Raw genomic sequence first — 56335 nt, 5'->3', positions numbered from 1 at the left:
GTGGCGTGCGCGCGCTCGTAGTAGATACGGGCGGACGAGCCTGCCGTACCGGTCAGCCAATAGAGCATCACGTTGGTGAGCAGCAGGTCCCGGTCGACCGCCTCCTCCGGCAGATCCTTGGAATCGGTCCATTCCCGGAACTTCTCCACGATCCAGGCGAGCTGACCGACCGGGGAGTCCGTCAGCCCGTAGGCGAGGGTGTGCGGGCGCGTCGACTGGAGCACGGCGTATCCCGTGCCCTCCCGCGACCACTCCTCCCACCGGCTCCACGACCTGAGCGTGTTCTCCCGTTCCCGCGGCCCGAGCGCGCCGAGCTCCCCCTCGGTGGGCCGGGTGGCCGCCTGGGCGCCGGGCAGCAGATTGAGGTGGACGCCGGTCACCCGGTCCGGGTGGGCGCGGCCCAGCTCGCGGGAGACGGCCGCGCCCCAGTCGCCGCCCTGCGCGCCGAACCGCTCGTATCCGAGCCGCCGCATCAGCTCCGCCCAGGCGTCCGCCACCCGCCCGGCCTCCCAGCCCGGTTCCGTGGTGGGCCCGGACAGCCCGAAGCCGGGCAGGCTGGGCACGACGACGTGGAAGGCGTCGGCCGCGTCGCCGCCGTGGGCCACCGGGTCGGCGAGCGGCCCGGCCACGTCCAGGAACTCCACGACCGAACCCGGCCAGCCGTGGGTGAGGATCAGCGGGGTGGCGTCCGGCTCCGGGGAGCGCAGATGCGCGAAGTGGATGCGGGCGCCGTCGATGGTGGTGGTGAACTGAGGCCACTGGTTCAGCCGCTCCTCGGCGGCACGCCAGTCGTACTTGTGCCGCCAGTACCGGGCCAGCTCCCGCAGATAACCGACCGGGACTCCGTACTCCCAGCCCGCGTCCGGCAGTTCCGCGGGCCACCGGGTGCGGTCGAGGCGGTCGTGCAGGTCGTCGAGGTCGCTCTGCGGGACCGACAGGCGAAAGGGCCGGATGCTCTCGGCGGGCGAGGAGGTCATGGTCGTGATGCTATGCGCCGTTCCGTTCACCCCCGCGCATTGTGTCCGGCGGCCCCACCGATGAGTTCCGGGCGGACCATCGGTCGGTACAGGTGACCGCGTTCCACGCCCCCGGGAGGTACTCATGAACACCGACGGATTCACCACGTGTCTCTGGTTCGACGGCCAGGCCGAGGAGGCGGCGGAGTTCTACGTCTCCGTCTTCAAGAACTCCAGCGTCGGCCGGATCAGCCGCTACCCCGAGGGCAGCCCCGGACAGGCCGGATCGGTGATGAGCGTGGAGTTCACGGCCAACGGGCAGCAGTTCGTCGCCCTGAACGGCGGTCCCCAGTTCAGGTTCAACGAGGCGATCTCGTTCCAGCTCCACTGCTCCGACCAGCGGGAGATCGACCACTACTGGAGCCGTCTCACCGAGAACGGCGGCGAGGGTGGCCCCTGCGGCTGGCTCAAGGACCGCTACGGCGTCTCGTGGCAGGTGGTCTACGACCGGCTGATCGACATGGTGTGCGACCCGGACACGGAGAAGGCGGAGCGAGCCACCCGCGCCATGATGAGCATGGGCAAACTGGACGTCGCCGCGCTGGACAAGGCGTACGCGGGGGAGTAGCGCCGCCGGTGTCCCGCGCCCGGCGCGCGCGCCGGGCGCGGCATGACTAGCGTTCTGTACAGGGGCGGACCGATGCGGATCAGCCGAGCGGAGAGGGCCGCGACCATGGCCGTGCAACCTGAGGGAACGCCCTGCTGGGCCGATGCGATGTTCGGCGACCTCGAGAGCGCCAAGAACTTCTACGGCGAGGTCCTGGGCTGGACCTTCGGCGAGTCGTCGTCCGAGTACGGCAACTACACCCAGGCCTACGCCGACGACCAGGCGGTGGCCGCCGTGGTGCCGCCCATGCCCGGTCAGGAGGGCCAGTCGCAATGGTGCCTGTACTTCGCCTCGCCGGACGCCGCCGCCACCGCGGAGCGGATCCGGGACAACGGAGGAGAGGTGCTGATGGAGCCGATGCAGGTCGGCGAGTTCGGCACCATGTGCCTGGCCCGCGAGCCCAGCGGCGCCGTGTTCGGCGTATGGCAGGCGGGCAGCCACGAGGGCTTCGACGCCACGGCGGTGCCCGGCGCCTACTGCTGGGCGGAGGCCTTCACCCGCGACCCCGACCGCACGGACGCCTTCCTGACCGCCGTCTTCCCGTACCGGGCGAAGCGGATCGCGGACGACGCGATCGACTTCCGCATGTTCGACATCGGTGAGGAGACCGTCCTCGGCCGGATGCGGATGACCGACGACTTCCCGCCCGAGGTGCCGTCGTACATCAACGTGTACTGGACCGTCGACGACTGCGACGCGGCCGTGGCCCGGGCGACCAAGCTCGGTGCCGTCCTGCACTTCGGACCCATGACCAGCCCCTTCGGCCGGTTCGCGGCGCTCAGCGATCCGCAGGGCGCCAACTTCTCGGTGATCGATGTCAAGACCACCGAGGGCGAGATGCCGCAGATCGCGGACGGCTGACCGCCGGCCGGGGAGACGCCCGGTCCGGCGACCGCCGAGGCCGTGGCATGATCGGCCGTATGCGTGAACGTGTGGTGGCCGCGTGCGACGGGGCTTCGAAGGGAAACCCGGGACCGGCCGGATGGGCGTGGGTGGTCTCCGACGACGAGCGGACCGCGGCCCGCTGGGAGTCCGGCCCGCTCGGCCGGGCCACCAACAACGTCGCCGAGCTGACCGCTCTGGAGCGGCTGCTCACCTCCGTCGAGCCGGACGTGCCGCTGGAGGTCCGGATGGACTCCCAGTACGCGATGAAGGCCGTCACCACCTGGCTGCCCGGCTGGAAGCGCAACGGCTGGAAGACCGCGGCCGGCAAGCCGGTCGCCAACCAGGACCTCGTGGTGCGCATCGACGCGCTGCTCGACGGCCGGTCGGTCGAGTTCCGCTACGTCCCCGCCCACCAAGTGGACGGCGACCCGCTGAACGACTTCGCCGACCGCGCCGCCAGTCAGGCCGCGACCGTCCAGGAGGCGGCCGGCAGCGCGCTCGGCTCGCCGGAGCCCCCGCCCTCGCCCGACACGCCGGCGGCCGGGGCGGCGCGGAAGAAGGCACCCCGCCGCGCCGGCGGCGGGGCGACGGCCGGCTCCTCCCGCACCATCAAGGCGAAGTTCCCCGGCCGCTGCCTGTGCGGCCGCTCCTACGCGGCCGGCGAGTCCATCGCCAAGAACACGCAGGGCTGGGGCCACCCGGAGTGCCGCACCGCGGACGCCTGACCGGCGGGCCCGCGTGGGCCGCGCCGGGCGTCAGCGGTCGAACGTGTAGAACCGCGTGTGGTCCAGCAGGTCCGACGGACGCACGTCGTTCCAGGGCTTCATCGTCTCGTTCAGATCGACGACGTCCGGCGTCCCGTCCGCCGGCACGTATCCCGAGTCCGGGTGCCGGCGCTGCCACTGGGCCCACAGCTTGTCGATGTAGGCGTGGTGCAGCCAGAACACCGGGTCGTTCGGGGAGACGCCGGTGGCCATCTGGCCGCCGACCCACACATGCACCCGGTTGTGCAGGTTCACCCCGCGCCAGCCCTCCAGGTGGTTGCGGAAGCCGTCCGAGGCGCTGTTGTACGGCGCCATGTCGTACACCGGCATCGCCAGCACCGACTCCACCTCCGCGGGCGTCGGCAGCTCGCGCACGCCGGAGCCGAGCGAGCGGCGCAGGAACGAACGGCCGTCCACCCGGACGCCGATCGTCCAGTCGCCGGTGGCGGCGGCGAACGGGCCGTCCATCACCCGGCCGTCCGAGCCGCGCCCGGTACCGCCCAGGAAGTCCGGCGCCCACAGCGAGGCGCGCACCGTGCGGTCGGTGCTCCAGTCCCAGTAGGGCAGCGCCACCGAGGCGTCGACCGACTGCAGCGCCCGTTCGAAGTCCAGCAGGAATCTGCGGTGCCAGGGCAGGAATGACGGGGAGCGGTGGCCGGTCCGCTCACCGGTGTCGGTGTCGGACATGATGAAGCCGTTGTGCGTGCGGACGAACTCGTCGTAGCGTCCGCTGCGCTTGAGTTCGAGGACGGCGCCGGTGAACCGGCGCTTCTCGTCGGCGGTCAGATCGGCCTGGTTCTTGCGTACGGTCATGTGCGTGACGCTCCGGAAAGTCCTTGCGGGGGCGGTCAGTTGGCGGGGAAGGGCAGCAGCCGGGCGCCCTGCAGCTCGTCCACCGCGGCGCGGGCGGCGGCGCGCGGGGTGGGCACCGGGTCGTAGTGGCTGACCACGCTGATCCAGGTCCCGTCGGCGTTGCGCATCATGTGCAGCTCCACGCCGTCGACGAACACGGCGTAGCCGCCGCCGTGTTCGTGGTGATGGCCGCCGCCGTCCGACGGACGGCCCTGTATCCGGCGGCCCTTGTAGACCTCGTCGAAGGAGTCCGGCGCGCCGTGGTGGTGTTCGGTGGCCGGTGCGGCGGGGGCGACGAGTGTGACGACCGAGGCCGTGGCGGCGAGAGCGGCCGCCGTGGTGAGCGCGCGACGCCGGGTGAGTTCGGGCATGCGGGTCCTCCTGCGGGGGAGCGAGTGGTGACTCCTCATGCCTATCGGGCCCTCGGGGAGAGGGAGAAATCATTCGGAACCGGTTGGCTGTGATCCGGACAATTGGCCACATGTCGTGCAAGGTTGAACCAAGATGATCTTGCTGTGGCGGCGACCCGTGTCGTCGCGGAACAGGGAATTCCTTGCCGGCGTGGACGGGAACGCGGTGATCCTTCCCGTCGGCGGCCCTCCCGAGTGGCGCCGGTCACCGCGCCAGACTGGCGCGATCCGCAAACCCGCATCCGCGCCCGACTCCCTGCTACCCTGCGATCTCGTTCGAGCACGTTGAGTAATCGTCAGGGGTGTGCGCGTGAAGGTCGTCTGTGTCGGAGGCGGGCCCGCGGGCCTGTACCTCGCCATCCTGCTGAAGCGGCAGCACCCGTCCCACGACGTCACCGTCCATGAACGCGACCCGGAGGGCTCGACCTACGGCTGGGGCGTCACCTACTGGCGCGGACTGCTCGACCGGCTGCACGCCCACGACCCCGAGTCCGCGCGGGCGGTCGAGGAGAGCTCGGTGCGCTGGAACCAGGGTGTGGCGCACATCCGCGGCCGGGTGGCCCGGCAGCCCGGCGACGAGGGGCACGGCATCGGGCGCCACCGCCTGCTCGAGATCCTCGCCGGGCGCGCCCGCTCCCTCGGCGTACGGCTGGAGTTCGCCAGTGAGGTCCCGGCCGCCGCCCTGCCGGAGGCCGACCTGGTCGTGGCGGCCGACGGCGTCCACAGCGCGCTGCGCGCCCGGCACGCCGGCCACTTCGGCACCCGGCTGGAAGAGGGCCGCAACCGCTATGCCTGGCTCGGCACCACCAAGGTCTTCGACGCCTTCACGTTCGCCTTCGTGGAGACCGGGCACGGCTGGATCTGGGCCTACGGCTACAAGTACGGCGACGACCACAGCACCTGCGTCGTGGAGTGCGCCCCGGACACCCTCGCCGGTCTCGGCCTGGACCGGGCGGACCGGGGCGAGGGGCTCGCGCTGCTGGAGAAGCTCTTCGCCGGCGTGCTCGACGGTCACCCCCTCATCGACCGCTCACCGGCGGGCGGCGGCGCGCCGTGGCCGGCCTTCCGCACCCTGACCAACCGCACCTGGCACCACGGCAACCTCGTCCTGCTCGGCGACGCCGCCCACACCACCCACTACTCCATCGGCGCGGGCACCACCCTCGCCCTGGAGGACGCCATGTGCCTCGCCGCCTCCCTGCGCCGGCACGCCTCCCTGCCCGAGGCCCTGACCGCCTACGAACGGCAGCGCAGGTCCGAACTGCTCTCGGCGCAGAGCGCGGCCCGCTACAGCGCCCAGTGGTACGAGAACCTGCCGCGCTACGTCGAACTGCCCCCGCACCGGATGTTCGCCCTGCTCGGCCAGCGCCACTCCCCGCTGCTGCCCCACGTCCCGCCGCAGCTCTACTACGGCATCGACAAGGCGGCCGGCCAACTGGAGGTGCTGCGCAGGCTCAAGCGCTGGCTGGGTCCCCGGGCGGCCCGCGCCCTGCACGCCCGGTCGGCGGCCGACCGGCGCTGAGCCGGGGGCGTTGGTGAATGGCCATTCACTCGATAGGGTGAATTGTTATTCACCAACGCTTTCACGCTGCCCACAGGAGCGCCGATGGACCAGCCGGCACCGACGTCCCAGCCCGGCACCGACGCCGCGCCGCCCCGCCTGCGGGACCGGCTCACCATCCCCGTGCTGGCCTCGGGCGGCATCCTCATGGCCGTCATGCAGACGGTCGTCGTCCCCCTGCTGCCGGACCTGCCGCGGCTCACCGGGGCATCGGCGGCCACCGTCTCCTGGATGGTCACCGCGACCCTGCTCTCCGGAGCGGTGCTCACCCCCGTGCTCGGCCGGGCCGGCGACATGTACGGCAAGCGGCGGGTGCTCATCACCGCGCTCGCCCTGATGACCGCCGGCTCCGTGATGTGCGCCCTGTCCTCCGACATCCGCGTGCTCATCGCGGCCCGCGCGCTCCAGGGCGCCGCCGCCTCCGTCGTCCCGCTGTCCATCAGCATCCTGCGCGACGAACTGCCGCCGGAGCGCCGCGGCTCGGCGGTGGCGCTGATGAGCTCCACCGTCGGCATCGGCGCCGCGCTCGGCCTGCCGCTGGCCGCGCTGGTGGTGCAGTACGCCGACTGGCACACCATGTTCTGGCTGACCAGCGCCCTCGGCGCGCTCGGCGTGACGGCGACCTGGTGGGCGGTCAGGGAGTCCCCGGTGCGCGAGCCGGGCCGCTTCGACGTGCTCGGCGCGCTGGGCCTGGCCGCCGGCCTGGTGAGCCTGCTGCTGGCGGTGTCGCAGGGCGGCCAGTGGGGCTGGGGCAGCCCCCGGGTCCTCGGACTGTTCCTCGCCGCCGCCGCGGTCCTCGTCCTGTGGTGGTGGCAGCAACTGCGCACCGAGCGGCCCCTGGTGGACCTGCGCCTGGTCACCCGGCCCCGGGTGGGCCTGTCCCATGTGGCGGCCATGCTGACCGGATTCGCCTTCTACGCCAACTCGCTGGTGACCGCCCAGCTGGTGCAGGCGCCGAAGGCCTCCGGCTACGGCCTCGGCCTGTCGATCGTCGCCACCGGCCTGTGCCTGCTGCCCGGCGGCGTCACCATGCTGCTCTTCTCGCCGCTGTCCGCCCGTATCTCGGCCTCCCGCGGCCCGCGCATCACCCTCGCCCTCGGCGCCGCCGTCATCGCCTGCGGCTACGCGCTGCGCATCGCCGACAGCCGAGACCTGTGGATGATCATCCTCGGCGCCACGGTGGTGGCGACCGGCACCACCCTCGCCTACTCCGCGCTGCCGACCCTCATCCTGCGCGCCGTCCCGGCCGCCCAGACGGCCTCCGCCAACGGTGTCAACGTCCTGATGCGCACCATCGGCCAGGCCACCTCCAGCGCCGCCGTCGCCGGCGTCCTCGTCCACCACACCATCCTCGTCGGCGGTCTCCCGGTGCCCACCCTGCACGGCTACCTGCTGGCGTTCACGATGGCCGGCGCCATCGCCCTGGTCGCCTGCGCCGCGGCCCTGTCCATACCCGGCGACGGGCCCTCCGGCGGCACCCGGCGCGCTCGCGGTGCCACCCGGGGCGCCCGTGACGAGGCGATGGAGGGAGCATGAGTGCCGTGAGCACCCCATCCGGCCCCCGGTCAGCCGCACCGGCGCCCCACGAGACCGCCCCCGCGCGCCGCGACGCCGAGGCCACCAGGACGGCCATCCTCAAGGCCGCCCGGTATCTCCTGGCCCGGCACGCCCACGCCGACATCACCCTCAGGGCGGTCGCCGAACGGGCCGGGGTCAGCCCGCCGCTGATCCTGAAGTACTTCGGCAACAAGGACGCCCTCTTCGCCCGCGTGATGTCCTTCGACGCCGACGCCGACGACCTGCTCGACGCGCCCCTGGAGGAGCTGGGCCGGCACATGGTCCGGCATGTCCTGGCCAGCCAGCGCGACCGCGGCGCCGACCCGCTGGTGCGGATCGCCTTCGCCCCCCTGCACGGCGACCACGGCGAGGTCCTGCGCGCCAACTTCCGCGCCCAGGTGACCGAACGCCTCGCCGCCCGGCTCACCGGCCCCGACCGGGGACTGCGCGCCGAACTGGCCGTCGCGGGCCTGCTCGGTCTGGGCGTGATGTACGGCGTCGCCCGCGGCCCGCACCTGCGCGGGACCGACCTCGACGCCATCGCCGACCGTTACGGCCCCCTCGTCCAGGCACAGTTGACCCCCCGGGCCTGACGCCCCAGGCGGCCACCAGGCGTCCGGCGCCGTCCGCGACCGGAAGCACCCGGTCCGGCGGGCCGGGAGGCCGGATGACAGACTGGACGGTATGGACGAACGCGTGATGGACAGGTCGGGACAGTGGGCGTCGGTCGTCGGACTCGGCACCTGGCAGCTCGGCGCGGACTGGGGCGAGGTCGACGACAAGGAGGCCCTGTCCGTCCTGGAGGCGGCGGCCGAGTCCGGCGTCACCTTCTTCGACACGGCCGACGTGTACGGCGACGGGCGCAGCGAGGAGACCGTCGCCACCTTCCTGCGCAGCCGGCCGGACCTGCATGTGCTCGTGGCCACCAAGATGGGCCGCCGGGTCGAGCAGACTCCCGAGAACTACGTCCTGGACAACTTCCGCGCCTGGAACGACCGGTCCCGCCGCAACCTCGGCGTCGACCGCATCGACCTGGTGCAGCTGCACTGCCCGCCGACCCCCGTGTACTCCTCCGACGAGGTGTTCGACGCCCTCGACGCCCTGGTGGCCGAAGAGCGCGTCGCGGCGTACGGCGTGAGCGTGGAGACCTGCGCCGAGGCGCTGACCGCGATCGCCCGGCCCAACGTGGCGAGCGTGCAGATCATCCTCAACCCGTTCCGCATGAAGCCCCTCCTCGAGGTGCTCCCGGCGGCCCGGGAGGCGGGCGTCGGCATCATCGCGCGCGTGCCGCTCGCCTCCGGCCTGCTGTCCGGCAAGTACACGAAGGACACGGTCTTCGCCGCCGACGACCACCGCACCTACAACCGGCACGGCGAGGCGTTCGACCAGGGCGAGACCTTCTCCGGCGTCGACTACGCGTCCGGTGTCGAGGCGGCCGCCGAGTTCGCGGCCCTCGCCCCCGAGGGCTTCACCCCGGCCCAGCTGGCCCTGCGCTGGATCATCGAGCAGCCCGGTGTGACCACGGTCATCCCCGGCGCCCGCAACCCGGAGCAGGCCCGCGCCAACGCGGCCGCGGCCAAGCTGCCGGCCCTGTCCGCCGAGACGCACGCCGCGATCCGCGAACTGTACGACCGCCGTGTCAAGGAGCAGGTCGAACACCGCTGGTAGCCATGGTGAAACCGTCCGTTTGAACGAACGTTCACCCGGTTAAACGGATCGCATGACACAGGAGGGGCGGCGGAAGGGCCGCGACGAGACGGAGGAGGAGCGGGCCGACCGGATGTGGGGTGAACTCATCCAGGAGGTCCGCGTCGCGCAGACGGGCGTGCAGATCCTGTTCGGCTTTCTGCTGACAGTCGTCTTCCAGCCGAAGTACGCGACGCTGACCCCGACCGATCAGATCATCTACATCGTGACGGTCGTTCTGGGCGCCTGCGCGACCGGCGCCCTCATCGGCCCGGTGTCCCTGCACCGCCTGGTCTCCGGGCGGCGGGTCAAGCCGCAGGCGGTGCGCATCGCCTCCCGGCTGACCTTCGTCGGCCTCGTCCTGCTGCTCGCCACGATGACCTCATCGCTGCTGCTGATCCTGCGCGTCGCCACGCACGACGGCTACGTCCCCTACCTGGTAGCCGCCGTCGTCGCCTGGTACCTGGTGTGCTGGTACGGGCTGCCGCTGTGGGCGCGCCGCCGGCACACCGGCCGCGGCGACTGACTGACCGGTCAGCCGGCGGTCCGTGCCGCCAGGGCCGCCAGCTGACGGTCGTGCGCCCTGCTGAGCAGCAGCAGCGACAGCACCGCCCCGATCAGCGCGCAGAACATGTCCCACTGGGTGTCCCAGACATCGCCCTGGGTGGCGAGGAACGCGTCCGCACTGTGGCCGCCGATCTCGGCGGCCGCCCACTCCAGCAGCTCGAAGCAGGCGCTGAAGGCGAGACAGGCGCAGACGGTGAGCGGGGCCAGCCAGCGGCTGCCGCGCAGCGGCGAGGTACGGACGAGCAGTTCGCGCACCAGGACGGCCGGGACGAAGCCCTGCATCAGGTGGCCGAAACGGTCGTACGGGTTGCGGGAGAGGCCGAAGCCGTCCCGCACCCAGTCGCCCAGCGGCACCCGCGCGTACGTGTAGTGGCCGCCGGCGGCGAGCACCAGCGCGTGCGCGGCGAGCAGCCCGCACAACAGCCCGGTCAGCGGGAAGCGCCGCCAGACCAGCACCACCAGGGGCAGCCCGGCCAGCGCCCAGAACGTCTCCAGGAACCAGGTGGTGCGGTCGCGCACGTCCCACGCCGACACGGCGAGGCCCACGGCCACCACGCCCGCGAACAGGGCGGGCGGCACACGGCGTGGAGCGGGAAGCGGGGCGGGGCGCACTGCGGGCATGGCGGGGCTCCTTGCCGGAGGAGTCGTGGAGGTCGAAGGAGCCCCATCCTGCGGCCGGCGGATCGGCGCGGACATGAGTACGGCTACTCAGGGCGCCCCGGCCCATGACTCAGCCGGCGCCGAGGCCCGCCCACTCAGCCGACGGCCCACCCCGGCCCGCCGCTCAGCCCGTGGAGAGGATCTCCGCCAGCAGATCGTCTACCTGGACCTCCTCCTGCCCGAGCGGGACCACCTCACGGGTCTCGTGCAGGAACGCGGCGACCGCGGGCGCCCAGGCGTACACCACCGCGTGGTGGCGGCCGCCGTCGGCCCGGTAGTCGCCGAGGAACTCCATGCGCAGCTCCCGCCACCGTCCGGCGGAGACCGGACGCAGCCGGACGTCGCCGACGCCGACCGGACCGGTCAGCCCGTCGGAGAGCATCTCCCGGTCGAGCCGCCACCGGGCCAGCACCCGGCCGTCGTGGCCGAAGGCGGCGGTGACGGCGAACGGGTCCTCGGCGTCATAGCTCAGATGGGCGAGCACCGGACACCGGGCGGTGCCCGCCGCCTGGAGCTGCACCACCAGGGTCTTGTGCACGAAGCGGTTCACCAAGGTCCTCCGGAAGCAATCGGCGTAGGGACCTCTAGTACCCCGTACAGGCCCGAAATGCTCATCCGTCCGGCTCAATCCGTGCCGTCTCCTTCCGGCGCCCTCCTCCGTCAGCCGAACTCCTCGCGCAGGGCGGGCAGCAGGGTCTTCGCCGACCAGTCCAGGAACTCCGGCTGCGAGTCGCCGCCGATCTGCACCAGGGCGACCTCCCCGAACCCGGCCTCGGCGTACGGCCTCACGGCCTCCACGAAGGCGTCCGGGTCGTCGCCGCAGGGGATGGCGGAGGCGACGTCATCGGTGGTCACGAACTGGGTCGCGGCCTCGAAGGAGTCCGGGTGCGGCAGCTCGGCGTTCACCTTCCAGCCCAGGCCGAACCAGCGGAACTGGGCGTGCGCCCGCTTGACCGCGGTGTCCCGGTCGGGGTCGTAGCACACCGGCAACTGGCCCACCCGGGGCTTGCCGGTGCCGCCGTGCCGGTCGAAGGCCTCCAGCAGTCCCTTCTTCGGCTCGGTGGCGATGACCAGGTCGGCGAGGTGCCCGGCGAGCTTGCAGGACTGTTCGCCGGAGACCGCGAGGCCGATCGGCGGTGCCTGGTCCGGCAGGTCCCACAGCCGGGCCGAGTCCACGTCGTAGTGCGTGCCGTGATGGGTGACATGGCCGCCCTCCAGCAGCGCGCGGATGATCTCCATCGCTTCTTCCAGCATCTCGTGGCGCACGTCCACCGGGGGCCAGCCGCCGCCCACCACGTGCTCGTTGAGGTTCTCGCCCGCGCCCAGCCCGAGCCGGAACCTGCCCTCGGACAGCAACTGCATCGTCGCCGCCTTCTGCGCCACCACGGCGGGGTGATAGCGGATCAGCGGGCAGGTCACATAGGTCATCAGCGGGATGCGCGTAGTGGCCTGCGCCGCGGCGCCGAGCACGCTCCACGCGTACGGGGCGTGACCCTGGGAACGCAGCCACGGGAAGTAGTGGTCCGAGGTCACCGAGAAGTCGAAGCCCGCCTCCTCGGCCCGCACCAGGTGGTCCACCAGGTCCCGGGGGCCGGCCTGCTCGGTCATCATCGTGTATCCGATTTGCACCATACGACGCGAGTCCCCGGGCTGCCGGAGGGAAAACGGCCGGGGGCGCCGGTCAGTCCTTCGGCTCACGGAAGGTCCCCAGGAAGGTCTTCAGCGCGATCGTGCCGGCGGAGTCGCCCCAGTCCGCGGCCGGTGTGGTGTACCGCAGCGAGAAGCCGCGCCCGCCGCCCAGGAGGAAGCCCCGCCCGAGGGTGTGCGTCCGGGCGGCGCCTGAGCCGGCCACCCATTCCAGATCGGCGGCCCGGTGCGTCCGGTAGGTGAGGGCCCGCACGGTGCCGATCCGGTGGTAGCCGGGAAGCCGCGCCAGCGCCGGTTCGACCTCGTCGCGCCAGACGGCGACCGGGTCCGGGCCGACGCGCTCGCTGTAGGTGACGGCGAGCGTGGGGGAGGCGTCGCCGGTGCCGAAGGTGACGCGGTAGGCGTGCTCGGGCGCGCGCGAGGTGGCCAGCCGCTTCCAGCCTTCCGGCAGAGCCACGGAGAAGCCCTCCGGAGCGGTGTAGAGCCGGTAGCCGGCCGGCAGGGCGGGGGAGCGGGTCGGGCCGGGGCTCGCACCGGGGCCGGGACGGCCGTCGCCGGTGCGGCCGGGCGGCGGGGTGGCCGTGGCGGTGGTCCGGGACGGTGCGGCCGCGGTGGAGGTGCCGGGCAGCCGGTGGGTCACGGCCAGCACGGCGGCCGCGACCGTGACCACGGCCAGGGCGGTCCCGGCCACCAGCAGCCGTCTGCCCGGAGCCCGGGCGGCGTGCCGCACGGCCGCGTACGCGTCGCGCAGCCGGGGCGCGGGCGCGAGGCACCGGTCCGCGTCGGAGTCCTCGTCGAGGGCCCGGATCAGGGCGTCGCGGACGACGCCCCGGTTCAGCCGCTCGCGGGAGTCCTTGCGCAGCAGCCCCTGGACGGCCTGGGTGAGCGGGCCGGTGCGCAGCGGGGTGCGCAGGGGCAGCCGGTCAACTGCCCGCAGGGTGGCGTCGGGCCGGCCGCGGTCGCGGAAGGGCGGACGCCCCTCGACCATCGTGTAGAGGATCGCGCCCAGCGCCCACAGGTCGGCGGCCGGTCCGACGCGCTCGTCGCGGGCCTGTTCCGGCGAGGCGTACGAGGGCGCCGTCAGCCGCGGGGCCAGCGTCGTGCCCGCCAGCCCGAACCCGGCCACCAGGACCGGCCCGCCGTCCCGGACGAAGACCTGGCCGGGGCTCAGCTCGCCGTGGGTGATGCCCTCGTCGTGCGCCGCCTGCAGCACGTCGAGGATCTCCAGGCCCAGCCGTGCCGCCCGGACCGGGTGGAACGGGCCCTCCCGGTCCAGGAGTTCGCCGAGCGGTGTGCCCTCGATCCGGTCCGTGACCGTCCACAGGGTGCCCGCCTCCACGACGGCGTCGACGACCGTGGCGACCCGCCCGGGGCACAGCAGCCGCATGATCTCGGAGGTCCGCATCACCCGGGCCGTGGCGCGCCGTACGGTGTCCGCGTCGGCGGCCTCCGGCAGCTCGGTCCGCGCCATCAGCCGGGGCTGCCCGGACGCCACGTCCTCGGCGTACCACCACAGCCGGTTCGTCTCGCGGGCGAGGACCTCGAGCAGCCGGTACCGGCCGGCGACCGGCTCGTGTGCGACGTGCGCCTTGACCATGGTCATCCCTCGCTGAGACCCCAGACTCGACTTGCCCAGAGGTACGCGGGGTGCGCCGGGGTGCGTTCAAAGGATCCGCGACTCCGGCCCCGTTCCTGCCTTTTATTCAACGCGTCGACAGGGCCGGTGGGTTTACGAAGACCGCACACGGCCGGGCATCCACCTGCGGGTTACCGACGGTAGATGCCCGGCCGTACAGCGCGTTCCCCGGCTGTGGCGGCGTGTTTCAGAGCAGCCCGAAGCGGTCCGCCCAGCCGAAGAGCTCCCCGGGTGCCGCGTTGCCCCCGCACACCACGAGCCCGAGCCGGGCTCCGTCGCCGACGCGGGCCAGCACCCGCCGGGCGGCCGGCAGCAGACAGCCGGCGGCCGGTTCGGTCCACAGCTTGGCCCGCTCGGCGAGGTCCAGGCAGCCCTGCACCGCCTCCCGGTCCGGGACCACCAGGACCTCCTCGACCAGCGCCGACACATGGTCGTACGTCAGCCGCGACACGGAGGGCGCGCTCAGCGTGGTGACGAGCGAGGACACCGGCACCTGCCGGGGACCGCCCGCCCTGAGCGCGCCGGACATGGCCTCGGCGCCCTCAGTCTCCACGCCCCACACCCGCACCTCCGGGCAGCGGGCGCGCAGTGCGGCCGCCACACCGGCGATCAGACCGCCGCCGCCCACGCTGACCAGGACGTCCGTCGGCCCGCCGGCGCCGGCGGCGTCCTCGGCCAGCTCCAGTCCCACGGTGCCCTGCCCGGCGATCACGACCGGATCGTCGAACGGGTGGACCAGGGTCAGCCCCTCGTCCCGCAGGTCCATCACCAGCTCGAAGGCGCTGTCCATGCCGTCGGTCAGCCGCACCGACGCCCCGGCCGCCTCGGCCAGCCCGATGGACCGCGCGGGCGCGGTGCGCGGCATGACCACGGTCGCCTTCACGTCCAGGGCCGCCGCCATCTCCGCGACCGCGATCCCGTGGTTGCCGCCGCTGACCGCCACCACGCCGGCCGCGCGCTCGGCCCCGCTCAGCGACAGCAGCTTGGCCGTCGCGCCGCGCGCCTTGAACGATCCGGTGCGCTGCAGCAGTTCGAGCTTCGCGGTGACCGGGACGCCGAGCAGGTCCGTGAGTCCGGGGCTCGGCACGGTCGGCGTCCGTACGACGTGGCCGGCGATCCGCCGTGCGGCGGCTTCGATGTCCGGGAGGCCGATCAGGCTGGTCAAGGTCGTTCACCTTCCCGGCGCGGGACTGGGAACCGCGCCGTCGGCACCCTGGCCCGCGGACACGCGCGAGTCAACTCTCAGAGGTCGCGGTCCTCCAGGTGGTCCAGCAGGCCGAGCAGCTCTCCGGCGGCGCCCGCGGCCGGCGGCAGTCCGGAGATCAGCTCCCGCGCGACGGCCGTGTGCGCGCGGGCCTCCGCCAGCGCCGCCGCCCGGCCGCCCGCCTCCTCGATCAGCGCGGCCGCCTCCTCGGCCCGTCCCGCCGGACCCAGCAGCGCGGGCAGGTGACGGGCGGCGGGGGAGCCGAGGGCGAACAGCACCGGGAAGGTCTTCTTGCCCTCCCGCAGATCGCCGCCCACCGGCTTGCCGGTGACCTCCGGGTCGCCCCAGATGCCCAGCACGTCGTCCACGAGCTGGAAGGCGACGCCCAGATGCCGTCCGGCCCGGTCCAGCGCGGTGACGGCCGGCTCCCCGGCCCCGCCGAGCGCCGCGCCCAGCGCGGCGGCGCAGCCGAGCAGCGCGCCCGTCTTGTGCTCCGCCATCGCCCGGTACTCCCCAGGTGTCACCCGCTCCGGGCCGGCGCAGGGCCGCGCGGCGAACAGCAGGTCGTCGGCCTGCCCGCGGACCAGGTCGGCCAGGGCGGCGGAGAGCAGCCGTACGCCGCCGGGACCGCCGGGCGCGGCGGCCAGCGTCTCCACGGCCAGCGCGAACAGGGCGTCCCCGGCGAGCACCGCCGGACCCGTGCCGTACGCCTTCCACACCGAGGGGCGGCGTCGCCGGGTCGCGTCGCCGTCCATGATGTCGTCGTGCAGCAGCGAGAAGGCGTGCACCAGCTCCACCGCGACCGCCGCCGGGATCCCGGCCCGCCCGTCGGCGCCCGCCGCCTCCGCGCCGAGCACCGCGAGCGCCTGGCGCACCCCCTTGCCGCCCGGCGCGGCGGCGGGCGCGCCGCCCACCTCGCACCAGCCGAAGGAGTACGCGGCCATCTCGGCCACCCAGGGATGCAGCCGCCCCACCGCCTCCGCCAGGGCCGGACGCACCAGCGCCCGGCAGCGGTCGAGGGTGCCCAGGGCCGAGGGCGGTGCCTGCACCGCCGGGGGGAGCGCGCTCACCGTACGGCCTCCGCGTCCAGGCCGAACTCCCGCTGCGCCCGGGCGACCATCTCCCGCGCGTGCCGCAGCCCGGCGCGCTCCAGCACCCGGGCCAGGTCGGCGAGTTCGGCCGCCGTCTCGGCGCGGTCGCGGCCCAGGTGGGCCAGCGACTTGGCGAGGCCGAGCCGGGACAGCGCCTCGCCGCGCGGCTCGCTCATCGCCCGGAACTCCTCCAGGGCCAGCTCGTACAGCTCCCGGGCCTCGGGGTAACGGCCGGCGCGGTAGAAGACGTTGCCGCGCATCTTGTGGTTGTAGGCGAGCGCGCTGGAGAGGTTCATCGCCCGGCAGGTGGTCTCAGCCCGCGACAGCAGCTCCAGCGCCCGCTCGGTGTCGCCGTCGCGGACCGAGACGATGTCGGCCAGGCCGCGCAGCGCCCAGGCGTGGCCGCGCCGGTCCTCGGCCCGCTCGGCTATCTCCGCCGCCTCCTCGAACAGCGCGTACGCCCGGTCGTGGTCGCCGGTGTTGCGGTGCATCTGCGCGATGCCCTCGAGCGCCCACACGGTGTGCCGGGCCTCCCCGCGCCTGCGGGCCTCGGCGAGCAGCTGCTCGTGCAGCCGGCCGACCGCCTCGTAGTCGCCCTGGATGCGCCCGGTCTCCGCGAGGCCTGCCAGCGAGTAGCCGCGGACCACGATGTCGCCGCCCCGCTCGCCGAGTTCGGCCGCGAGCCCCAGCAGCCGCCACGCCAGCGGGAACGCCCCACGCTGCCGGGCCAGGGTGCCGCCGCTCCACAGTGCCCACGCCATCGCGGCCGTGTCACCAGCCTCCCGGGCGGCGCGGTAGCTCGCCTTCCAGGCCCGGTCGGCGTCCCGCACCCGGCCGAGCCGCCGGTGTGCCTCGGCGACGGCGAGCCCGCAGCGGGCCGCCTCGCCCGCCAGGCCGGACCGCTCGGCCTGGCGCAGCCGCTCGGTGCCCTCGGCCAGTACGTCGACCAGCGAGGAGTTCACGGACAGGGTGGTCAGGGCGCCCTGGTACTCCGGGGCGAAAGCCTTGCCGTACATGCATGCCCTTCTATACACGACGTGTATACGCAGTGTGTATAGCACGCCGGAAAAGTGCCCCGGCCCGCAGGCCGGGGCACGGTCTGTCGTGGGTCAAGACGCCGGTACGCGGAGCGGGGTTGCCCGTGCGGCGCAGATCACTCCACGGGGCGTCAGTGCTGCTGCGCCTTCTGCGGCGTCGCCTCGCTCGGCCGCACCACGACGAACCCCTCGCCCTGGAGCATCAGTTGCACCGCCTCGCCCGAACCGCCGCGCAGCATCGAGCCGAGGGACTGCGAGCGGTGCAGCGAGGTCTGCAGGTGCGCGGTCCAGCCGACCACCGCGTCGGTGTCGACGTACACCGGGTACTGCGCCGAGACGGGTATCACCAGCGGGTTGCCCTCGCAGACCAGGCCGAGCCGGCCCTGTCCGCTGAACACGCTGTTGAACAGGCCGCCGCCGGCGATGCCCGACCCCTTCACGGTCTTGATCTCGTACGACAGCGAGGCGTCGAAGCACAGCACGTTGCGGCCGTTGACGGTGAACCGGTCGCCCGGCTCTACCTCGACGATGAAACAGTTCTGCGCCTCGTGCGCGAACCAGACCTCGCCCTGGCCGCGCACCGCCATCAGGGGCAGCCCCTCGCCGGTGACCGCGCGCTTGAGCATCCCGCCGACGCCCTGGCCCTTGCGCTCGAACTGGAGGTTGCCGCGGTGGGCGATCATCGCGCCCTGGCGGGCGTGCATCTCGCCGTTCACCGCGTACTTGATGCACTTGGCGTTCTCGACGGTCATGCCGGCCTCGACGGCCGGCTGCACCACGTGCTCACTGGAAAAGAGGGAACCCTTCATGCGGGGCATGGTGTCCCGGACGGACTCGTTCCGCCAAGATCACGGCACGTGCCCGTCCGGCCACCGAGTCCCCCTGCCGCGCCAGGTCCCGTTACTGCTTCAGATCCCGCTCCCCGGCGGCCGCGCGCGGCGCCTTGCCGGTGCCCTTCCCGGTGCTCTTGCCGCAGAAGGCCGACTCCAGCGTGCCCGCCAGCGCGCCGAGCACCTTCGCGTTGTTGGAGGTGTTGGCGGCGGCCGTGAGAGCCCGCTTGCCGTCCTTCGAGGCGAACGCGTACGTGTAGAAGCCCTGGACGGCGCCCGTGTGCCCGTACACCGAGACGCCGCAGGACAGGTCGCGCCGGCGCAGCCCGAGCCCGTACGACGTGGTGGCGTCGACCCGGGTGAAGCGCTCCATCTCCGCGAGCCGGGCGGAGGAGAGCAGCTTGCCGCGCAGCAGCGCGGAGTAGAAGGTGTTCAGGTCCCTGGCGCTGGAGATGAGCGCGCCCGCGCTCTGCGCCCAGGACACCGTCTGATCGGTCGCGTCGACCAGTTTCGCGCCGGCGGCGTCGGGGGTGAGGTAGCCGTGGGCGTGCCGGCCCGGGATCTTCGTGTCCGGGTGCACGTAGAACGTGTCGCGCAGCCCGAGCGGGGAGATCAGCCGCTTCTCGTAGGCGCTGCGCACGGAACTTCCGGTGAGCTTCTCGATGAGCAGGCCGGCGACGACGTAGTTGGTGTTCGAGTAGGAGTAGGCGGCGCCGGGCGCGTTGGTGCGGGGCTTCCTCAGCGACAGGGCGACCAGGTCGCGGTAGCCGAAGACCTTGTTACGGACCGCCTCGAAGCCGGACACGCTCTGGGCGAACATGTCGTCGCTGTAGTCGTACAGGCCGCTGCGGTGGCTCAGCACGTGCCGGACCGTGATGCGGTCGTCCGGCAGCAGCTTCGGCAGATACCGGTTGACCGGGGCGTCCAGGTCCAGCTTGTGCTCGTCGGCCAGTTGCAGCAGGACCACGGCGGAGAAGGACTTGGTGACGCTGCCGATGCGGAACCGGTCCGCGGCGCTGATGCCCTGACGGGTGCTCCGGTCGGCGAAGCCGCGGGTCACCAGGTAGGAGTCGTCGCCGTCGTCGACGCGCGCCAGCGCGCCCGGGGCGCCCTGGTTCACCACCGAGTGCAGTGCCGCGTCCAGGCCCCCGACGTCGGGTGCGGGCAGCGCCGCCGCCGCTCGGGCGTCCGCCTCCGGGGTCACGGCCCGGGCCGGGACCGTGAGCAGCGACAGGACGGCCGCTCCGAGTACCGCACCCCTGCCCACCATTGCTGAGACCATCCGGCTCCACTCCCGTCCTAGCGGTTCGCGATGCGACATCGGTCACATTCCGGCCTGGAACCTAGGGGATTGCGGCAACGTCTCCACAGTCGACACACAGTTGGTCATCTCGTGATCACCCTGTGGCAGGCATTTGTAAAGGATTGCCATAGAAGACCGCGAAATGGATCATTCCGCCTTTACGTGTGCATGACTGATCCATAAGGGTTGCTTCCGGGGCCCGACCAGCCCCCGTGGCGCACAACTCCGCCACGTCTCAGGGCGGTTGGGAAACCTCCCGCCTTCGAATGAAGGAACCCTGATCAGATTGCGTAGACCGCACATACGCACCGCGGCGATCGCCGTCGCGGTGGCGACCGCTGCCACAGGTCTGGCCGGTACGGCCTTCGCGGGTCCCTCCACCGGTGGGGAGCGCTCCGCCGCGTCCACCACCACGACCGCCGCGGCGGTGGTGAAGGCGGCGCACGCCGCGGCCTTCACCCACACCGCGGCGACGGGGGTCGCGCAGGGCGACGAACTCCACGCCCAGGACGTGCTCGTCGACCCCGAGGGCGCGCGCCACGTTCGTTTCGTCCGCACGCACAACGGGATGCCGGTGCTCGGCGGCGACCTCGTCGTCCACCTGGACCGGCGGCTGGCCTACACGGGGGTCACCAGCGCGGCCACGCACGCCGTCAAGCCCGCGGCCGCCAAGCCCGAGCTGACGGCCGCTCAGGCCGCGGCGAAGGCCGCCGGCGCCGCCAAGGGCGAGGCCGGCGGTGCCGAGCTGGTGGTGGACGCCCGCGGTGGCTCCGCCGTCCTCGCCTACCAGGTCACCGTCACCGACAACGACAGCGCCAGCACCGTCGTCGTCGACGCCGTCACCGGCAAGGTACGCAGCAACACGCCCGTCGCCGACGAGTTCCTGTCGCCGAAGCTGCTCGCCGCGCTGCGCAAGAGCGGCCAGACGGCCGACCCGGCCACCGGCACCGGCTCCACCACCGGGGCCGGCCTGCTCGGCTCGGGCGCCTCCGGCGTCACGCACTACCCGGCGACCGCCAAGGGCACCGGCAAGACCCTCTTCGTGGGCAGCGTCGGTCTGACCACCACGGCCACCTCGCGCGGCCACTACCAGCTCAAGGACCCGAACCGGTACGGCACCGAGACGCGTGACGCCAAGGGCAAGTACACCGAGTCCTTCGGCGCGGGCACGAAGTTCACCAACACCACCAACGTGTGGGGCAACGGCAAGACCTCCAGCCGGTCCAGCGCCGCCGCCGACGCGCAGTACGGCATCACCAAGACGCTGGACTTCTACAAGAAGACCTTCAACCGCAAGGGCATAGCCAACAACTCCAAGGCCGCCCGCGGAATGGTCCACTGGGGCAACAAGGTCGCCAACGCGTTCTGGGACCCGACCTGCAACTGCATGCTCTACGGTGACGGCGACGGCCAGATGTTCAAGAAGCCGCTCGTCGTCCTCGACGTCACCGGTCACGAGCTGACCCACGGCGTGGTGGAGGCGACCGCCAACCTGCAGCCGACCTACGTCGACGCCGACGGCAACCAGTACGGCGAGCCCGGCTCGCTGAACGAGTCGCTCGCCGACATCTTCGGCTCCAACGTCGAGTTCTACGCCAACAACACGAAGGACACGCCGGACTACCTGGTCGGCGAGAAGCTGGGCCTGGACCAGAAGTTCCTGCGCCGCCTCGACCACCCCTCGCTCGACAAGCTCGAGGGCACGATCGACTACTGGTCCTCGGACACGTACTTCACCGAGGTGCACGCCGGTTCCGGTGTCTCCTCGCACGCCTACTACCTCCTCGCGGAGGGCAGCGGCTCGAAGACGATCGGCGGCGTCAAGTACAACTCGCCGACGTTCGGCGGCTCCACCGTCAAGGGCATCGGCCGCACCAAGGCCACGGCGATCTTCTACCGTGCGCTGACCCGCTACATGGTCTCCACCACCGACTTCCACGGCGCGCGCGTCGCGACGCTGAAGGCGGCCAAGGACCTGTACGGCTCGACCAGCACCGAGTACAAGACGGTGAACAACGCGTGGGCCGCGGTCAACGTGACCGCCGCCAACACCCCGGCCGCCCGCCACTGACGGACGTCCGTACCCAGCACCACCGGATGCCCCGCCCCGCGCGGGGCATCCGCACGTCCGGGCGCCCCCGCCCGCCGAGGTGGCGGACCGGCGGCAGCGGCGGGACCATGACGTCCGTGGCACACGCAGACACGTCCCGGACGCTCCGCCCGGAGCCCGGCGGGTCCGCCGGGGCGAAGGAGCCCGCCCGGTGACCGGCCGGTCCGCCCGCGTCCGCCGCCTGGCCGCCGCACTGCTGCTCACCCTCGCCTGCCAGTGGGCGCCCGTGCGTGCCCTGACCGGGCCGCCCGCACCCATCGCCAGGGCCGGCCAGGTCGTCACCTGGGCGGCGAGCGCCGACCGCCTCGGCGAAGGCGCCGCCGGCCGCGGCTACCGGCTGATCGTGCACACCAGCGTGGCCGGCAGCGCACTGCGCGTCCGTCTGTCCAACGCCTTCGGCGACCGTCCCCTGACCCTGGACAGCGTTCGCGCCGGCCTGCGGCGCACGGGCGCGGCGCTCGTACCGGGCAGCGACCGGCCGCTCACCTTCGGCGGCGCCCGCACGGTCACCCTGCCCGCCGGGACGGTCGCATGGAGCGATCCGCTGCCCGGGACCGTCCCGGCCGGGGCCGATCTCGCCGTCAGCCTGCACACCCCCGACGCGGCCGGACCGGCCACCGGGCACGCGATGGCGATGCAGACGTCGTACGTCAGCCAGGGCGACCACACCGCCGAGACGAGCGGGGCGAACTGGGCGCGGCCGACCGGCTCCTGGTGGTACCTGGACGCCGTCTCCGTACGCCCCGCGAACCCCGCGACCGGAGCCGTGGTGGCGCTCGGCGACTCCCTCACCGACGGCTGGCAGTCCACCCCGGGGCTCGACCGGCGTTGGCCCGACTACCTGGCCCGGCGCCTGCACGCGGCCCCGACGGCCGTCAAGGGCGTGGCCAACGAGGGCATGTCCGGCAACAAGGTGCTCACCGACGACGCCGGGACCGGCGCCCTGCACCGGCTGGAGCGGGACGTCCTGACCCAGCCCGGGGCGCGCACCGTCCTGCTGTTCGAGGGAGTGAACGACCTCAAGGCCCACACCGGGGTCACCGCGGCCGACCTGATAGCCGGCTACCGGACGATCATCCGGCGGGCCCACGCGGCCGGGCTGTGCGTGGTCGGCGCGACCATCGGCCCGTTCGCGGGCTGGTCCGAGTGGGACCCGGCCGCCGAGGCCGTACGCCAGGAGGTCAACCGGTTCATCCGCGCCGGCGGGGAGTTCGACGCGGTCGCCGACTTCGACCGCGTCCTGCGCAGCCCCCACGTGCCCGAACGCCTGCGCTCCGCCTTCGACAACGGCGACCATCTGCACCTCGACGACGCGGGCATGCGGGCCCTGGCCGGCGCCGTCGACCCGCACGCCCTCGACTGCGCGCGCTGACCCCGGCCCGGCCGCCTCACCCCGGCCGGGCGGGACTCAGCGCAGCGTCTCGGCCCAGTCGGCCGGAACCCGCCCCGCCGGGCCCGGAACCGGCTGGTCGGCAGGGTGCTCGGCCGGCGGCGCGAGTTCGGGACCGTCGGTGTACAGCTCGTCCGTCTCGAAGTTCCAGAACCAGCCCTCACCCGGCTCGAAACTGCGGATCACCGGGTGCCCGGTCGCCTCGTAGTGGGCGGTGGCGTGCTTGGCGGGGGAGTCGTCGCAGCAGCCGACGTGACCGCAGGCCGCGCACCGGCGCAGATGGAACCACCACCCGCCGGCCGCCTCGCACTCCACACAGCCCACGCCGCTCGGCGGGACGCTCGGGTCGATGGCGGGCTCGCCGCTCATGCTGCCTCCTCGGGGTTCGTCAGGGCGGACTGCTCCTCCGCTGTCCCGGCGGTCAGCGGCAGCAGCACCTGGAAACGGGTGTCGCCGGGCGCCGACTCGACACGCAGGGTGCCGTGGTGCTTGTTCACCACGATCCGCCAGGAGATGTCCAGGCCGAGCCCGGTGCCCTGGCCGACCGGCTTGGTGGTGAAGAACGGGTCGAAGATCCGGCTCCTGATCTCCGCCGGCACCCCGGGCCCGGTGTCCCGGAACTCCACCAGCACCTGCTCGCCCTCCAGCGCGGTCCGCACGGTCAGCGTGCCCTGCCCGCCGGCGCCGTTCATGGCGGACACCGCGTTGTCGATGAGGTTGGTCCACACCTGGTTCAGCTCCGCCGGATAGCCGGGGATCTCCGGCAGTGCGGGTTCGTACTCCTTGACGACCTCGATGCGCGGGCCGATCTTGCCGGACAGCATCAGCAGGGTGCTGTCGAGGAGTTCGTGCACGCCGACGACCCGGTAGGGCGCCCGGTCCAGTTGCGAGTACTGCTTGGCGGCGTCCACGAGGTGCGAGATCCGGGTGGTGGAGTCCTCGATCTCGTCCATCAGCAGCTCTGTCTCGACGGTGTAGTTGAGCCAGCCCACCGCCCCGGGCAGGATCTCCGCGTCCACGGCCGCCGCGACCTGCTCCAGCCAGTCCACGTCGAGCCCGGCCTGGACGAAGGTGGGCGCGAGCTGCCAGCCGTGGTCGATGCCGTGGTCCTCCAGCCAGTCGGTGAGCGCGTCCTCGCGGTCCGAGGCCTCCAGCGGGCTGAGCGCCGGCGCCTTGGCGACGCGCTCGGCGGTGCGCTCCTGGATCTCGATCAGACTCGCCAACGCGTCCCGGGAGAACGGGCCTTCGGCGATCACCGAGAGCTTGTGCCGCATCTTCGCGACCCGCTCCCGCAGCGTCGAGGTGGCCCGGACGGCGGCCGCGGCGGGATTGTTCAGCTCGTGCGTGAGCCCGGCCGACAACGAGCCCAGCGCCAGCAGCCGTTCCCGCTGCCCGATGGCCGCCTGGACGCTCTTCGAGCCGAAGAACAGCCCCTCCAGCAGATGCGTGGCCATCGGGAACCACTCGCTCATGACCTCGGCGAAGGTGTCCGCCGGCAGGACGAAGAACCGCGTCGGCTCCGTCACCCGCATCGAGTTGTTGTACACCTGCCGCACCCGGTCACCCAGGTATGCCTGCATGGCGCCCGCGTACACCCCGCGCTGCGAGGTACGGGACACCTCCACGTCGTCGCCGCCCACCCGCCGCGAGAGCACGACCGTGCCCTCGACCATCACGTAGAAGCAGGTGGCGGGGTCGCCCTCGGTGTAGACCGGGCCGGGCTCGAACAGCTCCACCCGGCCCTCGCTGCACAGCCGGCCGAGCTGTTCGGGCGCCAGCTTCTCGAACAGGAACAGGGAGCCGATCTCCTGCGGGCTGCACGGCACCGGCTGCCCGCTCACGACTGCTCCAGATACCGGTGGACGAGCATGACGGCCATGGCTCCCTCTCCGACGGCGGACGCGACCCGCTTGGCGGACTCGGCGCGGGCGTCGCCCGCCACGAACACGCCGGGGACGCTGGTCTCCAGGTGGTACGGCGGCCGGTCCAGCTCCCAGCCGGCCGGCGGCCGCCCGTCGGCGGTCAGGTCGGGCCCGGCCAGGATGAACCCGCGCTCGTCGCGCAGCACCGTCCCGCCCAGCCAGTCGGTCAGCGGGGCGGCGCCGATGAACACGAACATCCACTGGGCGTCGACGCGTTCGGTCTCCCCACTGGACATGTGACGCAGCGTCAGCTGCTCCAGCCGGCCGGATCCGTGGGCGGCGTCCACGACCGTGTGGCCGCGCACCGAGATGTTCGGCGCCTCGCCGATCTGCTGGATCAGGTAGTGCGACATCGACGCCGACAGATCGGACCCGCGCACCAGCAGCGTCACCGACTTGGCGAACCGGGAGAGGTACATCGCCGCCTGACCCGCCGAGTTGGCGCCGCCGACGATGTACACGTCGTGCCCCTGGCAGGAGGACGCCTCGGTCAGCGCGGAGCCGTAGAACACCCCGCAGCCGGTCAGGTCCGTGCAGCCCTCGGCCCGCAACTGCCGGTACTGCACGCCCGTCGCCAGGATGACGCTGTGCGCCGCGATCGCCGAGCCGTCCGCGAACCGCACCACGCGTGCCGCCCCGTTGATCTCCAGTCGCGTCACCTCGCGCGTGGTCAGGATCTCGGCGCCGAACTTGGCCGCCTGCCGCCGCGCCCGGTCGGTGAGCTGCGCGCCGGAGACCCCGTCGGGGAATCCCAGGTAGTTCTCGATCCGGGAGCTCTGCCCGGCCTGCCCGCCGGTCGCGGACCGTTCCACAAGCACGGTCCGCAGGCCCTCCGAGGCCCCGTACACGGCGGCGCCCAGCCCGGCCGGGCCGCCGCCGATCACCACCAGGTCGTAGAAGTCGGCCGTCGGTGTCGTCGCGAGGCCCACCCGCGCGGCCAGCTCGGGCGCCTCGGGCTCGACCAGGGCCGTCCCGTCGGGCGTGACCACCAGCGGCAGCCGCTGCCCGTCCTGCCCGGCCGCGGTCAGCAGCCGCCGCCCCTCGGGCTCCTCCACCGAGTACCAGCGGTAGGGCACCTGGTTGCGGGCCAGGAACTCCCGTACGTCCGAGGACCGGGCCGACCAGCGGTGCCCCACGACCTTGGTGCTGGGCACCGGCTTGTAGGCGCTGGTCCGCCACGCCTGAAGCAGGTCGTCCAGCACCGGGTAGAGCTTCTCCTCCGGCGGGTCCCACGGCTTGAGCAGATAGTGGTCCAGGTCGACGACGTTGATCGCGTCGATCGCCGCGCTGGTGTCCGCGTACGCGGTCAGCAGCACCCGCCGGGCCCCCGGATACACGTCCAGGGCCTGTTCCAGGAAGTCGATGCCGTTCATCTGCGGCATCCGGTAGTCGGCCAGGATCACCGCCACCAGATCCCCGCGCAGCTTCAGCTCGCGCAGCGCCTCCAGCGCCGACTCGCCGGACTCCGCGCGCACGATCCGGTACGACTCGCCGTAACGCCGCCTGAGGTCACGGGCCACGGCTCGGGAGACCCCGGGGTCGTCGTCCACGGTCAGGATGACGGTCCGCGCTGCGTCGGCGGCCTGTGCCATGCCTCTCCCACCCCGAGCGGTCGGATTCACGGGACGGCGCCGCCTGGGTCACCGCACCGATTCCCGCCCATCGTATGTTCGATCGCCCGGCTTCGCTCCGGTATACGGCAAGGACGGCCCGAGCCCGTGGACCACTCCTTGATCGCCCCCTTCGCGGGTAGGGGAAGGGCATGATCAGCACGGACTGATCGGCACGTGGGGGAGACTGGCCCCGCGGACGCGGACGACGAGGAGGCCCGAGGCATGACACGCCCGATCACGGCAGGGGTGGACGGTACGGAGGAGAGCCTGGCCGCGCTGGACTGGGCGGCCAGGGAGGCCGTGCGCCGGGGGCTGCCGCTGCGCGTGGTGCACGCCTGGCGCTACGCCGAGGCGCTCCCCACGGCCGACCGGGACACCCAGCACGGCTGGGTGTCGGAAGGGGTGCGGGAGGCCGTGCGCACCGTCTCCGGCAGACACCCGGAGCTCGAGGTGGCCGTGGACGTGCTCGAGGGCGGCGTCGCGGAGGCGCTGACCGGCGCGGCCGCTCAGTCCGAGCTGCTGGTGCTGGGCTCCCGCGGGCACGGCTCGGTGATGGGCTTCCTGCTGGGCTCGGTGGGCCGGCAGGTGATCGCCGAGACGGCCCGGCCCGTGGTCCTGGTGCGGGCAGGCGACCGGGCGGCGGCGGAGGCCGCCGGGCGGGACGTCGTGGTGGGCCAGCACGGCGGCCCGCAGGACAGCGCGGCCGCGCTGCGGTTCGCGTTCGAGACGGCGGCCGTGCGCGGTGCCACCGTGCGGGCGGTGCGCGCCTGGACGCTGCCGCCGGTCTTCGCCTACAGCCCGGGCTCGCTGAAGCTCCTGGACGAGGCGGGCGGCCTGGAGCCGTACGAGAAGCAGGCCCTGGCCGACGCGCTGCGCCCGTGGCAAGAGCGCTTCCCGCAGGTGCCCGTCGCCGAGCACGTCGAGATGGGCAGCGCGGGGCAGGTGCTGCTGTCGATGGCCGGGCGGGCCCAGCTGATGGTCGTCGGCCGGCGGTCCCGCCGTACGGCCGTGGGCGCCCGGATCGGCTCGGTCGCGCACGGCGTGCTGCACCACGCCGAGTGCCCGGTGGCCGTGGTCCCGCACGAGTGACCTACACGGGTGTCGTCGGCTCCAGGGTGGTACGGGCCTTGGGCAGGACGTTGTCGATGTAGTCGGCGACGGCGGTGTCCAGGCCGATGTCGTGCTGGGCCTGTTCCGACAGGTACCAGCGGTGCTCCAGCAGCTCGTGGTAGATCTCGGCCGGGTCCATGGAGCCGCGCAGCTCGAAGGGCACGGCGCGCACGGTGGGCCGGAACACGTCCCGCACCCAGCGGTGGGCGAGCACCTCGGGGCGGGCGGCGAGGGGGTCGCCGGGCGCGTAGTCGTCCTGGGTGGCCATCCAGCTCTCCAGGTCGTTGAGCAGCCGCCGCGCCTGGTTCTCCTCGGCGTCGAGGCCGGTCAGCCGCAGCAGCTGCCGCTGGTGGTGGCCGGCGTCGACGACCTTGGGCACGAAGGTGACCGTGTCGCCGTTGGAGGAGTGCTCGATCTGCATCTCGGCCACGTCGAAACCGAGGTCGTTGAGGCGGCGTATCCGGCGTTCTATGTAGTGGTACTTGCCCGCCGGGTACACCGAGGTACGGGTCAGCTCCTGCCACAGGCCGGCGTAGCGGGTGCAGATCTCGTGCCCGAACTCGACGGGGTCGACGGAGGGGTGCAGCGCGCCGGACGCTTCCAGGTCCAGCAGCTCGCCGCTGATGTTCACCCGGGCCAGGTCGAGATCGTAGTCCCGCTGCCCGGGGCTGAGCCGGGGGTGCAGGTCGCCGGTCTCGGCGTCCACCAGGTACGCGGCGTAGGCGCCCGCGTCCCGCCGGAAGAGGGTGTTGGACAGCGAGCAGTCGCCCCAGGCGAACCCGCTCAGGTGCAGCCGGACCAGCAGCACCGCGAGGGCGTCCATCAGCCGGTGCATGGTCGCCGGCCGCATGGTGGTCTCGAACATCGAGCGGTACGGCATCGAGCCGCGCAGATGCCGGGTGATCAGTACCGGTTCCAGCGGGGCGCCGGCGCCGTCGGTGCGGCCGGTGACCACGGCGAGCGGGTCGACGGCCGGGATGCCCAGCCGGTCGAGGTCGCGCAGCAGCCCGTACTCGCGCAGCGCGGGCCGTTCGGCCAGCTCCTTGACGGCGATCACCTCGTCGCCGGCGCGGGCGTAGCGCACGACGTGCCGGGAGATGCCCCGGGGGAGCGGTACGAGGTACTCCTCGGGCCACTTCTCCAGGGGGACGTCCCAGGGCAGTTCGAGCAGGACCGCGGGGTGCTCCGGGTTCGTGGCGCTGATCTGCAATGCCATGGGACGAACCCTAAGGCCCCGCCCCCGTCAGCGGGACTCCCGTTCCCGGGCCCGCTCGGCGGCGGCGCGCAGCGGGCCGCCGGACGCGTCACCGCACCCCTCGCGGGCGGAACTGGACGCTGATCCGCGGACCCGCCGCGTGGGCGGTCTTGGGCACGCAGTGCTCCCAGGTCCGCTGGCAGGAGCCGCCCATCACGATGAGGTCGCCGTGCCCGAGCGGCCGCCGGACGACCGTGCCGCCGCCTCCCACGGGACGCAGCAGAAGATCCCGGGGCGCGCCGACGGACAGGATCGCGACCATCGTGTCCTGGCGGGCGCCGCGCCCGATCCGGTCGCCGTGCCAGGCGACGCTGTCCCGGCCGTCGCGGTAGAAGCACAGCCCGGCGGTGGTGAACGGCTCGCCCAGCTCCTCGGCGTAGCGGGCGGACAGGGCGTCCCGCGCCTCGGTGAGGACGGGGTGCGGCAGCGGGTCGTGCGCCGCGTAGAAGGCGAGCAGCCGCGGGACGGCCACCACGTTGTCGTACATCTTCCGGCGCTCCGCCCGCCAGGGGACCTCGGCCGCCAGCTCTTCGAACAGGGCGTCCGCGCCGCTCAGCCAGCCCGGCAGTACGTCGATCCAGGCGCCGGAGCCCAGCTCGGTCCGGCGCAGCCCGTCGAGCGGGCCGAGCCGCAGCTCGTCGGTCTGGTCGAACAGGGAGCCCTGGAGGTGCGTGGCCATGGGCCCAGTCTACTCCTTAATCGAAAATGTGTTCCCACTGAAAGGCGCGTGCGCCGGACCGGGTTGCCGGAGCCCTTTCGATACATCGATGTATCGGATACATTGCCGTATCGAAAGGGGGGTCCCGCCATGACGGCCGAGGACGACACGGCCCGGCGCGTCACCAGGCGGCGGGCCCGGACCCGGGCGAACCTGCTAGACGCCGCCTTCGCGGTCTTCGCCGCCAAGGGGTTCGGCCGGGTCTCCATCGAGGAGGTCTGCGAGGCCGCCGGCTACAGCCGGGGCGCCTTCTACTCCAACTTCGCCACCCTGGACGAGCTGTTCTTCGCCCTCTACCGGGAGCGGGCCGACCTCATCGCCGGCCAGGTGGCCGACGCGCTCGCCCAGGACCGGCCCGACCTGGACGTCCCGGCCTCCGTGGACCGGGTCACCGAGGTCCTGCTGCTCGACGTGGACTGGCTGCTCGTCAAGACCGACTTCCTGGTGCACGCGGCCCGTGACCCGGCCGTCGCCCAGGTCCTCCTCGACCACCGTGCCCGGCTGCGCGAGGCCGTCGCCGACCGCCTCGGCCGGGCCCGGGGCCACACCGAACTGCCCGCCGTGCTCGGCGACGCCGACGGCGCCGCCCGCGCGGTGGTCGCGGCCTACGACGGCGTCACCACCCAGCTACTGCTGGACAAGGACGTCGACGCCGCCCGCGGCTGGCTGAAGCAACTGCTCACCGCCCTGCTGACCGACGGCAGCGGCACTCCCGAATGAGTCGCGGACGGAAGGACACGGACGACATGGCCGCCATGGACGCGGACGTCATCGTCGTCGGAGCGGGCCTCGCCGGCCTGGTCGCGGCGCACGAACTCAACCGCCAGGGCCGCAGGGTCGCCCTGGTCGACCAGGAGAACGCCGCCAACCTCGGCGGCCAGGCGTTCTGGTCCCTCGGCGGGCTCTTCCTCGTCGACTCGCCCGAGCAGCGCCGGCTCGGCATCAAGGACTCCCTCGACCTGGCCTGGAACGACTGGCGGGGCAGCGCGCGGTTCGACCGGCTCGCCGACGAGGACTCCTGGGCGGTGCGCTGGGCCCGCGCCTACGTCGAGTGGGCGGCCGGTGAGAAGCGCTCCTGGCTGCGGGGGCACGGCATCGAACTGCTGCCCACCGTCGGCTGGGCCGAGCGCGGCGACCTCAGGGCCGGCGGCCACGGAAACTCCGTGCCCCGCTTCCACATCGCCTGGGGCACCGGCACCGGCGTGGTCGAACCCTTCGTCGATTACGCCCGACAGGCGGCCCGGGACGGACTGCTCACCTTCCACCACCGCCACCGGGTCGACGAGCTGGTCATCGAGGACGGCACGGCGCGCGGAGTGCGAGGCACCGTCCTCGCCGCGGACGACTCACCGCGGGGTGCCCCCTCCAGCCGCGAGCGCGCCGGCGACTTCGAACTCACCGCCCGGGCCGTGATCGTCACCAGCGGCGGCATCGGCGCCGACCACGACATCGTCCGCCGCTACTGGCCCGAACGGCTCGGCACACCCCCCGCCGAGATGGTCACCGGCGTCCCCGCCTACGTCGACGGCCGGATGCTCGACATCAGCGCCGAAGCCGGCGTGCGCCTGGTCAACCGGGACCGCATGTGGCACTACACCGAGGGCCTGCAGAACTGGGACCCCGTCTGGCCCGGCCACGGCATCCGCATCCTGCCGGGCCCGTCCTCCATCTGGCTCGACGCCCTCGGGCGCCGGCTGCCCGACCCGTGCCTGCCCGGCTACGACACCCTCGGCACGCTCGAGTACCTGCGCACCACCGAGGACATCGCCGGCCACGACCACTCCTGGTTCATCCTCACCCGGAAGATCATCGAGAAGGAGTTCGCGCTCTCCGGCTCCGAGCAGAACCCGGACATCACCGCCAAGGACCGCAAGGCCGTGCTGCGCGACCGGCTGCTGGGCAAGGGCGCCCCGGCCCCGGTGCGTGCCTTCCTCGACGAGGGCGCGGACTTCGTCACCGCGGGCACCCTGGAGCAACTGGTCGAGAAGATGAACGCCCTCACCGCCGAGCCGCTGCTGGACGCGGCCGAGGTGCGCCGGCAGATCGAGGCCCGCGACCTGCAGATGGCCAACCCCTACAGCAAGGACTCCCAGGTCCAGGGCATCCGCAACGCCCGCCGCTACATCGGTGACCGGCTCGGCCGGGTCGCCTCCCCGCACCGCGTCCTCGACCCGGAGGCGGGCCCGCTGATCGGCGTCCGGCTGCACGTGCTGACCCGCAAGACGCTCGGCGGCATCCAGACCGACCTCGACTCCCGGGCCCTCGGCGCCGACGGCACCCCCATCGAGGGGCTGTACGCGGCGGGCGAGGTGGCGGGCTTCGGCGGCGGCGGTGTCCACGGCTACAACGCCCTGGAGGGCACCTTCCTCGGCGGCTGCCTCTTCTCGGGCCGCGCGGCGGGACGGGCGGCGGCGAAGCAGACGGGCTGACGGCGAGCCGGGCCGAAACCGCGGTGCCGCGCTCAGCCGCGCAGCAGTTCCACCAGCACGGAGGCGTGGCTCTGCTCCGGTTTCTTGGACGCCGTGAGCAGCGTCACCCGGCCCTCGCGCACCGGCTTCCGCAGCCCGTCGAGGAGTTCGGCGGCCTCGGGAGCGGCGAGTTCGGCCTCGTAGCGGCCGCGGAACTCCTCGAAGGAGCCCTCCGGGCCGTGGAACCACTTGCGCAGCTCGTTCGACGGCGTGAGCCCCTTCGGCCACTCGTCCACCTGGGCCTCGTCCTTGGACACCCCGCGCGGCCACAGCCGGTCCACCAGGACCCGCAGCCCGTCGTCCGCCTCCGGCGGTTCGTAGATCCGGCGCACGCGCACGCTCACGGTCGGGGCCCCTCTCGGGTCGCGGACGGTACTGCGAGCGTACTGCCGCGGAGGCGGCCCACCGGGCGGCGACGCGGCGTGACTTGACCGGAAAGAGAGCGAAACCGGATCGGCTCCGCGCCTACTCTTCTGGCGAAACGATCATTCGCCACCCCCCGGAGGAGCGCCCGTGACGCCACCGCGCAGACAGGTCCCCAGCCGACGTACCGCAGTTCTCCGCCGCGAGGCGGTCCTCGCCACCGTTCCCGTCGCCGTGGCGGCGCTGCTCGGGGCCGCAGGCCCCGCGGCGGCCGGCACGACCGGCACCGCCGGCGCGGGCGACCCCTACTTCCCGCTCAGCGGCAACGGCGGCTACCACGTCGGCCACTATGACCTGACGCTCCGTTACGACACCGCCTCCCGGCACCTGGACGGCACGGCCGTCCTCACCGCGCGCGCCACACAGCGGCTCACCCGCTTCGACCTGGACCTCTCGGGCCTGAAGGTCACCGGCGTCACCGTAGGCGGCCGCCCCGCGGAATTCCGCCGCGACGGCCAGGAACTCGTCGTCACCCCGCCGCACACCCTGCGCGCGGGCCAGAGGTTCCGGGTCACTGTCTCCTACCACGGCACCCCCGGCCCGGTCACCGACCCGGACGGCTCGGCGGACGGCTGGATCCCCACCGACGACGGGGCGTTCGTCGCCGGGGAGCCGCAGGGCGCGATGACCTGGTTCCCGGCGAACAACCACCCCAAGGACAAGTCGGCGTACGACTTCACGATCACGGTCCCCGAGGGACGCACCGCCGTGGCCAACGGCGTCCTGCGCGGCACGCGCACCGCGCACGGCCGCACCACCTTCCGCTGGCACCAGGCCGAGCCCATGGCCGCCTACCTGGCCACCGCCACCGTCGGGAAGTTCCAGGTCGAGCGGTACACGACCCGCGACGGCGTCCAGGTGTACAACGCCGTCGACCCGCGGGAGGCGCGCGCGGCGGCGCCCGTGCTGAAGAAGCTTCCCTCCGTGCTGGAGTGGGAGAGCAAGCTGTTCGGGCCGTACCCGTTCCGGGCCGCCGGATCGGTCGTCGACCACGCGCCCGACGTCGGCTACGCGCTGGAGACCCAGAGCCGGCCCCTCTACGACTCGGCGCCCGACGTGAGCACCCTGGTCCACGAGAACGCCCACCAGTGGTTCGGCGACTCGGTCTCGCTGACCGCCTGGAAGGACATCTGGCTCAACGAGGGCTTCGCGACCTACGCCGAGTGGCTCTACGCGGAACAGCACGGCGGCGACAGCGCGCAGAAGGCGTTCGACGCCCTCTACGCCCGCCCCGCGAGCGACCGTCTGTGGGCCTTCCCGCCCGGCGATCCGGGCAGCGGGGAGAACATCTTCGACACCCCCGTCTACGCCCGTGGCGCGATGACCCTGCACGAGCTGCGCCGGGCCGTCGGCGACCGGGACTTCTTCCGGATCCTGCGCGCCTGGGCGGCCGGACACCGGGCCGGGCACGGCACGACGGCCCAGTTCACCGGGCTCGCCGAGCGGTTGTCCGGCAAGAACCTGGACGGCCTGTTCCACACCTGGCTGTACGAGCGGGGCAAGCCGAGCCGGTCTTGACGGTCGGACCGCCGGGGCAGGCCCGCCCCGGCGGGCGAGCGCAAGCGGAGGTGGCGCACTGACCGTACGACCAGGCGCACCTGCCGCATGAGAAGGGCCCCCGGGAACCGGGGGCCCTTCTCATGCGGCACCGGCCGCCGAGGCCGGCCTCGCCGCGGCCGCCGCCGCGGCGTCCGGCCCGTTTCCGGCGCCCGGTTCAGCCGGAGCGTTGGCGGGAACGGGAGCGGCGCCTGAGCGCGCGGCGCTCCACCTCGGTCGTACCGCCCCAGACGCCGATGCTCTGACCCGTGTCCAGGGCCCAGTCCAGGCACTGTTCCCGTACCGGGCAGGGCCCGCACACGGCCTTGGCCTGCTGTGCCTGCACCTGCGAAGGCCCGGTGGTGCCGATGGGGAAGAAGAGGTCGGGGTCCTCGTGACGGCACGCGGCATGTTCGCGCCAGTTGTCCATCGAAGTCTCCTCGGGTCGAAGTCGTCCGTGCCAGTCGAATGCGTGCTTCCATTTCGGGTGACCGGTCAGGACGGCATGAAACAAGGAGCCGGCGAGGGATCGTGCGGCGCGGACCGCGTCCCGGTCACTGCTCGCGCATGCCCCACGGGGAGCCGTACGCGGTCAGCAGGTCGAGGAACGGCCCGGCGGGGAAGGCCTCCGGGCCCAGGACGCCCGTGCCCGACCAGGCACCGGTGGCGAGGAGTTCGAGGGCGACGACCGGATTGACCGCCGTCTGCCACACCACCGCCTGACACCCGTACTCCGCCATGGACCACTGGTTGTCGACCACGTGATACAGGTACACCTCGCGCGGCGCCCCGTCCTTCGTGCCGCGCACCCAGGTGCCCGCGCAGGTCTTGCCGCGCATCCGCTCACCCAGCGTCGCCGGGTCCGGCAGACACGCGGCGACCACGTCCCGCGGTGAGACCGCGACCGGCCCGTCAGGGCCCGGCACGGTCACCGGTTCGGTGCGGTCAAGTCCCAGGCGGTGCAGGGTCTTCAGCGTCTCGACGAACTCCTGGCCCAGCCCGTACTTGAAGGTGACGCGGTCCGCGCCGACCCAGCGCGGCATCAGCAGCACCTCCTCGTGCTCCACGTTCACGCACTCCACCGGCCCGATCCCCTCGGGGAAGTCGAACACCTCGGGCTCGCTGAACGGGGCGGTGGTGAACCAGCCCCGTCCGGTCTCGTAGACGACCGGCGGGTTCAGGCACTCCTCGATGGTGGTCCAGATGCTGAAGGAGGGCGCGAAGTCGTAGCCGTCCACGGTGAGATCGGCGCCGTCGCGGACGCCGATCTCCTCGACGGTGTCGAAGAGTTCGTCGGCCGCGTAGCGGGCGAACACGTCCGACAGACCGGGCTCCACCCCCATGCCGACCAGGGCGAGCGCGCCCGCCTTCTCCCACTGACCGGCCAGCGCGAACTGCTCGTCGCCCAGCTTGACCCCGCACTCCTCGTACGGCCGCTCGGGGTGCGGCCGGGACAGCGACATCGCCATGTCGACATAGGTCGCGCCGGCCGCGCGCGCCGCCCGGAACAGGGGCATGACGAACCGCGGGTCGGTGGCGTTGAGCAGCACGTCGCAGCCGTGCCGGGAGAGCAGCGCGGCGACCGCGGACTCGTCGCCCGCGTCCACCTGTTCGGCCCGGAACCGGGCCCCGGCCTCACCGAGGGCCGCGACGGCCGCCTCGGCCCGCGCGGGGTCGTAGTCGGCGACCACCATCAGGTCGAGGAACGGACGCCGGGCCGCGATCCGGGTGATGGCGGTGCCGACCCCACCGGCTCCCACGAGCAGTACACGCATGACGGAAACTCCCTGCCTGACACGAACGGAACGGTCACGAACGGAAACGGAACATCGGGGCAGGCGCGCCTTGCCCGGAATCCAACGCCGGACGGTGGCGTAAGGTCAATGGCGTTGGCATAAGCCGGTCGAACCGGGCCGACACAGGAAGGATCATCGTGCCCAAGCCCGTCGTGCCCGAGGAGAGGCGCCGCCGGCGCCGTCCGACCCGCGGCGGCACCGTGCTGTCCGAGGAACTGATCGTCGCGACCGCGCTCCGGCTGCTGCGCGAGCACGGCAGCACCGGTCTCACCGCCCGCCGACTCGGTCTCGCCCTGGACTGCGATCCCAGCACGTTGTACCGGTACTTCCGGGGCATGGACGAACTGACCCTGGCCATCGGCGACGCGCTCATCGGTGAGGCGCTGGCCGGCTGGGAGCCGACCGGACGGTGGCGTGCGGACCTGCGGACGATCGGGCTGCGCATCCACGGCGTGTACGTCGCGCACCCGCAGGCGGCGCTGCTCACCGCCAACCGGGTCACCGGCCGCACCCATGAGCTGGCCGCCGACGAGGCCGTGCTGGACGTCCTGCGTTCGGCCGGGTTCTCCCTGCCGGAGACGGTCCGCGTCTACCACGCCTTCATCGACCAGACCCTGGCCTTCGCCGCCCTGGACTCCGCGTCACTCGCCCTGCCCAGTGCCTCCCAGCGCGCCGACGAGGACAAGTGGCACTCCACCTACGCCCGCCTGCCCCGCGCCACCCACCCCCGCATCGCCGAGGCGGCCCCGCTGCTGGCCCGGCGCATGGTCACCAGCGCCTATCCGACGGCCCTGGAGATGCTGCTGGACAGCGCGGCCGGACGGCTCGGCGCCCAGCAGCCCTGAGGGGCCTGCCCGCCCCGCGGTCCGTCCGGATCACCGGCGCAGCGCCCGGGCCGCCGTCCGAGTCACCGCCTCGGCCAGTGCCGCCAGGGCGGGGGAGTCGAGCTTCCACTGCTGCCAGTACAGGGGGAGGTCCACGCTTTGGTCCGGCGCCAGCAGGACGAGGCGGCCCGCGGCCAGCAGCGGACCGGCCTGGGCCTCCGGGAGCATGCCCCAGCCCAGCCCCGCGGCGACCGCGTCGGCGAAGCCCTCGGAGGTGGGTACATGGTGCCGCAGCGAACTCGCGGCCCCGCGGCCCAGCCGTCTGACGAACCCGTCCTGGAAGTCGTCCTTGCGGTCGAAGACCACGACGGGCGCCTCGGGCAGCCGATCCGGCAGGGGGCCGTCCAGATATCGCCCGGCGAACTCCGGCGTGGCGGCCGGCAGATAGCGCATCCGGCCCAGCGCACGTACCGAGCAGCCCGGCACCGGGTCGGGTGAGGAGGTCACCGCCGCCATCACCAGCCCCTCGCGCAGCAGCGCCGCCGTATGGGCCTCGTCCTCCCGGTGCAGCTCGAAGCAGAGCCCGGGCACCCGGGTGAGCGCCCCGAGGAACCAGGTCGCCAGCGAGTCGGCGTTCACCGCGACCGACACCCGCGTCGGCTCCCCGGCACCGCTCAGCCCCAGCTCGCCGCGCGCGTCCCGCTCCAGCCGCGCCAGTTGCCGGGCGAACCGCACCAGCACCGCCCCGGACTCCGTCGGCCGCACCGGCTTGGTGCGCTGGAGCAGCACCCGGCCGGTGCGCTGCTCCAGCGCCTTGACCCGCTGACTGACCGCCGACGGCGTCAGATGCAGGGCCGTGGCCGCCGCGTCGAACGTGCCCTCGTCCACCACGGCGAGCAGCGTCCGGACCTGCTCCAGGGGAAGCTCCGTCATCACAATCGCTAATGCTACGTAAAAATCTTTAGCTGTACGTGCGGTGATCGCCTCTCTAGCGTCGAGGACATGAACCACGCCCTGACCGCCGCGGCCGCCGGATTCGGCACCGGGCTCTCCCTGATCGTCGCCATCGGTGCCCAGAACGCCTTCGTCCTGCGACAGGGGGTGCGCCGGGACGCCGTACTCGCGGTGGTCGGCATCTGCGCCCTGTCCGACGCGCTGCTCATCGCGCTGGGCGTCGGCGGCGTCGGCGCGGTCGTGGTGGCCTGGCCGGGCGCGGTGCGGGCGGTCGGGCTCGTGGGCGGCGCGTTCCTGCTGTGCTACGGGGCCCTCGCCGCCCGTCGCGTCCTCCGGCCCGGCGACGGACTGCGGACGGAGGGCGAGGCTGTGGGCTCGCGGCGACGGGCGGTGCTCACCTGCCTGGCGATGACCTGGCTCAACCCGCACGTCTACCTGGACACCGTGTGCCTGCTCGGCTCCCTCGCCGCCGACCGCGGCCCGCTGCGCTGGACCTTCGGCCTCGGCGCGGCCCTGGCCAGCCTCTGCTGGTTCGCCGCCCTCGGCTTCGGCGCCCGGCTGCTCGGCCGGCTCCTCGCCCGGCCCACCGCCTGGCGGGTCCTGGACGGCCTGGTCGCGGTCACCATGCTGGCGCTCGGCGCCGTCCTGCTCCTCGACGCCTGAGCGTCCCCGACACCTGCGGACAGTGGCGGAAGATGTGGGCGGGCAGCCTCAGGAGTTCCTGCGATAGTGGGCCTCGAATCGAAAGATGTATCGAGCAACCTCTGACGAGCGACCAGGAACCCCGTGGACACGAGCGAGAGCAGCGGCACCGAACCGCATCCCACCGAAACCGGACACGGAACCACCGGTGTCGGCGCCCCGGCCGCGCCGGCCCCGCCCCGGCTCGGCTGGCGCCGCTGGGCGATGGACACCCGGCCGCTGCGCATCCCGGCCTTCCGGCGCCTGTGGTCGTCGACCATCGTCACCGCCGTCGGCAGCCAGCTGACCGCCGTCGCCGTGCCCAAGCAGATCTACGACATCACCCACTCCTCGGCCTGGGTCGGCTACGCCGGCCTCGCCGGGCTGGTGCCCATGGTGGTGTTCGCGCTGTGGGGCGGGGCGGTCGCCGACACGGTGGACCGGCGCAAGTTGCTGCTGGTCACCAACACCGGGATCGCCGTGACCTCGGTGCTGTTCTGGGCGCAGGCCGTCACGGGCCTGGACTCCGTCGTCGTGCTCATGCTGCTGCTCGCCCTGCAGCAGGCGTTCTTCGGCCTCAACTCCCCGGCCCGCAACGCCTCCATCGCCCGCCTGGTGCCGATCGGGGAACTGCCCGCGGCGAACGCGCTCGGCTCGACCGTGATGCAGACCGGCCTGGTCGTGGGACCGCTGCTGGCCGGTGTGCTGATCCCGGTCATCGGGCTGCCCGAGCTGTACCTGATCGACGCGCTGGCCCTGTGCGTCACCGTGTGGGCGGTGTTCCGGCTGCCCGCGCTGCCGCCGCTCGGCGAACGGCCCACCCGGCGGGCCGGAGTGCGCGAGATCGCGGCCGGCTTCCGGTACATCTCCGGGCACAAGGTGCTGCTGCTGTCCTTCCTCGCCGACATCGTGGCCATGGTTCTCGGCATGCCCCGCGCCCTGTTCCCGCAGCTCGCCGCGGAGACCTACGCCCCCTGGGGCGCGGGTCTGGCGCTCGGCGTGCTGTTCGCCGGAATCCCGGTCGGCGCGGTGCTCGGCGGACTGTTCTCCGGCGTCTTCTCGCGGGCGCGGCGGCACGGCTGGATGGTCATCGGCGCGGTCGTCGGCTGGGGCGTGGCCATCGCGGGGTTCGGGCTGAGCGGCAACCTCTGGGTGGCCTTCGCCTTCCTCGCCGCCGCAGGGCTCGCCGACATGGTCTCCATGGTGTTCCGCGGGGCTATCCTGCTGTCCGCCGCCACCGACGACATGCGCGGCCGGATGCAGGGCGTGTTCACCGTGGTGGTCGCGGGCGGCCCGCGCCTGGCCGACGTCCTGCACGGCACCGTCGGCTCGGTGTTCGGCCCCAGGGCCGCGGTGGCGGGCGGCGGCGCGCTGGTCGTCGTGGTGATGCTGGCGCTGGCCGCCGCGGTACCGGGCCTGCGCCGCTACCGGATCTGACGCGACGGGCCACGGGGCGGCCGCCGGGGGCCGTCCCGGTCGGCTCAGAGCGGCCCGCGCCGGCGGACCGCGTACTGGTCCATCAGCTTGCCCCGGGTGGTCTCCAGCCGGTGCGCGAGGATCTCGGCGACCGTCCGCACCAGTGACAGCCCGAGCAGCGGGTCCTCCACGCTCAGGGCGAGCACCGACGGCCCGTCGAACTCGTAGGCCCGTACGTTGCTGAAGGCCACCGCGCCGAAGTCCCACTGGTACGGCGGGAACAGCCAGGACCAGCCGAGCATGTCACCCGCGCCCAGCGTGGCCACGGTGACCCGCTGCCGGGACGTGACCTGCTGGTCCAGATGGACCGCGCCCGAGCGGATCACCCAGAAGCGGTCGGCGGTGCCGCCCGGCTCGAAGATCCGGGAGTCCTCCGGGAAGGAGACCTCCTTGGCCAGCTCCATCAGCCGCTCACGTTGCGCCTGCGGCAGGGCGGTCAGCAGTTTTATCGCTTTGGTCATGGCGCGGGACTCCTCGCCGGCAGCGGTCGGGGTGTGTTCCCCAAGCCCATTTCAGCCGCTGCCGCCGTCCCGGGCACCTCGAAGGAACGGCGCATGCCCCGGCGACGTGCTTCCGGGCATGAAAAAGCCCTGGCTGGACGGGGGAGACCAGCCAGGGCCGTATGCGGTGGTGATGGAGGACGGTTCCCGTCGACCCCGTCACCACGTATGTATGAACGATAAACCATCTTGCGGTCATTCACCCAATCGGGAGCGGGTCAGGTGACCTGTCTCACCCCGGTCCGTTCCGCCGGTGATGCGCCCGGGTCGACGATCTCCTCCAGCACGCGCAGCACCGCCTCGTACGCCCCGGCCCGGACGGACGCCTCCCGCGCCCCCTCCGGATCGGTCGCCGTCAGGCTCTGTGCCTGCTCAAGCCAGGCCCGCTCCTGCTCGGCCGCCCAGTCCTTGCCCCGCCTGATCCGCCGCAGCAGTTCGTCCGCGTCCACGACATCCGTCATACGGCCCCCCTACCCGCCCAACGCCCGGTGATGACAAGGGCGCCGACGGTGTTTGAGGGCGACGGGAAGGGTCAGGCGAAACGAGAGACCCGGTGATCCGGGCAGCACCAAGGGAGGGAAGGGATGCGCGAGACGCACAGGACCGACTCCCCGGCGGGACTGCGGGAGCCGTGCCGGTCACTGCCGGGCCGGCCGGCGGACGCCCGCAGAACCGTCCGGCAAGTGGTGGCCGAGCGCTGCCGCAGTAGCGCCATCCGCTGCGACGACGACGCGCTGGACGATGTCCTGCTGGTCACCTCGGAACTCACCACCAACGCCATCCTGCACGGCGGGGGCATCACCGGATTCGCCGTCGACGTCGACGGCGGCGGGGTGAGCGTGTCGGTCAGCGACCGCAGCGACGAGATACCGGTGGTCGAGGCACCGGTGGACGAGCGGAGCCGCAACCGGCCCGGAGGCCGCGGCTGGCCCATCGTGTGCCTGCTGGCCCGTGACGTCAGCGTGGCCGGGCTGCCCCGCGGAGGCAAGCGGATCACCGCCGTCGTGCCGCTGAGTTGAGAACGGTAGGAGAAGTTCCGTTAGCGGCGTTTGCCGCGCATGCGCAGGGGCAGACGGAACCTCGTGCTTCGGACCGGAGGCGCGCGCCCGGCGGGACGAGACGCCGCAGGCCCCCTCCGGAGGGCTGTGCTCCCATCCCACGGCGAACCCTGACAGCACCGTTCGGGCCAGGACGGAACCGCGGTTACGTCCCATGCCCGGAAACCACGTTCAGGAGCGATTCCGCATGCTGACCGACGAGTCGACAAGCTCTTCCGGCACCACCGCCGCCACCTCGACCTCCGCGTCCGGGCGGCGGACCCATGACGACGCCCCCGTCACCGCGGACCTCTTCGCCCGGCTGGCGGAGCTGGAGGACGGGCCCGAGCGGGAGACCGTGCGCGACGAGCTGGTGACCGCCTGGCTGCCCATGGCCCACCGGATAGCCGGTCGCTTCCGTGACCGCGGCGAGTCCGTGGAGGACCTGCGGCAGGTGGCCGCGCTCGGGCTGGTCAAGGCCATCGACCGGTTCGACCCGTCCCGAGGTGCCTTCGAGAGCTACGCCGTGCCGACCATCACCGGCGAGGTCAAGCGGCACTTCCGGGACCGGATGTGGGCCCTGCGGGTGCCCCGCCGCGTCCAGGAGCTGCGCAACCGGGTCCGGGTGGCCCGCCGTGAACTCACCCAGATGCCCGGCAGCCCCGAGCCCACCGCCGCCGCCATCGCGGCCCACACCGGCCTCACCGAGGAGGAGGTCGCCGCGGGCATGGAGGCGCTGGAGAGCTTCAGCACCCTCTCGCTGGACGCCGAGCTGTCCAGCGGCGACGACGGCTACAGCCTCGCCGACACGCTCGGCGCGGCGGACGGCGCGTACGACGTCGTCGTGGACCGCGAGGCCGCCAAGGAGGGCCTGCGCAGGCTGCCCGAACGGGAGCGGGCCATCCTCTACATGCGCTTCTTCGAGGACATGACGCAGAGCCGGATCGCCGACCGGCTCGGCATCTCCCAGATGCACGTCTCCCGGCTCATCAGCCGCAGCTGCGCCCGGGTGCGCGACGAGGTGCTGGGGCAGCGCCAGGGCAGCCGGAAGTCCCGGTGACCACCCGGCCCGGACCGGGCCCGCGCCGACGGGCCCGGTCCGGGTGAACGGTCACTTCACGCGGGGCTCGGGCGTGACCCCGAGCGGACGGCCCAGGCCCGACACCGCCTCGTCCAGCCGCTGCAGATGGCGCAGCACCCGGTCGGTCACCCGGCCGTAGCGCGGGCTGCGCAGGGTGCCCGGTTCCAGCAGGGACGCGATGCTGGGGCCGGTCTCGATCGTCGCCGCCGACCGCGGGTCCGCCACGTGCGCGGCGATCGCCTCGATGTTCTGCACGATCCGCCGGCCCACCGTGCGCAGCCGCGGATCCGCCGCTATGGACGCGTGCGTGGGCAGCAGCTCGGCGGTGGCCGCCAGGGAACGGGCGTGGTACGCGCAGGTCTCCAGCAGAGCCATGACGTAGCGGGCGGTGTCGCGGCGGGAGCGCAGCGGGGTGACCGGGTGGGTCAACGGCTGGGTGGCGGCCCGCAGATCGGCCAGCGCCTGGTCCAGCTCGCGGGCCTTGTCGACCAGGTCGACCGGCAGTCCGCCGCTGAGCTGGTCCGCGGCGGCGCGGGTGACCTCCGCCAGCTTCTCCAGAACGTCGGCGAGCAGGTCGTTGGTGCGCCGGTCGGTGTGGATCGGCAGCACCACCGCCGCCGCGATCACCCCGCAGGCCGCGCCCAGCGCCGTCTCCTCCACCCGCAGCACCAGCACCGACATGCTGTAGGTGTTCAGGAGCGTGTACAGCAGCCCCAGCATCGCCGTGACGAAGAACGACATCAGCGTGTACGACAGGGGCGCGGTGTAGAACATCGTGAAGACGAACAGCAGCACCAGCGCGAACGCCGTCCACGTGTGGTTCCCGACCAGTCCGGCGAGCCCGATGCCGGCCACCACGCCGAGCACCGTGCCGAGCAGGCGCCGGTAGCCCTTCACCAGGATCTCGCCGGTGGAGGAGGTGTTGATGAACACGATCCAGCAGGTCAGCACCGCCCAGTACCAGCGCTGGCTGGACAGCAGTTCGCCACCGGCGATGGCGAGCGCGGAACCGACCGCGACCTGTACGGCGGCCCGGGTGGTGGGCCGTCCCAGCCCGGCCGGCTCCGGCTTGTCGGCCTCGTCCTCCTCGCTGCCCTCGATGGCGGCGTCCTCGGCGTCCAGTTCCTCGCGGGAGCGGGCCGTCGCAGGGGAGTCGTCGGACTCGTCCTGCGGCCCGTCCAGCGCGATCCGCAGTCCGAGCACGGCCCGCCCGGCCTCACCGATGCCCCGGAAGACGTCCTGCACGGCCGGTGAGGCCTTCGGCAGGTTCTCCTCCTCGCGGTAGCCGAGCAGCCGGTTGCGCAGGTGCGCCAGCGCCGTCCCCGAGGCCTCGCCGGCCGGCCGCAGGACGAGCAGGCGCAGCGCCGCCAGATCCCGGCGCAGCTGCGCCGTGGCCCCGTCGCGCACCGGCAGCTCGCCACAGGAGGGCAGGGGAGCGCCGGGCAGGTGCAGGGTCAGGGTGTTGCTCCGCTCGGCGCTGCGCGCGGTGAGCAGCAGCAGCCCGAGCCGCTCGGCGGCGATCTCGGCGTCCGCGATCCGGCGCTGCAGCAGCCGCGCCGTCGCCTCGTCGGCGGTGCCGTCCGCCAGCCGGCCCTGGATCATCAGCGCCGTCTCGTGCAGCCGCGCGGTACGGGTGCGCAGCTCCTGGAGCACCTTGTCCACGTCGTCGGGACCGGCGTCCAGCAGCTCGAGCTGGGTGCCGAAGAGCTGGCCCAGCCGGGCGCGGAAAGCGCGCCGCAGCCGGTCCAGGGTGCCCGCCGGGGTCTGCGGCAGCAGGACGAAGCGGGCCAGGGCGGCGCAGCCGAACGCCAAGGTGATCACGACGTACAGGGCGGGCAGCGTGGCCGGGGTCGCGTGCACGAACAGCGAGAGGAAGTAGACCTGGAAGCCGACCAGGCCCAGCGCCGTGCCGCGGTCGCCGAACCTGCGGCCGTAGACCGCGCAGAAGATGAGCACGACGACGAACAGGTCGCCCGCGACGACCCGTTGGTTGAGCAGCGCCCCCAGCGAGACCGAGGCGAGTGCCACCGGCAGGCCCAGCGCGAGGGTGACGGCCTGCTGGGAGCGTTGCTTCTCCCGGATGGCGAAGGTCGCGACCATCGCCGAGATGGCCCCCGCGACCAGTTGCGGCACCGGGACCAGCAGCACACCCAGCACCGCCAGGGTGAGGGCGATGGCGGTCACCGTGCGCAGACCCGCGGTGAGCCTGAGCAGTCCGGGATCGGACGCGGCCAGCCGGTCCCACATCCGTGCCCACCCCGACCGAACCGCTTCCCTCACGCCGCCGCGCTCTCTCCCGTGCCAGTACTTGATCTACGAACCAGCATGGCACGAGGACCCGGACTACTCGTCCTCGGCCGATGTGTGCGCCACCAGGGCGTTGGCGTGGCCGTGGCCGAGACCGTGCTCGTCCTTCAGCCAGGCGACCAGCTCCATGTGCCGCGTCAGCGGCGAGGAGCGGATCAGCTCCTGCCACTCGCCCACCGGACGGCCGTACTTCCTCTCGATCGCGGGGAAGTAGCTCGCCGGGCCCTTCACGGTCTTCTCGGTCATGCCGGTGTCCCTCCGTGCCACGGTTCCTGATCACTGTGAAAGACCGCCGACCGGCTGGAAAGCGATCGGCGGTCCCCGGTGATCCCGGTCACATCAGGAGTTGTCCGCGGTCTGCCCCTCCACCTGGGCGCGCACCTGCTCCGGAGTCAGATAGGGGTCCGCGCACTCGAAGTCCTTCAGCCGGGCCGACTTGCGCGCCTGGAAGCCGGTGCGCACGAAGTCGTCGCCGGCGACCGCGTTCAGCAACCAGTTGGTCACGACCCGCGTCTTGGCGACGTTGGTGCGCAGCGCTGCGAGGTGATAGCCGCGGGCCACCGCCTGGGCCGGGACACCGCGCAGCTCGACGCCCAGCGGCTTGGACACGGCGTCCTTGCCGCCGAGGTCGACGACGAGCCCCAGGTCACGGTGCGCATAGGGCTCGAGCGGCTGGTCGCGCAGCGCCGCGATGACGTTGTCGGCGACCTTCTTGCCCTGGCGCAGGGCGTGCTGGGCCGTGGGCGGGCAGACCGCGCCGTCGCCCTTGGCCACGTCCGGCACGGCCGCCGAGTCGCCGAGCGCGAACACCCCGTCGTGACCGGGCAGGTTCATCTCGGCGTTCACCGCGAGCCTGCCCCGGACCGTCTCCGCGCCCAGCGTGGCGATGAGCGGGCTGGCGACCACACCGGCCGTCCAGATGAGGGTGTGGGTCGGCACCACCCGGCCGTCGGTGAAGGTGACCTCCTCCGCGCCGGCCTTGTCGATCGACACGCCCAGCGAGACGTCGATGCCGCGCCGCTTCAGGATCTCCTGCGCGCTGCGGCCGAGCTTGTCGCCCAGCTCCGGCATGAGCTTCGGCGCGATGTCGATCAGATGCCACTTGATCAGGCCCGGATCCAGCCGCGGGTAGCGCCGCACGGCCGCGTGCGTGAGCCGCTGCAGACAGGCCGCGGTCTCCGTGCCCGCGTAGCCGCCGCCGACCACCACGAACTGCAGCCGCGCGGCCCGCTCGGCCGGATCGTCGCTTGCGTCCGCGAGGTCGAGCTGCGAGATGACATGGTCCCGGATGTACGCGGCCTCGGCGAGGGTCTTCATCCCGAAGGCGTGCTCGGTGAGCCCCGGGATGTCGAAGGTGCGGGTCACACTGCCCGGCGCCAGCACGATGTAGTCGTACCGCTCGTTGACGATCTTGTCGGTGATGGTGCGCACGACGCAGACCTTCGACTTCAGGTCCACGCCGATCGCGCCGCCCGGGATGATCCGGGTGCGGTACTTGCTGCTGCGGCGCAGCGACACGGCGATCGACTGCGGCGTGAGCACGCCGGAGGCGACCTGGGGGAGCAGTGGGAGGTAGAGCTGATAGGCGAGCGGCGTCACCAGGGTGACGTCGGCCTCGTCGGGGGTGAGTTTCCGCTCCAGGCGGCGGACGCACTCGACTCCGGCGAAGCCTGCGCCAACCACCAGGATCCTGGGTCGTGTCACGGTGTCCATCCCTCTCTGCGGCTCCAGGCGGTCCGACTCGACGTCGTTCGCCTGCCCCGGATCGCTGTGACCATCTCGATCCCATCGCGACCCGGACCGTTCCGCCAGCCGGGTGCGGCAGGCAGACGAACGCGTGGGGGGCACCGGCGTGTCCCCGCGGAGCCGGAGTATCCGTATCCCGCACGACTACACGTCGCCACCGGGAACGGTCCGTGTGCGCCGTCACCAGGGCAGGAACACGTGGATGTCCTTGCCTTCGTCCTGGACCACGACGCTCACCTGGTCGCACAGCGTGTGCACCAGATGCCAGCCGATGCCGCCGCCGCCCGCGTTCGGGTGGAAGGGCCGCGGCTCGGGCCGGGTGGTGCTGGTGTCGTGCATCGTCACGTGCACCCCGTCGAAGGTGCGGCGCATGTGCAGGCCGAAGGGCCCGGGAGCGTACTGGATGACATTGGCGGCCAGCTCCGTGACCACCAGGAGGATGTCGTCCCAGTACTCCGGCGCGGCGGGAGGGGCGTTCCGCGCCAGGTCGCACAGGAACTCCTCGGCGGCGAGCCGGGCACCCGTGACATTGCGCAGCTCGCCCGAGAAGGAGTACGTACGCTCGTACCTCTCCTCCGAGGGCGGTGTCTCATCCCAACGCGGCTCCGTCGACATCTCGCATTCCCCGGCCCCGGCGGTGGGGGCCGGGCGGCCCCTTCCGACCAGGGCGGTCGTCGTTGCTGATCACTCCCTGCTGCGGGTTCCCAAAGCCGGGCCGGATATCCGTCCCGTTCGCGTCCCGGGGCCCCGCACGGAGTCCGGACCCTCCCCCGGCGGCCCGCGCGCACCCCCCGGCGGGCCGCGCGCACCCACTAACGGAAGACGTCGTCCGACTCGTCCCAGTCGGCCGGCTCCTCCGCGGACGGCCGCCGCGCCGCCCGGGACCGGGCCTCGTACATCGCGTCGATCTCGGCGGCGTAATGCCGCGCGATGGCGTCGCGACGCAGCTTCAGCGACGGCGTCAGCAGACCGTTGTCCGGGGCGAACGGCTCCGGGAGGACACGGTAGACCCTGATGGACTCGGCGCGGGACACCGCGCTGTTGGCCGAGGCGACGGCCCGTGCGATCTCCTCCATGAGCGCGCTCTCCTCGCGAGCCTCACGGCCCGGCGACTCGCCCTGCAGCGCCAGCGACGCCCGCCAGTGCGCGAGGAACTCCGGGTCCAGGGTGATCAGGGCCCCCACACAGGGCCGGTCGTCACCCACCACCACCGCCTGGTGCACCAGCGGATGCAGCCGCAGCCGCTGCTCCAGCGGTGCCGGCGCCACGCTCTTGCCGCTGCTGGTGACGACGACGTCCTTCTTGCGGCCGGTGATCGTCAGATACCCCTCGGAGTCCAGCCGGCCGATGTCCCCGGTGGCCAGCCAGCCGCCGCGCAGCGCGCCCCGGGTGCGTCCCTCGTCGCCGACATATCCCTGGAACACCGACGGGCCGCGCACCAGGATCTCCCCGTCGTCGGCGGTCCGGACCTCGGTCCCCGGCAGCGGACGGCCCACGGTCCCGGACTTCTCCCGGCCGAGCGGCTGCATGGTGATCCCGCCGGAACTCTCCGTCAGACCGTAGCCGTCGTGGAGGCGCAGGCCGATGCCCTCGTAGAACAGGGACAGTTCGCGGCTGAGCGACGAGCCGCCCGAGCTGCCCCGCGTCGCCCGGCCGCCGAGCGCCTCGCGCAGCTTGCGGTACACCGTCCGCTCGTACAGGGCGTGTTGCAGCCGCAGGTCCAGTCCGGGGCCCGGTCCGCGGCCGAGCCGCTTGCGCTCCTGGGCCCCGGCGAAGTCCCGCGCGGTCTGCGCGGCCCGCTCGAACAGGGCGCCGCGGCCCTCCTGGTGGGCCGTCCGCAGGAACGTCTTGTACAGCTTCTCGAACACAGACGGCACCCCGTACAGATACGTCGGCCGGAAGGCGCGCAGCGCCGAGGTGAGAGCGGCCCCGGTCATCTCGGGCTCGTGCGCCATCAGCACCCCGCCGCGCAGGCACACCTGCTGGATCATGATCCCGTACACATGGGAGAAGGGCAGGAAGGCGAGCACGGACGGCTGTTCGCCCGGCGGCGCCGCGGTGTGTCCCCAGCCGGCCAGCAGGGTGTCGCACGGGTAGGCCAGGCCGCGGTGGCTCAGCGCGCAGCCCAGCGCCCGGCCCGAGGTGCCCGAGGTGTAGGCGATGGCCGCCGTCGCGTCCGGCAGCACGATCCGGCGCAGCGAGTCCACCGTGGTCGGCGGGACCAGCGCGCCCTGTTCGGCCAGCCGGGGCAGGGCGCCCGCGTCCAGCTGCCAGACGTGCCGCAGGCGCGGCAGACCCGCGCACACGGTGCCCACGGTCATCGCGCCCTGTTCGTCCTCCACCACGATCGCCACGCAGTCGGCGTCCCGCAGGATCCACTCCACCTGGTCCCGCGAGGACATCGGATGCACCGGGACGACCTCGGCACCGACGGTCCACAGCGCGTGGGCGAACACCGTCCACTCGTACCGGGTCCGGGCCATCAGGGCCACCCGGTGCCCGGGCGAGATCCCGGCGGCCACCAGGCCCTTGGCCAGGTCGGTCACCTCGTCGCGCAGCTCGACCGCCGTCACCTCCTCCCACCCGCCGGGCGCCGCGTCCGAACGGCGGGCCAGGACCGGCAGGGCCGGGGTCCGTTCCGCCGTCTCGAAGACACTGTCGGCGAGCCCGCCGGTCAGCCGGCGTGCTGCTGCTGGAGCGAGGGCGTCGTCGCGCATGCGCTGCTCCCGGGGTGTACGGAGGGTGACTCCGCCGGTCGGCTCTGTGCCGGCGGTGCTCGAATCTAGCCCAGGGAACCGGTTTCGGGACCCGGATCAGGCAAGTCGTGATCGGGTGATGATCTGGGCGTGTCCGGGGGACTCGGGAGGCATGACTCATGTGAACCCCGATCCGGAGCCCGAGCGGACCACCGGGCTGGAACCCGGAGGCGGAGTCCCGCCAGGCGAGACACCGCCCGCCGAGAGCAGCATGCCGGAGGCCGGGCCCCGGGAGACGCACAATCCGACCAAGGGCTGGGCCAAGGCGCCGCTGACGCTCATCCTCGTCCTCGTCGCTCTTATCGCGGCCTTCTTCCTGGTCTACGCCCTCGTCCTGATCCTCTGAAGGACCGGCGGGCGCGGTCGGCACAGGGCGGGCGTCGTCAGTCCTGTGTGCGGCGCACACACTCGGTGACGACGTCCCGCAGGCTGCCGCCGCGCTCCATCAGCAGCCGCTGCTCGCGGGCGCCGTTGCCCCTGCGTAGCAGCGCCTCGACGGCCTCCTCGACGCGGGCCGCGTCCCCGCTCTCCCCGAGCGCGTCCGAGGTGTGCTCCAGCAGCGCGCGCAGCACCTCGGCGGCGGGACGGGGCCGCAGGGTGCGGGGATCGAGCAGGTTCTCGTCCAGGCCGGACCGGGCGGCCTGCCAGGCCGCCAGCCTCAGCAGGCTCACGCTGTGGTCGGCCGGTGCCCGGCCGTCCCGCCACTCCCGCGCCGCCGTCTCCACCAGGGCGCGGACCAGCGTGGCGACGAGGACGGCGGTGTCCGCGCGCAGGCACACGTCCGCCACCCGCACCTCCACGGTCGGGTAGGTCGCGGACAGCCGGGCGTCGAAGTAGACCATCCCCTCGTCCAGGATGACCCCGGTCGCCACCATGTCCTTCACCCGGCGGTGATACCGCTCGGCCGAGCCGAACAGCTCCGTCGGCCCCGCCGACGGCCAGCGCCCCCACACCCGGCTGCGGTAGCCGGCGTAACCGGTGTCCTGCCCCTGCCAGTAGGGCGAGTTGGCGCTCAGCGCGGTCAGCGCCGGCAGCCACGGCCGGATCCGGTCGAGGACGGCGACGCCCTCCTCGTCGGACTCCACCGACACGTGCACATGGCAGCCGCACACCAGTTGCTCCTGGGTGGCGATGCCGTACTGCCCGGCCATCCACTGGTAGCGGTCGTTCATGCTGATCGACGGGCTGACCGGGAGCGGGGAGCTGGCGAGCGCGGCGACCGCGCAGCCGATCTCCCCGGCGTGCCGCGCCGCCTCCTTGCGGCAGCGCACGATCTCCGCGCCGAGAGCCGCCATGTCCGACTGCGGATGCGTGGCGAACTCCAGCATCTGCCCGAACAGCTCCTTCTCGAAGACGTCCTGTCCGGGATCGTCCTGAGCGGCGCGGGCCAGGACGGCGGCCGACAGTGCCCTCGGCTCGCCGCTGTCCGGGTCGACCAGAAGGAGTTCCTCCTCCACTCCCACCGTGCGCAAGGTCGTGCCGTCCTTCCGTCCGTGCCCCCAGGGGCAGCCGCGAGTCTGTACGACCCCGACTGCCCCTGGGGCGGCGGTCGACACCTGCGGGTCAGCGCTCCGGGCTCAGCCAGATCGTGGCGAGCGGCGGCAGGGTGAGCCGCAGCAACCCGTCCTCGGGCTTGAGCGCCCCGGGAGCACCGACGCCGACACCACCGCCGCCGTAGCGGACGTCGTCGGTGTTCAGCGCCTCCGCCCAGGCGGGAACCTCCTCGGGCACCCACAGGCGGTAGTCGTGCCGGACGACCGGGGAGAGGTTCGACACCGCCAGCAGCGGGGACCCGCCGGCGTCGAACCGAAGGAACGCGAAGACGTTGTCGTCGGCCGCGTCGCACAGCACCCAGCGGAAGCCGCCCGGGTCGGTGTCCCGCTGCCACAGCGCGGGGGTGTCCCGGTACAGCGTGTTCAGGTCCCGGACCAGGTCCCGCACACCGCGGTGGTCACCGGCCGCGCAGTGGTCCGCGTCCAGCAGCCACCACTCGGGCCCATGTGCCTCGGAGAACTCGCCGCCCTGCGCGAACTCCTGGCCCATGAAGAGCAGTTGCTTGCCGGGATGCGCCCACATGAAGCCGAGGTAGGCACGGTGGTTGGCCCGCCGCTGCCACCAGTCGCCCGGCATCTTGGACACCAGCGCCTGCTTGCCGTGCACGACCTCGTCGTGGGAGATGGGCAGGACGTAGTTCTCGGTGTAGGCGTACACCATCGAGAAGGTCATCTCGTTGTGGTGGTACTTGCGGTGCACCGGTTCCTTCTGGATGTACTCCAGCGAGTCGTGCATCCAGCCCATGTTCCACTTCAGCCCGAAGCCGAGCCCGCCGCCGTCCGTCGGCCGGGTCACCCCGTCCCAGGCGGTGGACTCCTCGGCGATGGTCACGACCCCGGGGCAGCGCCGGTAGACGGTCGCGTTCATCTCCTGCAGGAAGGCGACCGCGTCCAGGTCCTCCCGGCCGCCGAAGACGTTCGGCGTCCACTGCCCGGAGTCGCGCGAGTAGTCCCGGTAGAGCATCGAGGCGACGGCGTCCACGCGCAGTCCGTCGATGTGGAACTCCTCGCACCAGTACACCGCGTTGGCGACCAGGAAGTTGCGCACCTCGGTACGCCCGTAGTCGAACACGAACGTGCCCCAGTCCGGATGCGTGGCACGCTGGGCGTCCCCGGGTTCGTACAGCGGGTCCCCGTCGAAGCCGGCCAGCGCCCAGTCGTCCTTCGGGAAGTGCGCCGGCACCCAGTCCATGATCACGCCGATCCCGGCCCGGTGGCAGGCGTCCACGAAGTACCGGAAGTCGTCCGGGGTGCCGAGCCGGGCGGTCGGGGCGTAGTAGGAGGTGACCTGGTAGCCCCAGGAGGGGCCGTAGGGGTGCTCCATGACCGGCATCAGCTCGACGTGGGTGAAGCCCATGTCCTTGACGTACGCCGGGAGCTGCTCGGCCAGTTCCCGGTAGGTCAGCCCCTTCCGCCAGGACGGCAGATGGACCTCGTACACCGAGAACGGCGCCTCGTGCACCGGGGTGTCGGCGCGGTGCGCCAGCCAGTCCCCGTCCCCCCACTCGTGGTGCGCGGCCGTCACGACGGAGGCCGTGTCGGGCGGTGCCTCGGTACGGCGCGCCATCGGGTCCGCCTTGAGGAACCGGTCGCCGTACCGCGAGGTGATCTCGAACTTGTAGCGCGCCCCCTCGCCGATGCCGGGCAGGAACAGCTCCCACACGCCGGACGCGCCGAGGGAGCGCATCGGGTACTGCGTGCCGTCCCAGTACGTGAAGTCCCCGGCGACGCGCACGCCCTGGGCGTTCGGCGCCCAGACGGTGAAGCGGGTGCCCGCCACGTCGCCGTGGGTCATGGGCTCGGCGCCGAGCGCCTGCCACAGCCGCTCGTGCCGGCCCTCGCGGATCAGATGGAGGTCCAGCTCGCCGAGCGCGGGCAGGAAGCGGTACGGGTCGTGCGTCTCCTGTTCGCCGTCGTCGTAGACCACCCGCAGCGTGTAGGACGGGATCTCGTCGTACGGCAGGACGGCGGCGAAAAGACCGCCTCCCTCCGAGGCGAGGTCCTGGTGCTCGCCGTCGGCCACGACGCTCACGGCGCGGGCGTTCGGGCGCAGCGCCCGGAACAGGACGCCGCCCGGCACCGGGTGGGCGCCCAGCACGGCGTGCGGGTCGTGGTGAGCGCCGCCCAGCAGGCGGTCGCGCTCCGCGGGATCGAGCGCCGGGGCCGCGACCGCGGCGGGTCCGGCGGCCTCGGGAAGCACGGTGTCGCGCAGTCCCATGACGTCAGCCTCCCCACACGGCGAGCCGCTTGATCGCCGCCATCGGTACCGGCAGCCAGTCCGGTCGGTGTCTCGCCTCGTACAGCACCTCGTAGACCGCCCTGTCCGTCTCGTGCGCGCGCAGCAGCGCGTGCTTCTTGCGTGGGTCCCAGCCGGCGCGGGCCGCGTAGCCCGCGCAGAACGCCTCCCGGCAGCGGCGCGCCCACTCGGGACGCCAGGGGCGGCGCTGCCGGGCCGCGTAGTCGAAGGAGCGCAGCATCCCGGCCACGTCCCGCACCGGGGACTGCGCGGCCCGCCGCTCGGCGAGCGGCCGGGACGGCTCCCCCTCGAAGTCGATGACGAACCAGTCGCGCCCCGCGCGCAGCACCTGCCCGAGGTGCAGATCGCCGTGGATGCGCTGGGCGGGCGGCCCGGTGTCGCAGGTGGCCAGCGCGCCGAACGCGGCGCGCAGCCCGGGGATGTAGGGCCGCAGCCCCGGCACGGCGTGCGCGGCGGCGTCCAGCCGGGCGCACATCGCCTCCGCCGTATGCCCGTTCTCGCCCGGTCCGGCGGGCGGGAAGGCCTCGGCCAGCGCCAGGTGCACCTCGGCCATGGCCCGGCCCAGTTCGCGGGCCTCGGTGGTGAAGTCGTCGCCGGAGGCGAGCGCGCGCAGGGCCAGCGTCCAGCCGTCGGTCGCGTCGGGCAGGAACGGCTGCAGCACGCCCAGCGTGGCCGGCCGGGGAGCGGTCGTGCTGAACCAGGCGACCGGGGCCGGCACCCGGGCGCAGCCCTGCGCGGCCAGCGCGCCGGGCACCTCCAGGTCGGGGTTGACGCCCGGCTGGATGCGGCGGAACAGCTTCAGGATGTACGCGTCGCCGTAGACGATCGAGGAGTTGGACTGCTCGGCGTCCAGCAGCCGCGGCGGCAGCCCGCCGGGCAGCTCCAGGGCCGGGGCGGTCTCGAAGCGCAGCGGACCCGCCGAGCCTGGGCGGCGCAGCCGCTCCAGGAGCAGATGGGCGGAGCGCGGGTCGTGCAGGGCGTCGTAGACGGCGAGTCCGGCCAGCGGTCCCTCCCCGGCCCGGCCGATGAACGCCCGCTCCAGCCGCGGGGCGACGTGCTCGCGCAGCCCGAGCAGGAGCTGGTAGCAGTCGCCGGGCGGGGGAGTGCCGCCCGGTGTGGGCACCGGCGCGTGCGAGGCGTGCACCAGCAGGTGCAGGCACCCGGGGAACAGCTCGGTCACGGACAGCACCGACAGATCGGTGACGGGCCGGTCCTTGCCCGCGAACCAGCGTTGCTCGGGCAGCCATTCGCGCAGCAGCCCGCCCAGCGAGGCCAGCGGCCGGTCGGCTTCGGCCGCGGTTCTCGGTCGGAGGGTGATGGTCTTCGGCATGGTGACGCGTCCTTTCCTCGGCGCCGGGCGCTAGCGGCGGCGGCCGATGCGGGATGCGACTCGGGTGAGCCGGAACCAGTAGAAGCCGTGGCCCGCGAGGGTCAGCAGGTACGGCAGTTCACCGATGGCGGGGAACCGCACCCCGCCGATCAGCTCCACGGGGTGCCGTCCGTCGTAGGCCCGCAGGTCGAGTTCGGTGGGCTGCGCGAACCGGGAGAAGTTGTTGACGCACAGCACCAGGTCGTCGCCGTACTCGCGCAGGAACGCCAGGACCGCCGGGTTGGACGACTGCAGCTCGGTGTAGGACCCGAGGCCGAAGGCGGGGTTCTGCTTGCGGATCTCGATCATGCGGCGCGTCCAGTGGAGCAGGCTGGACGGGGAGGACATGGACGCCTCGACGTTGGTGACCTGGTAGCCGTAGACCGGGTCCATGATGGTGGGCAGGAAGAGGCGCCCCGGATCGCACAAGGAGAAGCCGGCGTTGCGGTCGGGGGTCCACTGCATGGGGGTGCGGACGGCGTCGCGGTCGCCGAGCCAGATGTTGTCGCCCATGCCGATCTCGTCGCCGTAGTACAGGATCGGGCTGCCGGGCAGGGACATCAGGAGGGCGGTGAACAGCTCGATCTGGTTGCGGTCGTTGTCGAGCAGGGGGGCGAGGCGGCGGCGGATGCCGATGTTGGCGCGCATCCGCGGGTCCTTGGCGTACTCGGCCCACATGTAGTCGCGTTCCTCGTCGGTGACCATCTCCAGGGTCAGCTCGTCGTGGTTGCGCAGGAAGATGCCCCACTGGCAGTTCGACGGGATCGAGGGGGTCTTGGCGAGGATCTCGGAGACCGGGTAACGGGACTCGCGGCGTACGGCCATGAAGATGCGCGGCATGACGGGGAAGTGGAACGCCATGTGGCACTCGTCGCCGCCGGAGGCGTAGTCGCCGAAGTAGTCGACCACGTCCTCGGGCCACTGGTTGGCCTCCGCCAGCAGGACCGTGTCGGGGTACTGGGCGTCGATCTCCTTGCGGACCCGCCTCAGGAACTGGTGCGTCGCCGGCAGGTTCTCGCAGTTGGTGCCCTCCTCCGCGTAGAGATAGGGGACCGCGTCGAGACGGAAGCCGTCGATGCCCAGGTCCAGCCAGAACTTCAGGGCGGCCAGGATCTCCTCCTGGACGGCCGGGTTCTCGTAGTTGAGGTCCGGCTGGTGGGAGAAGAAGCGGTGGAAGTAGTACTGGCCGCGCACCGGGTCGAAGGTCCAGTTGGAGACCTCGGTGTCGACGAAGATGATCCGCGCGTCCTCGTAACTCTTGTCGTCGTCGGCCCACATGTAGTAACCGCCGTAGGGACCGGCGGGATCCTTGCGGGACTCCTGGAACCACGGGTGCTGGTCGCTGGTGTGGTTCATGACGAAGTCGATGATGACGCGCATGCCGCGCTGGTGCGCCGCGTCCACGAACTCCACGAAGTCCGCCAGGTCGCCGAACTCGGGCAGTACGGCGGTGTAGTCGGCGACGTCGTAACCACCGTCCCGCAGAGGGGACTTGAAGAACGGCGGCAGCCAGAGACAGTCCACTCCCAGCCACTGGAGGTAGTCGAGCTTGGCGGTCAGGCCCTTGAGATCGCCGATGCCGTCGCCGTCACTGTCGTGGAACGAGCGAACGAGCACCTCGTAGAAGACGGCGCGCTTGAACCACTCCGGATCCCGGTCCTTGGCGGGAGTGTCCTCGAAAGTGTCCGGCACGGGGTCATTGACAGTCATGACGCTGAGGGCCCTCCGATCTGGGGCGTCGATCGCCCGACGTGGAGCACGTGCGCCGGCGTCCGGCCGGGCGTGAGACGCACGTAGTTGGTCCTGCCCCAGTGATAGCTCTCACCTGTCAGTTCGTCGTGCACGGACAGGTCGGCGTTCCAGTCCAGGCCGAGTTGCGGCATGTCCAACGAGACCGTGGCCTCCTGGGTGTGGTGCGGGTCGAGGTTGACGACCACGATGACCGTGTCCGGGCCCGTGCTCTTGCTGTAGGCGAGCACGTTGTCGTTGTCCGTCCGGTGGAAGCGGAGGTTCCGCAGACGCTGCAGCGTGGGGTGCTGCCGGCGGATGGTGTTGAGCCGGGTGATGAGGGGGGCGATGGTGCGGCCCTCGCGTGCGGCGGCTTCCCAGTCCCGGTGTTTGAGCTGGTACTTCTCGGAGT

53 protein-coding genes (1 of these 53 cut by a window edge) are annotated in these 56335 nt (G+C 72.7%); 20 read left to right on the top strand and 33 right to left on the bottom strand.

Going from position 1 to position 56335, the window contains the following annotated elements:
• Positions 1 to 977, bottom strand: partial view of an epoxide hydrolase family protein gene (locus ACFVVO_RS07085; protein WP_390052459.1) — the 5' portion only. The gene continues 229 nt to the left of window position 1, outside the view; the window shows 977 of its 1206 coding nt (coding positions 1–977); it begins with the start codon at positions 975 to 977; its stop codon lies off the left edge, out of view.
• Between the two features lie 124 nt (positions 978 to 1101).
• Between ACFVVO_RS07085 and ACFVVO_RS07080 the strand changes: the two genes are divergently transcribed.
• From ACFVVO_RS07080 to ACFVVO_RS07070, 3 genes are all read left to right on the top strand, one after another.
• The gene (locus tag ACFVVO_RS07080; protein ID WP_390052457.1) at positions 1102 to 1584 is read left to right on the top strand and encodes a VOC family protein; all 483 of its coding nucleotides are present in this window, start codon (positions 1102 to 1104) and stop codon (positions 1582 to 1584) included.
• A gap of 105 nt (positions 1585 to 1689) precedes the next feature.
• Positions 1690 to 2484 (top strand): VOC family protein, encoded by a 795-nt coding sequence (locus ACFVVO_RS07075; protein WP_390052455.1) that lies wholly within the window; start codon positions 1690 to 1692, stop codon positions 2482 to 2484.
• A gap of 47 nt (positions 2485 to 2531) precedes the next feature.
• A complete protein-coding gene (locus ACFVVO_RS07070) occupies positions 2532 to 3233 on the top strand; it encodes a ribonuclease H (RefSeq protein WP_390052454.1) in 702 nt (233 codons plus the stop codon).
• A gap of 30 nt (positions 3234 to 3263) precedes the next feature.
• Here ACFVVO_RS07070 and ACFVVO_RS07065 read toward each other — a convergent pair whose 3' ends face one another.
• The gene (locus tag ACFVVO_RS07065) at positions 3264 to 4085 is read right to left on the bottom strand and encodes a tyrosinase family protein (RefSeq protein WP_390052452.1); all 822 of its coding nucleotides are present in this window, start codon (positions 4083 to 4085) and stop codon (positions 3264 to 3266) included.
• A 35-nt stretch (positions 4086 to 4120) separates the two neighbouring features.
• On the bottom strand, positions 4121 to 4495 hold the full coding sequence (locus ACFVVO_RS07060) for a tyrosinase cofactor (protein WP_390052450.1): 375 nt from the start codon (positions 4493 to 4495) through the stop codon (positions 4121 to 4123).
• Between the two features lie 343 nt (positions 4496 to 4838).
• On the opposite strand from ACFVVO_RS07060, the gene ACFVVO_RS07055 reads away from it, so the two are divergent.
• The 5 genes from ACFVVO_RS07055 (at position 4839) to ACFVVO_RS07035 (ending at position 9864) form a co-directional block, all read left to right on the top strand.
• Positions 4839 to 6056, top strand: a complete 1218-nt coding sequence (locus tag ACFVVO_RS07055; RefSeq protein ID WP_390052448.1) for an FAD-dependent monooxygenase — start codon at positions 4839 to 4841, stop codon at positions 6054 to 6056.
• 84 nt (positions 6057 to 6140) lie between these two features.
• Complete coding sequence (locus ACFVVO_RS07050) at positions 6141 to 7631, top strand: MFS transporter (RefSeq protein ID WP_390052446.1); 1491 nt, start codon at positions 6141 to 6143, stop codon at positions 7629 to 7631.
• Positions 7628 to 8245, top strand: a complete 618-nt coding sequence (locus ACFVVO_RS07045) for a TetR family transcriptional regulator (RefSeq protein WP_390052445.1) — start codon at positions 7628 to 7630, stop codon at positions 8243 to 8245. The genes ACFVVO_RS07050 and ACFVVO_RS07045 overlap by 4 nt, the downstream gene beginning before the upstream one ends.
• Positions 8246 to 8336: 91 nt before the next feature.
• A complete protein-coding gene (locus ACFVVO_RS07040; RefSeq protein ID WP_390052444.1) occupies positions 8337 to 9320 on the top strand; it encodes an aldo/keto reductase in 984 nt (327 codons plus the stop codon).
• Positions 9321 to 9372: 52 nt separating this feature from the next.
• Positions 9373 to 9864, top strand: coding sequence for a DUF6328 family protein (locus ACFVVO_RS07035; protein WP_390052442.1), 492 nt, complete (start codon positions 9373 to 9375; stop codon positions 9862 to 9864).
• A gap of 8 nt (positions 9865 to 9872) precedes the next feature.
• Here the strand turns inward: ACFVVO_RS07035 and ACFVVO_RS07030 are convergent, their stop codons facing one another.
• The 9 genes from ACFVVO_RS07030 to ACFVVO_RS06990 form a co-directional block, all read right to left on the bottom strand.
• Positions 9873 to 10526 (bottom strand): DUF2238 domain-containing protein, encoded by a 654-nt coding sequence (locus ACFVVO_RS07030; protein WP_390052440.1) that lies wholly within the window; start codon positions 10524 to 10526, stop codon positions 9873 to 9875.
• A 163-nt stretch (positions 10527 to 10689) separates the two neighbouring features.
• On the bottom strand, positions 10690 to 11115 hold the full coding sequence (locus ACFVVO_RS07025; protein ID WP_390052439.1) for an SsgA family sporulation/cell division regulator: 426 nt from the start codon (positions 11113 to 11115) through the stop codon (positions 10690 to 10692).
• 110 nt (positions 11116 to 11225) lie between these two features.
• Positions 11226 to 12197 (bottom strand): LLM class F420-dependent oxidoreductase, encoded by a 972-nt coding sequence (locus tag ACFVVO_RS07020; protein WP_390052437.1) that lies wholly within the window; start codon positions 12195 to 12197, stop codon positions 11226 to 11228.
• A 49-nt stretch (positions 12198 to 12246) separates the two neighbouring features.
• A complete protein-coding gene (locus ACFVVO_RS07015; RefSeq protein ID WP_390052435.1) occupies positions 12247 to 13815 on the bottom strand; it encodes a serine/threonine protein kinase in 1569 nt (522 codons plus the stop codon).
• Between the two features lie 220 nt (positions 13816 to 14035).
• Positions 14036 to 15004, bottom strand: coding sequence for a threonine/serine dehydratase (locus tag ACFVVO_RS07010; protein WP_390053348.1), 969 nt, complete (start codon positions 15002 to 15004; stop codon positions 14036 to 14038).
• A gap of 86 nt (positions 15005 to 15090) precedes the next feature.
• Positions 15091 to 16122, bottom strand: a complete 1032-nt coding sequence (locus ACFVVO_RS07005) for a polyprenyl synthetase family protein (protein WP_390052433.1) — start codon at positions 16120 to 16122, stop codon at positions 15091 to 15093.
• Positions 16119 to 17159, bottom strand: a complete 1041-nt coding sequence (locus ACFVVO_RS07000; protein ID WP_390052432.1) for a tetratricopeptide repeat protein — start codon at positions 17157 to 17159, stop codon at positions 16119 to 16121. The genes ACFVVO_RS07005 and ACFVVO_RS07000 overlap by 4 nt, the downstream gene beginning before the upstream one ends.
• 152 nt (positions 17160 to 17311) lie before the next feature.
• Complete coding sequence (locus ACFVVO_RS06995) at positions 17312 to 17989, bottom strand: AIM24 family protein (RefSeq protein WP_390052430.1); 678 nt, start codon at positions 17987 to 17989, stop codon at positions 17312 to 17314.
• A gap of 91 nt (positions 17990 to 18080) precedes the next feature.
• Positions 18081 to 19292, bottom strand: a complete 1212-nt coding sequence (locus tag ACFVVO_RS06990) for a serine hydrolase domain-containing protein (protein ID WP_390052428.1) — start codon at positions 19290 to 19292, stop codon at positions 18081 to 18083.
• Between the two features lie 307 nt (positions 19293 to 19599).
• Here ACFVVO_RS06990 and ACFVVO_RS06985 point away from each other — a divergent pair, with 307 nt between their 5' ends.
• Positions 19600 to 21384, top strand: coding sequence for a M4 family metallopeptidase (locus ACFVVO_RS06985; RefSeq protein ID WP_390052426.1), 1785 nt, complete (start codon positions 19600 to 19602; stop codon positions 21382 to 21384).
• A 190-nt stretch (positions 21385 to 21574) separates the two neighbouring features.
• Positions 21575 to 22795, top strand: a complete 1221-nt coding sequence (locus ACFVVO_RS06980) for an SGNH/GDSL hydrolase family protein (protein WP_390052425.1) — start codon at positions 21575 to 21577, stop codon at positions 22793 to 22795.
• Between the two features lie 36 nt (positions 22796 to 22831).
• Here the strand turns inward: ACFVVO_RS06980 and ACFVVO_RS06975 are convergent, their stop codons facing one another.
• From ACFVVO_RS06975 to ACFVVO_RS06965, 3 genes are read right to left on the bottom strand one after another with little or no spacing between them, the layout of a single operon-like run.
• Positions 22832 to 23182 carry a UBP-type zinc finger domain-containing protein gene (locus ACFVVO_RS06975; protein ID WP_390052423.1) on the bottom strand — a complete coding sequence of 117 codons (351 nt, stop codon included), beginning with the start codon at positions 23180 to 23182 and terminating at the stop codon, positions 22832 to 22834.
• On the bottom strand, positions 23179 to 24654 hold the full coding sequence (locus tag ACFVVO_RS06970) for an ATP-binding protein (RefSeq protein ID WP_390052421.1): 1476 nt from the start codon (positions 24652 to 24654) through the stop codon (positions 23179 to 23181). The genes ACFVVO_RS06975 and ACFVVO_RS06970 overlap by 4 nt, the downstream gene beginning before the upstream one ends.
• Positions 24651 to 26327 carry an FAD-dependent oxidoreductase gene (locus tag ACFVVO_RS06965; RefSeq protein WP_390052419.1) on the bottom strand — a complete coding sequence of 559 codons (1677 nt, stop codon included), beginning with the start codon at positions 26325 to 26327 and terminating at the stop codon, positions 24651 to 24653. Before ACFVVO_RS06965 ends, ACFVVO_RS06970 begins: the two co-directional genes overlap by 4 nt.
• 243 nt (positions 26328 to 26570) lie before the next feature.
• Here ACFVVO_RS06965 and ACFVVO_RS06960 point away from each other — a divergent pair, with 243 nt between their 5' ends.
• The gene (locus tag ACFVVO_RS06960) at positions 26571 to 27437 is read left to right on the top strand and encodes a universal stress protein (protein ID WP_390052417.1); all 867 of its coding nucleotides are present in this window, start codon (positions 26571 to 26573) and stop codon (positions 27435 to 27437) included.
• 1 nt (position 27438) lies between these two features.
• On the opposite strand, the gene ACFVVO_RS06955 is transcribed toward ACFVVO_RS06960, so the two are convergent.
• Together ACFVVO_RS06955 and ACFVVO_RS06950 are read right to left on the bottom strand one after the other, a co-directional pair.
• Complete coding sequence (locus tag ACFVVO_RS06955; RefSeq protein ID WP_390052415.1) at positions 27439 to 28674, bottom strand: DUF4032 domain-containing protein; 1236 nt, start codon at positions 28672 to 28674, stop codon at positions 27439 to 27441.
• Between the two features lie 88 nt (positions 28675 to 28762).
• Entirely contained in the window at positions 28763 to 29392 is a 630-nt protein-coding gene (locus ACFVVO_RS06950) for an alpha-ketoglutarate-dependent dioxygenase AlkB (protein ID WP_390052413.1), read from the bottom strand.
• Positions 29393 to 29521: 129 nt separating this feature from the next.
• Between ACFVVO_RS06950 and ACFVVO_RS06945 the strand changes: the two genes are divergently transcribed.
• Together ACFVVO_RS06945 and ACFVVO_RS06940 are read left to right on the top strand one after the other, a co-directional pair.
• The gene (locus ACFVVO_RS06945) at positions 29522 to 30151 is read left to right on the top strand and encodes a TetR/AcrR family transcriptional regulator (RefSeq protein WP_390052411.1); all 630 of its coding nucleotides are present in this window, start codon (positions 29522 to 29524) and stop codon (positions 30149 to 30151) included.
• Positions 30152 to 30186: 35 nt separating this feature from the next.
• Positions 30187 to 31860, top strand: a complete 1674-nt coding sequence (locus tag ACFVVO_RS06940) for an FAD-binding dehydrogenase (protein ID WP_390053346.1) — start codon at positions 30187 to 30189, stop codon at positions 31858 to 31860.
• A 32-nt stretch (positions 31861 to 31892) separates the two neighbouring features.
• On the opposite strand, the gene ACFVVO_RS06935 is transcribed toward ACFVVO_RS06940, so the two are convergent.
• Positions 31893 to 32243, bottom strand: a complete 351-nt coding sequence (locus ACFVVO_RS06935) for a DUF488 domain-containing protein (protein WP_390052409.1) — start codon at positions 32241 to 32243, stop codon at positions 31893 to 31895.
• Between the two features lie 169 nt (positions 32244 to 32412).
• Here ACFVVO_RS06935 and ACFVVO_RS06930 point away from each other — a divergent pair, with 169 nt between their 5' ends.
• Positions 32413 to 33840, top strand: coding sequence for a M1 family metallopeptidase (locus tag ACFVVO_RS06930; protein WP_390052407.1), 1428 nt, complete (start codon positions 32413 to 32415; stop codon positions 33838 to 33840).
• Positions 33841 to 34036: 196 nt separating this feature from the next.
• Here ACFVVO_RS06930 and ACFVVO_RS06925 read toward each other — a convergent pair whose 3' ends face one another.
• Positions 34037 to 34288, bottom strand: coding sequence for a WhiB family transcriptional regulator (locus ACFVVO_RS06925; protein ID WP_390052405.1), 252 nt, complete (start codon positions 34286 to 34288; stop codon positions 34037 to 34039).
• Between the two features lie 124 nt (positions 34289 to 34412).
• Entirely contained in the window at positions 34413 to 35633 is a 1221-nt protein-coding gene (locus ACFVVO_RS06920) for a saccharopine dehydrogenase family protein (RefSeq protein ID WP_390052403.1), read from the bottom strand.
• Positions 35634 to 35791: 158 nt separating this feature from the next.
• On the opposite strand from ACFVVO_RS06920, the gene ACFVVO_RS06915 reads away from it, so the two are divergent.
• Entirely contained in the window at positions 35792 to 36499 is a 708-nt protein-coding gene (locus ACFVVO_RS06915) for a TetR/AcrR family transcriptional regulator (protein WP_390052402.1), read from the top strand.
• Positions 36500 to 36529: 30 nt separating this feature from the next.
• Here the strand turns inward: ACFVVO_RS06915 and ACFVVO_RS06910 are convergent, their stop codons facing one another.
• Positions 36530 to 37414, bottom strand: a complete 885-nt coding sequence (locus ACFVVO_RS06910) for a LysR family transcriptional regulator ArgP (RefSeq protein ID WP_390052400.1) — start codon at positions 37412 to 37414, stop codon at positions 36530 to 36532.
• 66 nt (positions 37415 to 37480) lie between these two features.
• Between ACFVVO_RS06910 and ACFVVO_RS06905 the strand changes: the two genes are divergently transcribed.
• Positions 37481 to 38095: a LysE/ArgO family amino acid transporter gene (locus tag ACFVVO_RS06905; protein ID WP_390052399.1), complete on the top strand. Its 615-nt coding sequence runs from the start codon at positions 37481 to 37483 to the stop codon at positions 38093 to 38095.
• A gap of 123 nt (positions 38096 to 38218) precedes the next feature.
• Entirely contained in the window at positions 38219 to 39550 is a 1332-nt protein-coding gene (locus tag ACFVVO_RS06900) for an MFS transporter (protein ID WP_390052397.1), read from the top strand.
• A gap of 44 nt (positions 39551 to 39594) precedes the next feature.
• On the opposite strand, the gene ACFVVO_RS06895 is transcribed toward ACFVVO_RS06900, so the two are convergent.
• Together ACFVVO_RS06895 and ACFVVO_RS06890 are read right to left on the bottom strand one after the other, a co-directional pair.
• Positions 39595 to 40050 carry a cyclic nucleotide-binding domain-containing protein gene (locus ACFVVO_RS06895; RefSeq protein WP_351673390.1) on the bottom strand — a complete coding sequence of 152 codons (456 nt, stop codon included), beginning with the start codon at positions 40048 to 40050 and terminating at the stop codon, positions 39595 to 39597.
• Between the two features lie 257 nt (positions 40051 to 40307).
• The gene (locus ACFVVO_RS06890) at positions 40308 to 40550 is read right to left on the bottom strand and encodes a hypothetical protein (protein WP_390052395.1); all 243 of its coding nucleotides are present in this window, start codon (positions 40548 to 40550) and stop codon (positions 40308 to 40310) included.
• A gap of 123 nt (positions 40551 to 40673) precedes the next feature.
• Here ACFVVO_RS06890 and ACFVVO_RS06885 point away from each other — a divergent pair, with 123 nt between their 5' ends.
• Positions 40674 to 41108 carry an ATP-binding protein gene (locus ACFVVO_RS06885; RefSeq protein WP_390052393.1) on the top strand — a complete coding sequence of 145 codons (435 nt, stop codon included), beginning with the start codon at positions 40674 to 40676 and terminating at the stop codon, positions 41106 to 41108.
• 226 nt (positions 41109 to 41334) lie between these two features.
• Positions 41335 to 42186 (top strand): SigB/SigF/SigG family RNA polymerase sigma factor, encoded by an 852-nt coding sequence (locus tag ACFVVO_RS06880; RefSeq protein ID WP_390052391.1) that lies wholly within the window; start codon positions 41335 to 41337, stop codon positions 42184 to 42186.
• 51 nt (positions 42187 to 42237) lie between these two features.
• Here ACFVVO_RS06880 and ACFVVO_RS06875 read toward each other — a convergent pair whose 3' ends face one another.
• From ACFVVO_RS06875 to ACFVVO_RS06855, 5 genes are all read right to left on the bottom strand, one after another.
• Positions 42238 to 44454: an FUSC family protein gene (locus ACFVVO_RS06875; RefSeq protein ID WP_390052389.1), complete on the bottom strand. Its 2217-nt coding sequence runs from the start codon at positions 44452 to 44454 to the stop codon at positions 42238 to 42240.
• Between the two features lie 96 nt (positions 44455 to 44550).
• The gene (locus ACFVVO_RS06870; RefSeq protein WP_390052387.1) at positions 44551 to 44760 is read right to left on the bottom strand and encodes a DUF4287 domain-containing protein; all 210 of its coding nucleotides are present in this window, start codon (positions 44758 to 44760) and stop codon (positions 44551 to 44553) included.
• 93 nt (positions 44761 to 44853) lie between these two features.
• The gene (locus ACFVVO_RS06865) at positions 44854 to 46227 is read right to left on the bottom strand and encodes an NAD(P)/FAD-dependent oxidoreductase (RefSeq protein ID WP_390052385.1); all 1374 of its coding nucleotides are present in this window, start codon (positions 46225 to 46227) and stop codon (positions 44854 to 44856) included.
• A 213-nt stretch (positions 46228 to 46440) separates the two neighbouring features.
• Complete coding sequence (locus tag ACFVVO_RS06860) at positions 46441 to 46875, bottom strand: ATP-binding protein (RefSeq protein WP_390052384.1); 435 nt, start codon at positions 46873 to 46875, stop codon at positions 46441 to 46443.
• A 197-nt stretch (positions 46876 to 47072) separates the two neighbouring features.
• Positions 47073 to 48977 (bottom strand): AMP-dependent synthetase/ligase, encoded by a 1905-nt coding sequence (locus ACFVVO_RS06855; protein ID WP_390052383.1) that lies wholly within the window; start codon positions 48975 to 48977, stop codon positions 47073 to 47075.
• 151 nt (positions 48978 to 49128) lie between these two features.
• Between ACFVVO_RS06855 and ACFVVO_RS06850 the strand changes: the two genes are divergently transcribed.
• Positions 49129 to 49362 carry a DUF6480 family protein gene (locus ACFVVO_RS06850; protein WP_359553176.1) on the top strand — a complete coding sequence of 78 codons (234 nt, stop codon included), beginning with the start codon at positions 49129 to 49131 and terminating at the stop codon, positions 49360 to 49362.
• 37 nt (positions 49363 to 49399) lie between these two features.
• Here the strand turns inward: ACFVVO_RS06850 and ACFVVO_RS06845 are convergent, their stop codons facing one another.
• The 5 genes from ACFVVO_RS06845 to ACFVVO_RS06825 form a co-directional block, all read right to left on the bottom strand.
• Entirely contained in the window at positions 49400 to 50488 is a 1089-nt protein-coding gene (locus ACFVVO_RS06845) for a glutamate--cysteine ligase (RefSeq protein ID WP_390052381.1), read from the bottom strand.
• A 91-nt stretch (positions 50489 to 50579) separates the two neighbouring features.
• The gene (glgB, locus tag ACFVVO_RS06840) at positions 50580 to 52787 is read right to left on the bottom strand and encodes a 1,4-alpha-glucan branching protein GlgB (protein WP_390052380.1); all 2208 of its coding nucleotides are present in this window, start codon (positions 52785 to 52787) and stop codon (positions 50580 to 50582) included.
• Between the two features lie 4 nt (positions 52788 to 52791).
• Positions 52792 to 54156, bottom strand: coding sequence for a maltokinase (locus ACFVVO_RS06835; RefSeq protein WP_390052378.1), 1365 nt, complete (start codon positions 54154 to 54156; stop codon positions 52792 to 52794).
• Positions 54157 to 54186: 30 nt separating this feature from the next.
• Entirely contained in the window at positions 54187 to 55905 is a 1719-nt protein-coding gene (gene treS, locus ACFVVO_RS06830; RefSeq protein ID WP_390052376.1) for a maltose alpha-D-glucosyltransferase, read from the bottom strand.
• Positions 55902 to 56335, bottom strand: a 434-nt coding sequence (locus ACFVVO_RS06825; RefSeq protein WP_390052374.1) for an alpha-glucosidase C-terminal domain-containing protein, incomplete at its 5' end; no start/stop codon positions are given. The genes treS and ACFVVO_RS06825, both read right to left, overlap by 4 nt.

It is taken from the genome of Streptomyces sp. NPDC058145 (genome assembly GCF_042884245.1).
Lineage (GTDB): Bacteria > Actinomycetota > Actinomycetes > Streptomycetales > Streptomycetaceae > Streptomyces.
This window is presented reverse-complemented; position numbering and strand designations above follow the sequence as displayed.

Coding starts and splice junctions, on each gene's coding strand:
- ACFVVO_RS06950 (WP_390052413.1), bottom strand. CDS start 29,392: ATGGCCACGCACCTCCAGGGCTCCCTGTTCGACCAGACCGACGAGCTG.
- ACFVVO_RS07045 (WP_390052445.1), top strand. CDS start 7,628: ATGAGTGCCGTGAGCACCCCATCCGGCCCCCGGTCAGCCGCACCGGCG.
- ACFVVO_RS06890 (WP_390052395.1), bottom strand. CDS start 40,550: ATGACGGATGTCGTGGACGCGGACGAACTGCTGCGGCGGATCAGGCGG.
- ACFVVO_RS07020 (WP_390052437.1), bottom strand. CDS start 12,197: ATGGTGCAAATCGGATACACGATGATGACCGAGCAGGCCGGCCCCCGG.
- ACFVVO_RS07030 (WP_390052440.1), bottom strand. CDS start 10,526: ATGCCCGCAGTGCGCCCCGCCCCGCTTCCCGCTCCACGCCGTGTGCCG.
- ACFVVO_RS07075 (WP_390052455.1), top strand. CDS start 1,690: ATGGCCGTGCAACCTGAGGGAACGCCCTGCTGGGCCGATGCGATGTTC.
- ACFVVO_RS06945 (WP_390052411.1), top strand. CDS start 29,522: ATGACGGCCGAGGACGACACGGCCCGGCGCGTCACCAGGCGGCGGGCC.
- ACFVVO_RS06925 (WP_390052405.1), bottom strand. CDS start 34,288: ATGGACAACTGGCGCGAACATGCCGCGTGCCGTCACGAGGACCCCGAC.
- ACFVVO_RS06885 (WP_390052393.1), top strand. CDS start 40,674: ATGCGCGAGACGCACAGGACCGACTCCCCGGCGGGACTGCGGGAGCCG.
- ACFVVO_RS07070 (WP_390052454.1), top strand. CDS start 2,532: ATGATCGGCCGTATGCGTGAACGTGTGGTGGCCGCGTGCGACGGGGCT.
- ACFVVO_RS06975 (WP_390052423.1), bottom strand. CDS start 23,182: ATGAGCGGCGAGCCCGCCATCGACCCGAGCGTCCCGCCGAGCGGCGTG.
- ACFVVO_RS06995 (WP_390052430.1), bottom strand. CDS start 17,989: ATGAAGGGTTCCCTCTTTTCCAGTGAGCACGTGGTGCAGCCGGCCGTC.
- ACFVVO_RS06875 (WP_390052389.1), bottom strand. CDS start 44,454: ATGTGGGACCGGCTGGCCGCGTCCGATCCCGGACTGCTCAGGCTCACC.
- ACFVVO_RS07040 (WP_390052444.1), top strand. CDS start 8,337: ATGGACGAACGCGTGATGGACAGGTCGGGACAGTGGGCGTCGGTCGTC.
- ACFVVO_RS06860 (WP_390052384.1), bottom strand. CDS start 46,875: ATGTCGACGGAGCCGCGTTGGGATGAGACACCGCCCTCGGAGGAGAGG.
- ACFVVO_RS07060 (WP_390052450.1), bottom strand. CDS start 4,495: ATGCCCGAACTCACCCGGCGTCGCGCGCTCACCACGGCGGCCGCTCTC.
- ACFVVO_RS06850 (WP_359553176.1), top strand. CDS start 49,129: ATGACTCATGTGAACCCCGATCCGGAGCCCGAGCGGACCACCGGGCTG.
- ACFVVO_RS06880 (WP_390052391.1), top strand. CDS start 41,335: ATGCTGACCGACGAGTCGACAAGCTCTTCCGGCACCACCGCCGCCACC.
- ACFVVO_RS06870 (WP_390052387.1), bottom strand. CDS start 44,760: ATGACCGAGAAGACCGTGAAGGGCCCGGCGAGCTACTTCCCCGCGATC.
- ACFVVO_RS06960 (WP_390052417.1), top strand. CDS start 26,571: ATGACACGCCCGATCACGGCAGGGGTGGACGGTACGGAGGAGAGCCTG.
- ACFVVO_RS06855 (WP_390052383.1), bottom strand. CDS start 48,977: ATGCGCGACGACGCCCTCGCTCCAGCAGCAGCACGCCGGCTGACCGGC.
- ACFVVO_RS07035 (WP_390052442.1), top strand. CDS start 9,373: ATGACACAGGAGGGGCGGCGGAAGGGCCGCGACGAGACGGAGGAGGAG.
- ACFVVO_RS07065 (WP_390052452.1), bottom strand. CDS start 4,085: ATGACCGTACGCAAGAACCAGGCCGATCTGACCGCCGACGAGAAGCGC.
- ACFVVO_RS06965 (WP_390052419.1), bottom strand. CDS start 26,327: ATGGCACAGGCCGCCGACGCAGCGCGGACCGTCATCCTGACCGTGGAC.
- ACFVVO_RS06905 (WP_390052399.1), top strand. CDS start 37,481: ATGAACCACGCCCTGACCGCCGCGGCCGCCGGATTCGGCACCGGGCTC.
- ACFVVO_RS07050 (WP_390052446.1), top strand. CDS start 6,141: ATGGACCAGCCGGCACCGACGTCCCAGCCCGGCACCGACGCCGCGCCG.
- ACFVVO_RS06895 (WP_351673390.1), bottom strand. CDS start 40,050: ATGACCAAAGCGATAAAACTGCTGACCGCCCTGCCGCAGGCGCAACGT.
- treS (WP_390052376.1), bottom strand. CDS start 55,905: ATGACTGTCAATGACCCCGTGCCGGACACTTTCGAGGACACTCCCGCC.
- ACFVVO_RS07080 (WP_390052457.1), top strand. CDS start 1,102: ATGAACACCGACGGATTCACCACGTGTCTCTGGTTCGACGGCCAGGCC.
- ACFVVO_RS06990 (WP_390052428.1), bottom strand. CDS start 19,292: ATGGTCTCAGCAATGGTGGGCAGGGGTGCGGTACTCGGAGCGGCCGTC.
- ACFVVO_RS07000 (WP_390052432.1), bottom strand. CDS start 17,159: ATGTACGGCAAGGCTTTCGCCCCGGAGTACCAGGGCGCCCTGACCACC.
- ACFVVO_RS06920 (WP_390052403.1), bottom strand. CDS start 35,633: ATGCGTGTACTGCTCGTGGGAGCCGGTGGGGTCGGCACCGCCATCACC.
- ACFVVO_RS06940 (WP_390053346.1), top strand. CDS start 30,187: ATGGACGCGGACGTCATCGTCGTCGGAGCGGGCCTCGCCGGCCTGGTC.
- ACFVVO_RS06835 (WP_390052378.1), bottom strand. CDS start 54,156: ATGCCGAAGACCATCACCCTCCGACCGAGAACCGCGGCCGAAGCCGAC.
- ACFVVO_RS06955 (WP_390052415.1), bottom strand. CDS start 28,674: ATGGCATTGCAGATCAGCGCCACGAACCCGGAGCACCCCGCGGTCCTG.
- glgB (WP_390052380.1), bottom strand. CDS start 52,787: ATGGGACTGCGCGACACCGTGCTTCCCGAGGCCGCCGGACCCGCCGCG.
- ACFVVO_RS06865 (WP_390052385.1), bottom strand. CDS start 46,227: ATGGACACCGTGACACGACCCAGGATCCTGGTGGTTGGCGCAGGCTTC.
- ACFVVO_RS07015 (WP_390052435.1), bottom strand. CDS start 13,815: ATGACCATGGTCAAGGCGCACGTCGCACACGAGCCGGTCGCCGGCCGG.